The organism is Bradyrhizobium sp. dw_411 (assembly GCF_018449695.1).
Taxonomy (GTDB): Bacteria; Pseudomonadota; Alphaproteobacteria; order Rhizobiales; family Xanthobacteraceae; genus Bradyrhizobium.
The window spans coordinates 1-57,511 of record NZ_JAAVUY010000017.1 but is presented as its reverse complement, the minus strand read 5'-3'; the positions used below and the strand labels follow the sequence as shown (position 1 = coordinate 57,511).

Annotated in this window: 53 protein-coding genes and 1 other RNA gene (1 of these 54 cut by a window edge); 32 read left to right on the top strand and 22 right to left on the bottom strand. The window is 62.7% G+C overall.

Annotated features, from left to right (window positions below):
- Positions 1–1,439: the 5' portion of an adenylyl-sulfate kinase gene (gene cysC / locus HB676_RS25840; RefSeq protein WP_213741295.1), read on the bottom strand. Its footprint begins 478 nt before the window's first position; 1,439 of the gene's 1,917 nt are visible here — the first part of the coding sequence; its start codon is at positions 1,437–1,439; its stop codon lies beyond the left edge, outside the window.
- A gap of 22 nt (positions 1,440–1,461) precedes the next feature.
- Positions 1,462–2,256, bottom strand: coding sequence for a sulfate adenylyltransferase subunit CysD (cysD, locus tag HB676_RS25835; protein ID WP_213741294.1), 795 nt, complete (start codon positions 2,254–2,256; stop codon positions 1,462–1,464).
- Between the two features lie 278 nt (positions 2,257–2,534).
- Here cysD and cysG point away from each other — a divergent pair, with 278 nt between their 5' ends.
- From cysG to HB676_RS25775, 12 genes are all read left to right on the top strand, one after another.
- A complete protein-coding gene (gene cysG / locus HB676_RS25830; protein WP_213741293.1) occupies positions 2,535–3,971 on the top strand; it encodes a siroheme synthase CysG in 1,437 nt (478 codons plus the stop codon).
- A complete protein-coding gene (locus HB676_RS25825) occupies positions 3,968–4,285 on the top strand; it encodes a DUF2849 domain-containing protein (protein ID WP_213741292.1) in 318 nt (105 codons plus the stop codon). Before cysG ends, HB676_RS25825 begins: the two co-directional genes overlap by 4 nt.
- Positions 4,286–4,297: 12 nt before the next feature.
- Complete coding sequence (locus HB676_RS25820) at positions 4,298–5,953, top strand: nitrite/sulfite reductase (RefSeq protein WP_213741291.1); 1,656 nt, start codon at positions 4,298–4,300, stop codon at positions 5,951–5,953.
- Positions 5,940–6,455, top strand: coding sequence for a DUF934 domain-containing protein (locus HB676_RS25815; protein WP_213741290.1), 516 nt, complete (start codon positions 5,940–5,942; stop codon positions 6,453–6,455). Before HB676_RS25820 ends, HB676_RS25815 begins: the two co-directional genes overlap by 14 nt.
- Positions 6,456–6,487: 32 nt before the next feature.
- Entirely contained in the window at positions 6,488–7,192 is a 705-nt protein-coding gene (locus HB676_RS25810; RefSeq protein WP_213741388.1) for a phosphoadenylyl-sulfate reductase, read from the top strand.
- Positions 7,193–7,305: 113 nt separating this feature from the next.
- The gene (locus HB676_RS25805) at positions 7,306–8,307 is read left to right on the top strand and encodes a sulfate ABC transporter substrate-binding protein (RefSeq protein WP_213741387.1); all 1,002 of its coding nucleotides are present in this window, start codon (positions 7,306–7,308) and stop codon (positions 8,305–8,307) included.
- A 27-nt stretch (positions 8,308–8,334) separates the two neighbouring features.
- Positions 8,335–9,171, top strand: a complete 837-nt coding sequence (gene cysT / locus HB676_RS25800) for a sulfate ABC transporter permease subunit CysT (protein ID WP_346347425.1) — start codon at positions 8,335–8,337, stop codon at positions 9,169–9,171.
- 11 nt (positions 9,172–9,182) lie between these two features.
- Positions 9,183–10,052: a sulfate ABC transporter permease subunit CysW gene (cysW, locus tag HB676_RS25795; RefSeq protein WP_213741289.1), complete on the top strand. Its 870-nt coding sequence runs from the start codon at positions 9,183–9,185 to the stop codon at positions 10,050–10,052.
- The gene (locus tag HB676_RS25790; RefSeq protein WP_213741385.1) at positions 10,042–11,085 is read left to right on the top strand and encodes a TOBE-like domain-containing protein; all 1,044 of its coding nucleotides are present in this window, start codon (positions 10,042–10,044) and stop codon (positions 11,083–11,085) included. The genes cysW and HB676_RS25790 overlap by 11 nt, the downstream gene beginning before the upstream one ends.
- A gap of 207 nt (positions 11,086–11,292) precedes the next feature.
- Positions 11,293–11,796, top strand: coding sequence for a CAP domain-containing protein (locus HB676_RS25785; RefSeq protein ID WP_213741288.1), 504 nt, complete (start codon positions 11,293–11,295; stop codon positions 11,794–11,796).
- Positions 11,797–11,891: 95 nt separating this feature from the next.
- Entirely contained in the window at positions 11,892–13,067 is a 1,176-nt protein-coding gene (locus HB676_RS25780; RefSeq protein WP_213741287.1) for a patatin-like phospholipase family protein, read from the top strand.
- 4 nt (positions 13,068–13,071) lie between these two features.
- Positions 13,072–13,860 (top strand): 3-hydroxybutyrate dehydrogenase, encoded by a 789-nt coding sequence (locus HB676_RS25775; RefSeq protein ID WP_213741286.1) that lies wholly within the window; start codon positions 13,072–13,074, stop codon positions 13,858–13,860.
- A gap of 131 nt (positions 13,861–13,991) precedes the next feature.
- Here HB676_RS25775 and HB676_RS25770 read toward each other — a convergent pair whose 3' ends face one another.
- Both HB676_RS25770 and HB676_RS25765 read right to left on the bottom strand, forming a co-directional pair.
- Entirely contained in the window at positions 13,992–15,371 is a 1,380-nt protein-coding gene (locus HB676_RS25770; protein ID WP_213741285.1) for a polysaccharide biosynthesis C-terminal domain-containing protein, read from the bottom strand.
- A 170-nt stretch (positions 15,372–15,541) separates the two neighbouring features.
- On the bottom strand, positions 15,542–16,381 hold the full coding sequence (locus HB676_RS25765; protein WP_213741284.1) for a protein-disulfide reductase DsbD domain-containing protein: 840 nt from the start codon (positions 16,379–16,381) through the stop codon (positions 15,542–15,544).
- Positions 16,382–16,537: 156 nt separating this feature from the next.
- On the opposite strand from HB676_RS25765, the gene HB676_RS25760 reads away from it, so the two are divergent.
- Positions 16,538–17,215: a YqgE/AlgH family protein gene (locus tag HB676_RS25760; protein WP_213741283.1), complete on the top strand. Its 678-nt coding sequence runs from the start codon at positions 16,538–16,540 to the stop codon at positions 17,213–17,215.
- 151 nt (positions 17,216–17,366) lie between these two features.
- On the opposite strand, the gene HB676_RS25755 is transcribed toward HB676_RS25760, so the two are convergent.
- Complete coding sequence (locus HB676_RS25755; RefSeq protein ID WP_213741282.1) at positions 17,367–18,254, bottom strand: TauD/TfdA family dioxygenase; 888 nt, start codon at positions 18,252–18,254, stop codon at positions 17,367–17,369.
- 189 nt (positions 18,255–18,443) lie between these two features.
- On the opposite strand from HB676_RS25755, the gene HB676_RS25750 reads away from it, so the two are divergent.
- Positions 18,444–18,818, top strand: a complete 375-nt coding sequence (locus HB676_RS25750) for a CsbD family protein (protein ID WP_213741281.1) — start codon at positions 18,444–18,446, stop codon at positions 18,816–18,818.
- A gap of 87 nt (positions 18,819–18,905) precedes the next feature.
- Here the strand turns inward: HB676_RS25750 and HB676_RS25745 are convergent, their stop codons facing one another.
- Positions 18,906–20,576, bottom strand: coding sequence for a DUF459 domain-containing protein (locus tag HB676_RS25745; RefSeq protein WP_213741280.1), 1,671 nt, complete (start codon positions 20,574–20,576; stop codon positions 18,906–18,908).
- A gap of 224 nt (positions 20,577–20,800) precedes the next feature.
- The gene (locus tag HB676_RS25740) at positions 20,801–22,159 is read right to left on the bottom strand and encodes a lytic murein transglycosylase (RefSeq protein WP_249780479.1); all 1,359 of its coding nucleotides are present in this window, start codon (positions 22,157–22,159) and stop codon (positions 20,801–20,803) included.
- Between the two features lie 259 nt (positions 22,160–22,418).
- Here HB676_RS25740 and galU point away from each other — a divergent pair, with 259 nt between their 5' ends.
- On the top strand, positions 22,419–23,303 hold the full coding sequence (galU, locus tag HB676_RS25735; protein WP_213741278.1) for a UTP--glucose-1-phosphate uridylyltransferase GalU: 885 nt from the start codon (positions 22,419–22,421) through the stop codon (positions 23,301–23,303).
- Positions 23,304–23,307: 4 nt separating this feature from the next.
- Here galU and HB676_RS25730 read toward each other — a convergent pair whose 3' ends face one another.
- Positions 23,308–24,804, bottom strand: coding sequence for a diguanylate cyclase (locus tag HB676_RS25730; RefSeq protein WP_213741277.1), 1,497 nt, complete (start codon positions 24,802–24,804; stop codon positions 23,308–23,310).
- A gap of 255 nt (positions 24,805–25,059) precedes the next feature.
- On the opposite strand from HB676_RS25730, the gene HB676_RS25725 reads away from it, so the two are divergent.
- Positions 25,060–25,323: a hypothetical protein gene (locus HB676_RS25725; protein WP_213741276.1), complete on the top strand. Its 264-nt coding sequence runs from the start codon at positions 25,060–25,062 to the stop codon at positions 25,321–25,323.
- Between the two features lie 85 nt (positions 25,324–25,408).
- Positions 25,409–26,401, top strand: coding sequence for a tripartite tricarboxylate transporter substrate binding protein (locus tag HB676_RS25720; protein WP_213741275.1), 993 nt, complete (start codon positions 25,409–25,411; stop codon positions 26,399–26,401).
- Between the two features lie 28 nt (positions 26,402–26,429).
- On the opposite strand, the gene HB676_RS25715 is transcribed toward HB676_RS25720, so the two are convergent.
- Together HB676_RS25715 and HB676_RS25710 are read right to left on the bottom strand one after the other, a co-directional pair.
- Positions 26,430–29,306 (bottom strand): EAL domain-containing protein, encoded by a 2,877-nt coding sequence (locus HB676_RS25715; protein ID WP_213741274.1) that lies wholly within the window; start codon positions 29,304–29,306, stop codon positions 26,430–26,432.
- Between the two features lie 120 nt (positions 29,307–29,426).
- On the bottom strand, positions 29,427–30,425 hold the full coding sequence (locus HB676_RS25710) for an NAD(P)H-quinone oxidoreductase (RefSeq protein ID WP_213741273.1): 999 nt from the start codon (positions 30,423–30,425) through the stop codon (positions 29,427–29,429).
- 112 nt (positions 30,426–30,537) lie between these two features.
- On the opposite strand from HB676_RS25710, the gene HB676_RS25705 reads away from it, so the two are divergent.
- Both HB676_RS25705 and HB676_RS25700 read left to right on the top strand, forming a co-directional pair.
- A complete protein-coding gene (locus HB676_RS25705) occupies positions 30,538–30,729 on the top strand; it encodes a DUF1192 domain-containing protein (protein WP_213741272.1) in 192 nt (63 codons plus the stop codon).
- 490 nt (positions 30,730–31,219) lie between these two features.
- Positions 31,220–31,732 carry a DUF1465 family protein gene (locus HB676_RS25700; RefSeq protein WP_213741271.1) on the top strand — a complete coding sequence of 171 codons (513 nt, stop codon included), beginning with the start codon at positions 31,220–31,222 and terminating at the stop codon, positions 31,730–31,732.
- Positions 31,733–31,956: 224 nt separating this feature from the next.
- On the opposite strand, the gene rpmE is transcribed toward HB676_RS25700, so the two are convergent.
- On the bottom strand, positions 31,957–32,184 hold the full coding sequence (rpmE, locus tag HB676_RS25695) for a 50S ribosomal protein L31 (protein WP_213741270.1): 228 nt from the start codon (positions 32,182–32,184) through the stop codon (positions 31,957–31,959).
- Between the two features lie 209 nt (positions 32,185–32,393).
- On the opposite strand from rpmE, the gene HB676_RS25690 reads away from it, so the two are divergent.
- Positions 32,394–34,280 carry an ABC transporter ATP-binding protein/permease gene (locus tag HB676_RS25690; protein WP_213741269.1) on the top strand — a complete coding sequence of 629 codons (1,887 nt, stop codon included), beginning with the start codon at positions 32,394–32,396 and terminating at the stop codon, positions 34,278–34,280.
- A 111-nt stretch (positions 34,281–34,391) separates the two neighbouring features.
- Here HB676_RS25690 and HB676_RS25685 read toward each other — a convergent pair whose 3' ends face one another.
- From HB676_RS25685 to HB676_RS25675, 3 genes are all read right to left on the bottom strand, one after another.
- Positions 34,392–34,841, bottom strand: coding sequence for a GNAT family N-acetyltransferase (locus HB676_RS25685; protein WP_213741268.1), 450 nt, complete (start codon positions 34,839–34,841; stop codon positions 34,392–34,394).
- Positions 34,842–34,971: 130 nt separating this feature from the next.
- Positions 34,972–36,000 carry a peptidoglycan -binding protein gene (locus tag HB676_RS25680; RefSeq protein ID WP_213741267.1) on the bottom strand — a complete coding sequence of 343 codons (1,029 nt, stop codon included), beginning with the start codon at positions 35,998–36,000 and terminating at the stop codon, positions 34,972–34,974.
- Between the two features lie 16 nt (positions 36,001–36,016).
- Positions 36,017–37,015 carry a flagellar motor protein MotA gene (locus HB676_RS25675; RefSeq protein WP_213741266.1) on the bottom strand — a complete coding sequence of 333 codons (999 nt, stop codon included), beginning with the start codon at positions 37,013–37,015 and terminating at the stop codon, positions 36,017–36,019.
- 181 nt (positions 37,016–37,196) lie between these two features.
- Between HB676_RS25675 and HB676_RS25670 the strand changes: the two genes are divergently transcribed.
- Genes HB676_RS25670 through HB676_RS25655 form a run of 4 tightly spaced genes read left to right on the top strand, consistent with a single transcriptional unit; the run spans position 37,197 to position 39,792 of the window.
- Positions 37,197–38,012 (top strand): DUF1295 domain-containing protein, encoded by an 816-nt coding sequence (locus tag HB676_RS25670; protein WP_213741265.1) that lies wholly within the window; start codon positions 37,197–37,199, stop codon positions 38,010–38,012.
- The gene (locus HB676_RS25665; RefSeq protein ID WP_213741264.1) at positions 38,009–39,037 is read left to right on the top strand and encodes a cyclopropane-fatty-acyl-phospholipid synthase family protein; all 1,029 of its coding nucleotides are present in this window, start codon (positions 38,009–38,011) and stop codon (positions 39,035–39,037) included. Before HB676_RS25670 ends, HB676_RS25665 begins: the two co-directional genes overlap by 4 nt.
- 54 nt (positions 39,038–39,091) lie before the next feature.
- Positions 39,092–39,412, top strand: coding sequence for a type II toxin-antitoxin system RelE/ParE family toxin (locus HB676_RS25660; RefSeq protein ID WP_213741263.1), 321 nt, complete (start codon positions 39,092–39,094; stop codon positions 39,410–39,412).
- Between the two features lie 47 nt (positions 39,413–39,459).
- Positions 39,460–39,792 (top strand): transcriptional regulator, encoded by a 333-nt coding sequence (locus HB676_RS25655; protein WP_213741262.1) that lies wholly within the window; start codon positions 39,460–39,462, stop codon positions 39,790–39,792.
- A gap of 12 nt (positions 39,793–39,804) precedes the next feature.
- Here the strand turns inward: HB676_RS25655 and HB676_RS25650 are convergent, their stop codons facing one another.
- The 8 genes from HB676_RS25650 to tkt form a co-directional block, all read right to left on the bottom strand.
- Positions 39,805–40,599: an inositol monophosphatase family protein gene (locus tag HB676_RS25650; RefSeq protein WP_213741261.1), complete on the bottom strand. Its 795-nt coding sequence runs from the start codon at positions 40,597–40,599 to the stop codon at positions 39,805–39,807.
- Positions 40,600–40,725: 126 nt separating this feature from the next.
- A complete protein-coding gene (locus HB676_RS25645) occupies positions 40,726–41,799 on the bottom strand; it encodes a tetratricopeptide repeat protein (protein ID WP_213741260.1) in 1,074 nt (357 codons plus the stop codon).
- A gap of 8 nt (positions 41,800–41,807) precedes the next feature.
- A complete protein-coding gene (locus tag HB676_RS25640; RefSeq protein WP_213741259.1) occupies positions 41,808–42,488 on the bottom strand; it encodes a thiamine phosphate synthase in 681 nt (226 codons plus the stop codon).
- Positions 42,489–42,490: 2 nt separating this feature from the next.
- On the bottom strand, positions 42,491–43,522 hold the full coding sequence (locus HB676_RS25635) for a class I fructose-bisphosphate aldolase (RefSeq protein ID WP_213741258.1): 1,032 nt from the start codon (positions 43,520–43,522) through the stop codon (positions 42,491–42,493).
- A 134-nt stretch (positions 43,523–43,656) separates the two neighbouring features.
- Positions 43,657–44,724 carry a class II fructose-bisphosphate aldolase gene (fba, locus tag HB676_RS25630; protein ID WP_213741257.1) on the bottom strand — a complete coding sequence of 356 codons (1,068 nt, stop codon included), beginning with the start codon at positions 44,722–44,724 and terminating at the stop codon, positions 43,657–43,659.
- Between the two features lie 42 nt (positions 44,725–44,766).
- Positions 44,767–45,960, bottom strand: a complete 1,194-nt coding sequence (locus HB676_RS25625; protein ID WP_213741256.1) for a phosphoglycerate kinase — start codon at positions 45,958–45,960, stop codon at positions 44,767–44,769.
- 210 nt (positions 45,961–46,170) lie between these two features.
- Positions 46,171–47,178 carry a type I glyceraldehyde-3-phosphate dehydrogenase gene (gap, locus tag HB676_RS25620; protein WP_213741255.1) on the bottom strand — a complete coding sequence of 336 codons (1,008 nt, stop codon included), beginning with the start codon at positions 47,176–47,178 and terminating at the stop codon, positions 46,171–46,173.
- 139 nt (positions 47,179–47,317) lie between these two features.
- Complete coding sequence (gene tkt / locus HB676_RS25615; protein WP_213741254.1) at positions 47,318–49,303, bottom strand: transketolase; 1,986 nt, start codon at positions 49,301–49,303, stop codon at positions 47,318–47,320.
- A 309-nt stretch (positions 49,304–49,612) separates the two neighbouring features.
- On the opposite strand from tkt, the gene HB676_RS25610 reads away from it, so the two are divergent.
- The 8 genes from HB676_RS25610 (at position 49,613) to garD (ending at position 57,471) form a co-directional block, all read left to right on the top strand.
- Positions 49,613–49,933 (top strand): DUF4164 domain-containing protein, encoded by a 321-nt coding sequence (locus tag HB676_RS25610; protein WP_213741253.1) that lies wholly within the window; start codon positions 49,613–49,615, stop codon positions 49,931–49,933.
- The gene (locus HB676_RS25605) at positions 49,930–50,313 is read left to right on the top strand and encodes a cell division protein ZapA (protein ID WP_213741252.1); all 384 of its coding nucleotides are present in this window, start codon (positions 49,930–49,932) and stop codon (positions 50,311–50,313) included. The genes HB676_RS25610 and HB676_RS25605 overlap by 4 nt, the downstream gene beginning before the upstream one ends.
- Before the next feature lie 212 nt (positions 50,314–50,525).
- Positions 50,526–50,686: non-coding RNA, 6S RNA (ssrS, locus tag HB676_RS25600), on the top strand.
- A 67-nt stretch (positions 50,687–50,753) separates the two neighbouring features.
- Complete coding sequence (locus tag HB676_RS25595; protein WP_213741251.1) at positions 50,754–51,332, top strand: 5-formyltetrahydrofolate cyclo-ligase; 579 nt, start codon at positions 50,754–50,756, stop codon at positions 51,330–51,332.
- 1 nt (position 51,333) lies between these two features.
- Positions 51,334–52,158, top strand: coding sequence for a TIGR00282 family metallophosphoesterase (locus tag HB676_RS25590; RefSeq protein ID WP_213741250.1), 825 nt, complete (start codon positions 51,334–51,336; stop codon positions 52,156–52,158).
- Positions 52,159–52,242: 84 nt separating this feature from the next.
- Positions 52,243–54,027, top strand: a complete 1,785-nt coding sequence (locus HB676_RS25585; RefSeq protein WP_213741249.1) for an adenylate/guanylate cyclase domain-containing protein — start codon at positions 52,243–52,245, stop codon at positions 54,025–54,027.
- Between the two features lie 30 nt (positions 54,028–54,057).
- A complete protein-coding gene (locus HB676_RS25580) occupies positions 54,058–55,671 on the top strand; it encodes an MBL fold metallo-hydrolase (protein WP_213741248.1) in 1,614 nt (537 codons plus the stop codon).
- 243 nt (positions 55,672–55,914) lie between these two features.
- Positions 55,915–57,471, top strand: coding sequence for a galactarate dehydratase (garD, locus tag HB676_RS25575; protein WP_213741247.1), 1,557 nt, complete (start codon positions 55,915–55,917; stop codon positions 57,469–57,471).
- The last annotated feature ends 40 nt before the right edge of the window (positions 57,472–57,511 follow it).

The following is a 57,511-nucleotide window of genomic DNA, read 5'->3' as shown; positions in this document are numbered from 1 at the left end:
AGCCGGCTTTCCAGTGCGCGCGCCAGTGTCGATTTTCCCGAGCCCGGCAGTCCCGTCATCCAGATCACTGCGCCGGTATGGCGATAGCGCGCGGAACGCTCGTCGGGGCGCAACGCCGATTCCACCGGTACGATATTGACGGGCACGGCGCGCTGTCCGGCATCGGCCGAAAGCACGAGGCCGCCGCCGGCGATGCGGCCATGAACCTCGATCACCAGGCGTCCGGTGCGCGGATTGTCGGTAAAGGGGTCGGCGGCCAGCGCCTGCGCCAGCGAAATGTCGATCTCACCAACGTGATTACGTGCGATCGACTGGGTTTCCATGCTCGAGAGTTCGCCGGGATCGACGGCTTTCTCGATCGAAACCACGGTGGCGCGGGTTTCCTTGGTGCCGAGCCGCACCAGAATGGCGGCGCCGGGCAACAATGGCTGGTCATGCAGCCAGAAAATGCGCGCCCGAATCCGGCGGGTGTCGCGCGGGCCAGAGCCGACATGGGCGATGACGTCGCCACGCTCGATAAATAATTCGCGGTCGAGCGTGATGCCGACCGAGCGGCCAGCGGTCTGAATCTCGTTGACCGGCGTCACCGGCCAGCTCTCGATGCTTTTGATCTTCGCGACCTTGCCCTTGGGCATGACCACGATCTCGTCGCCGGTCGCCAGATGCCCGGACTCGATGCGGCCGGCGACAATGCGGCGGTCGTCGAATTTGTAGATCGCCTGAACCGGCAACCGCAGCGCCAGTTGTTCGAGCGGTCGCGCCGGTTCGAGCGCGTCGAGCGCTTCGACCACGGTCGGCCCAACGTACCAGTCGGTGCGCGGCGTTCGTTCGGCCACGCCGTCGCCGTCGCGCGCCGAAATCGGAATCACCGCGGACGGCGTGACGCCGAGGCCGGTCAGATGCGCGGAAATCTCGTCGCTGATCTCGGCAAAGCGGGCCGCGTTGAAATCGACCCGGTCCATCTTGTTGACGACAACCGCGACCTGCCGGATGCCGAGAAGATGCAGCAGATAGCCGTGGCGCCGGGTCTGGTCGCGCACGCCCTCGAGCGCATCGATGATCAGCACGGCGGCGTCCGCCTGCGAGGCGCCGGTGATCATGTTACGCAGGAATTCGGCATGGCCGGGCGCGTCGATCAGCACCACGTCGCGCGACTTGGTGCGGAACCGGATCTGCGTGGTGTCGATGGTGATGCCCTGATCGCGCTCGGTCTGCAGCGCGTCGAGCAGGAACGACCATTCGAACGGCATGCCTCGCCGCGCGCTGACGGCCTGAAGCATTTCGAGCTTGCCCTCGGGCAGGCTGCCGGTCTCATGCAACAGCCGTCCGACCAGCGTCGATTTGCCGTGGTCGACATGGCCGACAATCACGATGCGAACCTGCGGACGTGTGGTGCCGTTAGGTGTGGAAGACGTCGAAGGCGCAACGGACATGTTCATCGCAGCATTCAGCTCATAGCGGTCAGAGATAGCCAGCGACGCGCAGCCGTTCGAAGGCGTCTTCGGTTTCATGATCGAGCGCGCGCCCGGAACGCTCCGGCACTTTGGTGCGGTCGAGCTCGATGAGGATTTCGTCGATGCTGGACGCGTTTGAAATCACGGGATTGGTGATGTCGGAATCGCCCAGCGAGCGATAGCGCTTGCCGTCCCGGGACAGATACAGCGGGATGATCGGAATATTCTCGCGCTTGGTGTAGGCCCAGATGTCGGCCTCGGTCCAATGCAGGATCGGATGAATGCGCAGATGTGCGCCCGGCGGCGGTGAGGCGTTGAACTGATCCCAGAATTCCGGCGGCTGGTCGCGTACGTCCCATCCGCCTTCGGTGCCGCGCGGTGAGAACACCCGCTCCTTGGCGCGGGTGGCTTCTTCATCGCGGCGGATGCCGGCGATCAAGCCATCGAAGCCGTATTTGGCGAGCGCGAGCTTCAGCCCTTCGGTCTTGCGTGCGGCGGATCGCGCCGCCGGCGGCAAGGTCGGATCGATGGTTTCCAGCGGGGGGCAAGGTTCGATTTTGAGATCGAGCTCCCATTCCTTGCCGTAGCGATCGCGGAATTCATACATCTCCGGAAATTTCTTGCCGGTATCGACATGCATGGCGGGAAACGGCACGCGGCCGAAGAAGGCCTTGCGCGCCAGCCAGATCATCACGTTGGAATCCTTGCCGAGCGACCACAACAGCGCGAGCTTTTTCAGCCGCGCGAAGGCTTCCCGGAAAATGTAGATGCTCTGGGCCTCGAGCGCGTCGAGGTGATCCATCGACGGCGCCTGGGAAGGCGCTTCGAAAGACCCTTGAAGGCGCCCATCAACAGCGTTTTGCATGGCCGGAGATACCACGACCGGACCGGCCTTATGCAACCGGTCATTGGCTTCATCGTTAGCGAGAAGATGCATCTCTGGGCCTTGGCCTTCGGAGGAGAAAATTCTATAGTTGCATTGCAGTAGAGAAACAACAATTTTCTCTTTGCCGGTGCTAAGCGAGGCATATATAGAAAATAATTCCAGTCAACCCCTCAGGTGGGGCAAGCGAGTATCGTATGCGATTTCTGCCGGTATTTCTTGATCTGCAAACCGGGCCGGTGCTGCTGGTGGGCGGCGGCGAACTCGCGCGCGCGAAATTGCGTCTGCTTGTTTCTGCACAGGCGCGGGTGCGCTGGTACGCAACCGACGGTCATCATGATCTCCGCGGACTGGACGCGGCCGACGCCGCGCACATCGAACTCGCCGAGGGCGATCCGTTGAGCGCCGATCTGCACGGCGTGATCGCGATCCTGTGCGCGGGCGCCGGCGAAGTCGGGCCGTTGATGTCAGCGCGGGCCAAGGCGGTCGGCCTGCCCGTCAATGTGATGGACGATCTCACACATTCCACTTTCATTTTTCCGGCCATCGTCGATCGCGGCGATGTCGTGGTCGCGGTTGGTACCGGCGGTGCGTCACCGGTGGTGGCGCGCCGGGTGCGTGAAAGCATCGAGGCGATCCTGCCGGCGCGGATCGGCGATCTCGCCGGGTTTATCGGTCGCTGGCGCAAACCAATTCATGATCGCATCGCGGAGATGCCGCTGCGCCGCCGGTTCTGGGAACGCGTGATCGACGGTCCGATCGGCGCGCTGGTTCTCGCCGGCCGCATCAACGAGGCGGAAACAGCGCTGACGGATATTCGCGATCCCGCTGATTTCGCCGGTGCACTCGCAAATGGCCAGGCCGAGGGCAGGGTGACGCTGGTCGGCGCCGGCCCCGGCGATCCGGATTTGCTCACCGTCAAGGCGTTGCGCGCGCTGCAGGATGCCGACGTCGTGTTTTACGACGAATTGGTGTCGCCGGAAGTTCTCGACCGCGCGCGCCGCGATGCGTCGCGCGTGCCGGTTGGCCGCCGCGTCGGCAAGCCCGGCATCGGCCAGGACGCGATCAATACATTGCTGATCGAGGCCGCCAAATCAGGCCAGCGCGTGGTGCGGCTCAAGGGTGGCGATGGCTTTATCTTCGGCCGTGGCGGCGAGGAAATCGAGGCATTGCGCGAGGCGAATGTTGCCTGTTCGGTTGTGCCGGGCATTACCGCTGCGATGGGCGCGGCCGCTGAATTCGAGGTGCCGCTGACGTTCCGGCACGAGGCGCTGCGCATCACCTTTCTCACTGCGCACAAGGCCACAGATGCCGATGCTGTCGACTGGTCGGTGCTGACGGACGAGAAGATGACCATCGTGGTCTATATGGGCATGACCGCGGCGCCGTCGGTTCGTGATGGCCTGTTGGCCGCAGGACGCTCGCCGCAAACGCCGGTCGGCGTGTTCGCGCGGGTGACGCGGCCGGATTCGAAGGCGGTCACGGGAAGACTGGAAGGCCTGCCCGATCTGGTCGATCAGATCGATGGCGGTCCCGCGCTGCTCATCATTGGCGACGTGGTTGCGCATTCCGCGCCATGGCGCATTCAAAATCTCCGTCAACGAATTGAAAAATTGCTGGAAGCCGCCGAATGACCTCTCCGCTCGAACAGAAGAAAATCAGGATTACCGGCCCCTCGATGGTCACCGCCAACCGCACCTGGGATGGCGTCGTGATCTACCGTACCCCGGATCACGGCTGGTCGGTGAACCTGTCGGATGCGGCAATCGTCCGTACCTCCGACGAGGCTCGCGCGCTGTTGGCTGAATCCGTGGCCGACGACGTCGGCGCGGTCGGCGCCTATATCGCGCCGGTCGAAATCAAGGACGGCGGCAAGATCAGGCCCGGTAATCTGCGCGAACACATCCGGTCGGAAGGCGTCACCATCGATCTTCCGGTTCCGGCGTAAGGCAAAGTTATCATGTACGCATATGACGAGCTCGATCGCACGATCATCAATGAGCGTGTTTCGGAATTTCGCGATCAGGTGAAGCGCCGGCTGTCCGGCGAGCTCACCGAAGACGAATTCAAGATGCTGCGGCTGCAGAACGGCGTCTATCTGCAGCTTCACGCTTATATGTTCCGCGTCGCTATTCCTTATGGCACGTTGTCGTCGAAGCAGTTGCGCCGGCTGGCCCATGTCGCGCGGCGCTACGACCGCGGCTACGGCCATTTCACCACCCGGCAGAACATCCAGTTCAACTGGATCAAGCTCGCCGAATTGCCGGACGCGCTGTCGGACCTCGCCGATGTCGGCATTCATGCGATGCAGACGTCGGGCAATAACACCCGCAACGTCACCTCGGATCAATGGGCCGGTGTCGCGCCGGACGAGATCGAGGATCCGCGCATCTGGTCGGAACTGATCCGCCAATATACCACGCTGCATCCGGAATTCTCGTTCCTGCCGCGCAAGTTCAAATTCGCGATCACCGCTTCGGCCCACGACCGCGCCGCGATCAAGGTGCACGATATCGGCCTTCGCCTGCACAAGAATGCCGAAGGCGAGACCGGATTCGAGGTGCTGGTCGGCGGCGGGCTTGGCCGTACACCGTTTATCGCCAAGACCATCAAGCCGTTCGTGCCCGGCCGCGATCTCCTCAGCTATATCGAGGCGATCCTGCGCGTCTATAACCAGTACGGCCGCCGCGACAATATCTACAAGGCTCGCATCAAGATCCTGGTGCACGAACTCGGCATCGAGAAATTCGCGCAGGAAGTCGAGGATGAGTGGCTGCAGATGCGCGACAGCGCGCTGACGCTGGACGATGAAGTGGTCGAGGATATTCGTTCGCGCTTCAGTTATCCGGTTTACGAAAAACTGCCGCACATGCCGGAAGAGTTGAAGAAGGCCGCGCATGACCCGTATTTCGAAGCCTGGCGCAAGAACTCGGTCGCGCCGCACAAAGTAACGGGCTATGCGATCGTCACGCTGTCGCTGAAGCCGGTGGGCGGACCGCCCGGCGATGCGACCGCCGACCAGATGGATGCGATCGCCGATCTCGCCGACAAATATTCCTTTGGCGAAATTCGCGTCGGCCATGAGCAGAACCTTGCGCTGCCCCATGTCGCCCGTCGCGATCTGCCGGCGCTGTGGCGCGAACTCGACAAGATCGGCGTGGCGACGCCGAACGTCAATCTGGTCTCCGATATCATCGCCTGCCCGGGGCTGGATTATTGCTCGCTGGCCAATGCCCGTTCGATTCCGATCGCGCAGGAATTGACGCGGCGCTTCGCCAATCACGACACGGCGAACCTGATCGGACGGCTGCACGTCAATATCTCCGGCTGCATCAATGCCTGCGGCCATCACCATGTCGGTCATATCGGCATTCTCGGTGTCGAAAAGAACGGCGAGGAATTTTATCAGATCACGATCGGCGGTCGCGCCGACGAGAATGCGGTGGTCGGCACCCTGATCGGACCGGCGGTGCCTTACGGCGAAGTCGCCGACGTGGTCGAGGACATTGTCGAAGCCTATCTGGCGCTGCGCGCCCGTCCCGATGAACTGTTCATCGACACGGTCAAGCGGCTCGGCGTCGAACCTTTCAGGGAGCGGGTCTATGCCACTCGTTAGGAACGGAAAAATCGCCGGCGACGAATTCGTCCATGTGGCCGACGACGCCGAGATTCCCGGCGACGGCGCGATCCTGATTTCGTCGGCGCGTTTTCTGGCCGATGCGGAAACGTTGTCGCGCCGCGCCGGAAAAACCGGCGTGATCTGGCCGAACAACCGCGATGTCGACGATCTCGTGCCATATCTCGACCGCCTCGCGGCGGTGGCCCTGGTATTTCCGATCTTTCGCGACGGCCGCGCCTATAGCCAGGCGCGGCTGCTCCGGGAGCGCCATTCGTACAAGGGCGAGTTGCGCGCAACCGGCCAGGTATTGCGCGACCAGTTCGTGTTCATGCTGCGCGCCGGCTTCGACACCTTTGAGGTGAGAAAGGAAAGTGACGCGGAAGCCTTCGCGCAGACCGCCAAGCGTTATTCGGTGTTCTACCAGCCGACCGGCGATGGCCGCCTCACCGCCCTTCACCGGCGAATGCAGCAGCGCCATTCGGAGAGCGCCGGCCAGTGAACGAACGCGTGCAGGGGGCGTTGGCGGAACGGATGGCGGATACGGTGGATTTACCACCGGCCGACGGATTGGACCGTGCGCTTCGTCACGCGACGCCGGCGGAGGTGATCACGGCGGCCGTGAAGGCGGTCGGCCGTGAGCAACTCGCCGTGGTTTCATCATTCGGTACCGAGTCGGCCGCCTTGCTTAAAGTCGTGGCTGACGTCGATGCTGCTATCCCGGTGATTTTTCTCGATACCGGATGGCTATTCGAGGAGACACTGGCCTATCGCGATACCCTGATTGCGGCGCTTGGTTTGCGCGATGTCCGTTCGATCAAGCCGCTGGATGCGACATTGTTGCACGAAGATCCGGACCGCGAATTGTGGTTCTCTGACCCCGATGCCTGTTGCCGGATCCGGAAGGTTGAGCCGTTGCAAAGGGCGTTGGCGCCGTTTGGCGGCTGGATCAACGGCCGCAAGCGGTTTCAGGGTGGTGCCCGTGCCGCTATCCCGGTGGTCGAGGAGGATGGCGGGAGATTGAAATTCAACCCGTTCGCCAACATCTCGCGCGAGGCCGTTGAGGCGATCTATGTGCAGGCCAACCTGCCGCCGCATCCGCTCAAGGCGTCGGGATATCTGTCGGTCGGCTGCATGCCCTGCACCAGCCGGACCTCGCCCGATGAAGACATGCGGGCCGGACGCTGGCGCGGCCGTCCCAAGACCGAATGCGGCATCCATACCGTCAAGACTTCGTAGGACAATGATGCTGCGGCGTTACGAACAACGAAATCCGGTTTCGTTGACTTAAAATCGCATCAATCCGAGTGATGTCCACTGGCCCGTCGGTGACGATCCCGTCATCGAGCCGAATGGAGACCGACATGATACGCCGTATTCTGCCTGTTGTTGCCGGACTGTTCTGGGTGGGTTCGGCATTTGCCGCCGACGTGACGCTGCTCAACGTGTCCTACGATCCGACCCGCGAACTCTACGGGGATTTCAACAAGGCTTTCGCGGCGGCTTATCAGAAGGAAACCGGCAAGAGCGTTGAGATCAAGCAGTCGCATGGCGGCTCCGGCTCGCAGGCCCGTGCCGTCATCGACGGCCTGCAGGCCGATGTGGTGACGCTGGCGCTGGCCTATGATGTCGATGCCATTGCGGCCAAAGGGCTGTTATCGGCGGATTGGCAGAAGCGCCTGCCGCTGAACGCCTCGCCTTACACGTCGACCATTGTGTTTCTGGTTCGCAAGGGCAATCCCAAAGGCATCAAGGATTGGGACGATCTGATCAAGCCGGGCGTCGATGTGATCACGCCGAACCCAAAGACGTCGGGCGGCGCGCGCTGGAATTACCTCGCTGCCTGGGGCTACGCCTTGAAGAAATACGGCTCTGCCGACAAGGCGAAACAATTCGTCGGCGATATCTACAAGAACGTGCCGGTGCTGGATACGGGCGCGCGGGGTTCGACGGTGACCTTTGTCGAGCGCGGCGTCGGCGACGTGCTGCTGGCGTGGGAGAACGAGGCATTTCTCGCCCAGCGCGAATTCGGCAAGGACAAGTTCGAGATCGTGTCGCCGCCGCTGTCCATCCTGGCGGAGCCGCCGCTGTCCATCGTCGATGCCGTTGCGGATAAAAAGGGATCGCGCGCGGTCGCGGAAGCCTATCTGCGGTATTGGTACACCAAGGACGGTCAGGAAATTGCCGCACGCAACTCCTATCGTCCGCGCGATCCGGAGATCGCGAAGCAATATGAAAGCTCGTTCGCGAAGGTCGAACTGTTCACCATCGATGACGTGTTCGGCGGCTGGGCCAAGGCCCAGAAGGAACACTTCAGCGAAGGCGGCGTGTTCGACCAGATCTACAAGAATTGACATCATTGCCGGGAGGCAGGGGGCGTTGTGAGCGGAAGCACGGGACGACGCAGCACCTTGCCGGGGTTCGGTCTCACCATGGGCCTGACCCTGACCTGGCTCTCCGTCATCATCCTGATTCCGCTCGCGGGCCTGTTCCTCAAGACGCTTGAACTCAGCCCGGACCAGTTCTGGGATATCCTTTCCAGCCGCCGCACGCTCAACGCCCTGAAGATTTCGTTCGGGCTCGCCTTCGCTGCTGCGTTGGTCAATTTGGTGATGGGAACGGTCATCGTCTGGGCGCTGGTGCGATATCGTTTTCCGGGCCGCCGAATATTCGATGCCATCGTCGATATTCCCTTTGCATTGCCGACGGCGGTGGCCGGCATCGCCTTGACGTCGCTGTTCGCGCAAAAAGGCTGGCTCGGTGCGCCGCTGGCCGAACTCGGTATCAAGGTGGCGTTTACGCCAACCGGAATTTTCATCGCGATGATCTTCATCGGCATCCCCTTCGTGGTGCGGACGGTTCAGCCCGTATTGATCGATCTCGACGTCGAGATCGAGGAAGCCGCCGCCAGCCTCGGCGCCAGCCGCTTGAACACGGTGTTCCGGGTGATCCTGCCGAGCCTGATCCCGGCGCTGCTGACAGGCTTTGCGCTGGCCTTCGCGCGGGCCGTCGGCGAGTACGGCTCGGTGATCTTCATCGCCGGCAATCTGCCCAACGTATCCGAAATCGCGCCGCTCCTGATCGTGATCCGGCTGTCGGAATTTCGGTATGCGGACGCCACTGCGATCGCGGTCGTCATGCTGGTAGCGTCATTCCTGATCATCTTTGCAGTCAATCGCATCCAGCGCTGGGCGCAGATGCGCATTCCCGCGCATTGAGGATTGACCAGATGAGCGAGCTACAAATCTCTCCAGGTTCTGTCCGGGACGACCTGCGCACCGAACCCCGGCTGGTGCGCGGCATCATCATCGCGATCGCGCTGATTTTTCTCACGGTGTTCGTCGTGCTGCCGCTGGTCGTGGTGTTCGCGCAGGCTTTTTCCAGGGGCATCGGCGCCTATGTTGCAGCGCTTTCCGATCCGGAGGCGCTGTCGGCGATCAGGCTGACGCTGTGCGTCGCCGCGATTTCCGTCAGCCTCAATCTCGTGTTCGGTCTGGTCGCGGCCTGGGCGATCGCCAAATTCGATTTTCGTGGTAAGACCTTCCTGATCTCGCTGATCGATCTGCCATTTTCAGTCAGCCCGGTGATATCGGGTCTGGTGTTTGTGCTGCTGTTCGGTGCGCAGGGCTACTGGGGTCCCTGGCTGCAAAGCCATAATGTCCACGTGTTGTTCGCGGTGCCGGGCATCGCGCTGGCGACCATCTTCGTGACGTTTCCTTTTGTCGCGCGGGCGTTGATCCCGCTGATGCAGGAACAGGGCACGCAGGAGGAAGAGGCCGCGATTTCGCTCGGCGCTTCGGGTCTGCAGACCTTCTTCCGCGTCACTTTGCCGAATATCAAATGGGGCGTGCTGTATGGTGTGCTGCTGAGCAACGCGCGCGCGATGGGTGAATTCGGCGCGGTGTCGGTGGTCTCGGGGCATATCCGCGGCGAGACCAATACCATGCCGCTGCTGGTCGAGATTCTCTATAATGAATATCAATTCGTATCGTCGTTCGCGATCGCATCGCTGTTGGCGCTGTTGGCGCTGATCACGCTGGTGGCGAAAACCATTCTTGAACGGCATCTGGACGAAGGGCAACTTCCGCGTGGCGATTGAAGTCAAGAACATTGTAAAGCGGTTCGGCGCCTTTGCCGCGCTCGACGGCGTCGATCTCAAGGCCGCCAACGGCGAGTTGCTGGCGCTGCTCGGGCCGTCAGGCTCGGGCAAGACCACATTGCTGCGGATCATCGCGGGGCTGGACTGGCCCGATGCCGGCGAGGTGTCGTTCGATGGCGAGAACGCGCTCGCCCACGGTGCGGGCGAGCGCCATGTCGGATTCGTGTTTCAGCACTACGCGCTGTTTCGTCATATGACCGTGTTCGAAAACGTCGCGTTCGGTCTGAGGGTGCAGCCGCGCGCGATACGCAAGGACGAAACCGGCATCCGGCGCCGGGTCAAGGAATTGCTGGACCTGGTGCAACTTGACTGGCTGGCCGATCGCTATCCAAGCCAATTGTCCGGCGGCCAGCGCCAGCGCATTGCCCTGGCGCGTGCGCTGGCGATCGAGCCACGCATTCTGTTGCTTGACGAACCGTTCGGCGCGCTCGACGCCAAGGTGCGCAAGGAATTGCGGCAATGGCTGCGCTCGCTGCACCAGGAGATCAATGTCACCTCGATCTTCGTCACCCACGATCAGGAAGAAGCGCTCGAGGTCGCCAATCGCGTGGTGGTGATGGACAAGGGTCGTATCGAGCAGATCGGGACGCCCGGCGATGTCTATGACAATCCCGCCACCGCCTTCGTGCACAGTTTCATCGGCGAGTCGATCGTGCTGCCGGTGGAGGTATGCGATGGCTGTGTGCGGCTCGGCGGCCGGGCGCTCAATATCGCCGCGAACGGGCTTGCTTCCGGCCCATCGAAATTATTCGTCCGCCGTCATGACATGCAGGTTGGCCCGGCCGGCAGCGGCGCGCTCGAAGGCGCGGTCCGGCATGTGCGCACCTTCGGCCCGATCCAGCGCGCCGAAGTCGCTCTGTCCGGCGGCGAGAGCGTGATCGAGATCGACGCGCCCCGGGACCGGGAACTCAAGGCCGGCGATATCGTCGGGCTGCAGCCCCGCCGCTACCGGATATTCGCCGCCACCGAGTAGCCGGGAAACATCGCCCCGGGCGCTGTTCGGATGAGTTAAAAAAACGCCGTTCACCATTCAGCCACGGTTGGTATGCAACAACTGCCGGTTAGAGCCATAGCGGTTCTGATTGAATCAGAACCGGGCTCTAGTCTTTTGTTTTGACGCGTTTTCTTCACGCGAACCGGTATCCACTTCGCTTTAAAACGCTTTAGACTAGGGGATTCGATGAAACGGGCGATAATCGCCATTTTGGGGCTTTTGGCACTGGCAGGCTGCGCGGCGGAGGTTCCCGTCGAACAGCCCACCATGTATTCGAACATGGCCGATGGCGGCGCCAAGCTCGATCCCCAGGCCGCGGCCTCGATGATTTCGCTCTACCGGCAGAACAACGGTCTCGGCGCCGTGGTGGTCGATCCCGAACTGATGAAGATCGCCGAAGGGCAGTCGCAGGCGATGGCCAGCCGCAACAAACTTGACCATGACGTCAAGGCGCCGCTGCCGAAACGGTTGGCCGCGGCCGGATACCCCGCGACGCTGGCGGTGGAAAATGTTTCCGCCGGATATCACACGCTGGCCGAGGCTTTTTCGGGCTGGCGTGACTCGCCTCCACACCGGGCCAATATGCTTCAAAATGGTGTCACAAAATTAGGCATCGCGGCGAGCTATGCTCCGAATACCAAATACAAGGTGTTCTGGACGCTGATTCTGGCATCATCGGACGCGCGATAACCACGGCTTGATCCGGCTTTTCGCCTCGCTGATTGACGCCATCACGAACTAACGCCACGGTAGAACCAGTTTTCTTGGTCGAACCAGGGGCGATGATGAATTCTGTCAATCCAGAGCCTGCCGGAACGCCCGCTACGGCAAAGCGTGTCCTCGTTCTGCAAGGCGGCGGTGCGCTGGGCTCCTATCAGGCCGGCGCCTATCAGGCGCTGTGCCATTTCGATTTCGAGCCGGAGTGGGTTGCCGGCATTTCGATCGGCGCCATCAACGCGGCGATCATCGCCGGTAACGCGCCCGAAAAGCGGGTGCCGCGGCTCAAGGAATTCTGGGAAATGGTGTCGTCACCTGTGCCCTGGAATCCGATCGCAAAAAGCGACCGCGGACGATCGCTGTTCAACGAAACCAGCGCGGCCCTGATCGCCACATTCGGCGTACCCGGATTCTTCCAGCCGCGATTTCCGCCGGCGCCGCTGTGGCCGCAGGGCAGCTCGCAATCCCTGAGCTATTACGACACCGCACCGCTTCGCAAGACGCTGGAGCATCTGGTCGATTTCGATCGTATCAATGATCTGAAGACCCGCCTCAGCGTCGGTGCGGTGAACGTCACGACCGGCAATTTCTGCTATTTCGACAATGTCGATTTCAAGAAGCTCGGCAAGAAAATCGGCCCGGAACATATCATGGCGTCCGGCGCGCTGCCGCCGGGGTTCCCGTCGATCGAAATCGAAGGCGAGCATTACTGGGATGGGGGTATCTCGTCCAACACACCGCTCGACTACGTGCTGGATGAAGATGCTACCGACGATCTCCTGATCTTCCAGGTCGACCTGTTCAGCGCGCGCGGAGATCTGCCGGTGACGTTGCTCGAGGCCGCGGAGCGCGAAAAAGACATCCGCTTTTCCAGCCGCACCCGCATGAATACCGACAAGAACAAGCAGGTCCACAATGCCCGCAGGGCGCTGCGCGACCTGATCGGCAAACTGCCAGAAAATCTCCAGAACGATCCATCGGTCGACATTCTCCGAAAGGCCGCCAAGGAAAACACCGTCACCGTGGTGCATCTGATCTACCGCAGCAAGAACTATGAATCGTCCTCCAAGGACTATGATTTCTCGCATGTCGGCATGGTCGAGCATTGGGGCGCCGGGACGCGCGACGTTCATTTGTCGATGCGTCACAAGGATTGGCTCGAGCGGCCCCAATCAGATGAAACAATGGTGACATACGATCTCACCGGGGATAGCCCCGAAACCCCCACGGGCAAACAGGAGTGACAGAATGGGTACGTTGACAGGCAAGACCGCTGTAGTGACCGGTTCGACCAGCGGCATCGGCTTGGCATATGCGCGGGCCTTCGCGAGCGCCGGCGCCAATATCGTAATCAACGGCATGGGCGTGCCGGCCGATATCGAAAAGGAACGCTCTGCGATCGAGACCGATTTCAAGGTCAAGGCGATCCATTCGCCCGCCGACATGACCAAGCCGGCCGAAATCGCCGGCATGATCGCGCTGGGAGAAAGCACCTTCGGCTCGGTCGACATCCTGGTCAACAATGCCGGCATCCAGTTCGTTTCGCCGATCGAGGAATTCCCGATCGAGAAATGGGACGCCATCATCGCGATCAATTTGTCGTCGGCGTTTCACGGCATCCGCGCGGTGATTCCCGGCATGAAGAAGCGCGGCTGGGGCCGCATCATCAACACCGCATCGGCGCATTCGCTGGTGGCCTCGCCGTTCAAGTCGGCCTATGTCTCGGCCAAGCACGGCATCGCCGGCCTCACCAAGACCGCCGCGCTGGAGCTTGCGACCTTCAAGATCACCTGCAACTGCATCAGCCCCGGCTACGTCTGGACGCCGCTGGTCGAGCATCAGATTCCGGAGACCATGAAGGCGCGCAACATGACCAAGGAGCAGGTGATCAACGACGTGCTGCTCGACGCGCAGCCGACCAAGGAGTTCGTCACGTCAGAGCAGGTCGCAGCATTAGCGCTGTTCCTGTGCGGCGACGATGCCGCCCAGATCACCGGCACCAACATCTCCATCGATGGCGGCTGGACCGCGGAGTAAGCGGCGGCACTCGTTGCTTCGATACAAAAATGCGTCATGGCCGGGCTTGTCCCGGCCATCTACGTCTTGTTTGCAGTAAAAGGAATAAGACGTGGATGCCCGGCACAAGGCCGGGCATGACACTGAGGGTTTTAACTTTTCCCGAACGCCAGCACGTGCAAGCCAAGCCGACGCCGCACGATCCAGAACAATAGCACCGTCTCGAAGGCCAGCGAGACCGAGGTCGCGGCCGCGGCGCCGTGGCCGCCGAAGCGCGGCACCAGCACAACGCAGAGCACGACGTTCATGGCGAAGGCCAGCGCATAGGCCAATGCGCAGATATGCTGATGGCCGAGCATGTTGAGCAGCCGCTCGACCGGTCCGATCGCCGAACGCACCACCAGGCCGATCGCCGCGATGAACATGATGTCGTAGCCGGTCACGAATTGCGGTCCGAACAGCCACAATAGCGGCTTGCCGAGGGCCAGCAGCACGACGGTGGCGGCGAGCGAGGGCCAGAACGTCCATTTGATCGCGTGCGCCACATAGGCGGACAGCCGCGCCTTGTCGCCAAGCGCGTGATATTCGGCAAAGCGATGCGCCGTCGTCGCCGACATCGCGTAATGGATGAAGGATACCAGCGCCAGCGTCTTGACCACGGCGAAATAGACGCCGACTTCCTGCGATGAACGAAACTGCTGCAGCACCAGCACGTCGGTATAGGACAGCAGCAGGTAGAAGCCCTCGACCATCAGGATCGGCAGCGAGATCGCGAGCCAGCCGTGGAAATCATAGGCTTTCGGGCCGGGCTCGATGTGACCGGCGAGGCGGCGGTTCAGCACCACCATCTGCCCGATCATCGCAATCCAGACGGCGGCAGCGCTGGCGAGCATCGCCGCGGTCGCGCCGAGATGAAGACCGAGTGCAAACGCGCCGGCCGTGAGGCCGATGATCAGCGATTGGCGGACGATGAATTGCGGCATCAGTCCAAGCCGCATCCAGTCATGCGAGCGCGCGATGCCGTCCTGGGTGTTGGCGACCACGAAGGCCGGCAATGTAATGCAGCCAATGTAAAGCGGGACCAACTCGTTGGCGTCGATCCACGGCGACAGCGCTTTCACCACGCCGGCCAGTGCGAGCGACACGACTGAGGAGACCGCAAACGTCATCCAGCGGCTGCCGGAGAGAAAGCCGCGCAGCAGCGCGTGCTCGCCCTTGGTGCGATATTCCGGGATGATCTTTTGCGCCGACGCCGAGATGCCGAAATCCATCATGCTGCCGAGCAGCAGCACCCAGGTCCAGACATAGACGTAAACGCCGTAATCCGAGCCGCCCATCCAGCGCGCCAGCAGGATCTGTGACAGATACGCCATCGCGGCGCTGACGACGCGGATGATGAAGATCGTGCCGGCCAGTCGCCGCGTCACCGAAGCTTCGCTGGTGCCGCCGAGCAGGCTCCGCAGCATGGTTTTCAGCCGCGTGACGGTGCCGGTGGGCGGAGCTGTTGCGGATTGAGCGTCCATCACGGCCACAGCCGAAAATCCCCTGGATCACCGCAACATGCGGCAATATCGGGCTATCAACTATTCGTTAAGATTTGGTTGGGTGTTTGGCGCTGTCATTCCGGGGCATGCGAAGCATGAACCCGGAATCTCGAGATTCCGGGTTCGCGCTCGCGCGCGCCCCGGAATGACGGTCAACCCTAATCCAGATTGATATTGAACTCGTAGGAGCGATCGCCGCCGACCAGCGTCAGTTTCAGCGCGGCGCCATCGGGCTTGACGCCCGGCGGCAGGCCGTCGAGTTCGAAGGTGAATCGCTTGACCCCAAGCGGGCTTTTTTCGATCAGGTTCGGTATCGGCAGTCCCCAATCCGGCGTCGGTCCTTCGACGAACAGGTTGACCTCTTTGCCGTCGGGTGCGGCGACATCGACCAGCACGGTGGATTTGCCCTCGCGCTTGACGTCGCGGATGGTCAGCGGATTCGGATCGCCGATGCTGGCGGGCTTCGGCACCGTGTCGAGTGCCGCCGACAGCGCACCGTCTTCGGTGCTGGCCACGCTGGCAAAGGAGAGTTCGGCATTGGCTTCGACCGGAATGCAGATTTTCTCGCACACCGCATAATTGATATCGGCGCGCAGCGTCACAGGCCTGTCGGCATTTTTCGCGACAATCCGCAGCGGCAGCACGATCTGGTTGTGATAGCCCAGCGAGTGGCCGCCGGCGCCGTCATCGAATTTGGTCGGAGCCGGCCACAGCACCGTCACAGCTTCGACATTGTCGGATTTGGAGAAATCGAAACGCGGTGGAACGCCGGAATCGCCGGGGTTACGCCAATAGGTCTTCCAGCCCTGCTCAAGCTGCATGGCGACGCCGCCGAGCAGTACGGATCCGCTGCGCGATCCCGCCAGCAGCCGGACCGCGGCGTGCCCGCTGCGTTGCCACGGCGAAGCGTCCTGGGCGTGCGCCTTCGGGGTCATGGATGACGCCAACATGGCGAGGCCGATGCCGAGCGTGGCTCGCAGGGGAACCTGGATGATCATGGCACGTCCTTACAGCCAAGCGAGATCGTAAACCATTGAATTGCTTGTGATGGATTGCAAAAACGGCAGGGAAGTTTGCAGGAAGTTGCAAGGAAGCTTGATTGACAGAACCGCCACCCAATATCAGGATATCCAACAACATGTGAGTCCTTGCGGATGGACCCTGAAGGCAAAAAACCCAAGACGGTTCGCCGTAAAGCTGCCGGCCTTTCCGGCGATTCGTCGGGCCGCGGTTTGTCGGATCACGGCGCGGATAATGGCTATCTCGATGGCCAATTGCTGATCGCGATGCCTGTCATGGGCGATCCGCGCTTCGAGCGTTCGGTGATTTATCTCTGCGCGCATTCGGCCGAAGGCGCCATGGGGATCATCGTCAATCGTCCGGCGGGCAGCATCGACTTTCCCGGATTGCTGGTGCAACTCGACATCATCAAGAAGGACGATGAGATCAAGCTGCCGGAGAACGCCGAGAGCATGAAGGTGCTCAAGGGCGGCCCGGTCGATACCGGCCGCGGCTTCGTGCTGCATTCCAGCGATTTCTTCATCAAGGATGCGACGCTGCGGATCGACGACGGCATCTGCCTGACCGCCACCGTCGATATTCTCAAGGCAATCGCCAAGGGCGCCGGCCCGAAGCATGCCATTCTCGCGCTCGGCTATGCCGGCTGGGCGGCGGGACAGTTGGAAACCGAAATCCAGGACAATGGCTGGCTGCATTGCGACGCAGATGCTGATCTGATCTTCGGCGGCGATGTCGAGGAAAAATACCTGCGGGCGTTGCGCAAGATCGGGATCGATCCCGGCATGTTGTCGAACGACGCCGGGCACGCGTAGGCAGCTATTCGCGCTCGTCGTCCCGGCGAAGGCCGGGACCCATACGCCGTGTCCTATCCTTGAGGCGAAGCTGCCCGACGCCGTGCTTAGCAACTAACATCGGTGGCTATGGGTCCCTTGGCCTTCGCCGGGACGACGCTTCGTATTTTTGCTACTCCGCCGCCTGCTGCGCGACCGTCGGTGCGGTGCCGGCGACCGTGGCGCGGCGCATGTCGCGGGGCTGGGACTGGTCGTAACGCCGCACGCGGTGCATGGTCTGGCGATTGTCCCACATCACGAGGTCGTGCAGCTTCCAGCGATGGACATGGACGAATTCGCGCTGGGTGGCGTGCTCGGTGAGATCGCGCAACAACAGCCGTGCTTCCGGCACCGTCATGCCCTGAATGCCGCCGGCATGCGACGACAGATACAGCGACTTGCGGCCATGCACCGGATGGGTGCGCACCAGCCGTTGCAGCACCGGCTTGAACATCGCTTTTTCTTCGTCGGTGTAATCGAGGAAACCAAGCGAGCCGCGCGAATACATCAGCGAATGTTCGCAGATCATGTCCTCGATTTCGGCCTTGGTTTCGTCGTCGAGCGCATCATAGGCCGCGCGCATGTCGGCGAATTCGGTGTTGCCGCCCTTGGGGTTCACCACCCGCGCCGAGAGCAGCGAGAATTTTGCCGGGATCGGGCGGAACGAACTGTCGGAATGCCACAGGCAGTTACCGAGGTTGAACAGATGGGTACGGTGATCGCGCGGCAGCGGCTTGCCGTCCTTGCCGAGATTGGAGACGTCGTTCAGCCCCGAAGTGAGCCGGTAGTCTTCCCGCTTGGTGACCGTGCCGCCGCGGGCATTTTCGCGTTCGCCGAAATTGCGCGCGAAGATCAGTTGCTGGTCGTCGGTAATGTCCTGATCGCGGAACAGCAGCACGGCATATTTATCCATGCCGGCTTCGATATCGGCCGCCTCTTGCGGCGTCAGCGGTTGCCGCAGATCGACGCCGGAGACTTCGCCAAAGAAAAACGGGTGAAGCTGCCGGATCGTCACGGGCATGGCGTTTCTCCTTAAGTCCAGGCGAGCGGTTGTTCCGCTGTTGGCCAAAAAGCTACTCCCTGAGGGTGCGATGTCAACGGTCGGCCCCCCTTGAGCCAATGCACGCGCCATCCGCCGGAACCCGAACCGGTCTCATAGGTTAGGTCATTGAGAATCATCTCACGCCTATTTCGCAAGGGAGTGACCGCGATGGACAAGGATCGGATTGCCGGTTCGGCAAAGGATTTCGCCGGTAAGGTCGAGGGTGCCGTCGGCGACGTGACGGGCAATGCCCAGACCCAGGCTGCGGGACGTACCCGCGAGGCTGCCGGCACCGTGCAGAATCTGTATGGGCAGGCCAAGGATGCCGCGCGCGACGCGGGCGAGGCTGCGGTCGGTTATGCCAAGGATGCCTACGCCAACAGGAGCGAAACCCTGCGCGGCGGCACCGAAGCGGTTGCGAAACGGGTGCAGGAGCAGCCGCTCGGCGCGCTCTTGATTGCGGGTGGAATCGGTTTTGCTTTGGCGCTGCTGATGACGCGTCAACCGCGCCGGCCGCCGCAACGCTGGCGCTATTACGGCTGATCCGGCACGACGTCGTCACGGAACAGGATATTCCGCCTCACGGTTCGAGACGCTCCAAAGCGCGCCTCGCCGTGAGGTTTGTTCTGTCTATTGTGGGAAGAAACCCGGCGCCGGCGGTACCGACGCCGATCGGCCGACGCTGCCCGGTGGGCGCGGCACGCCGGGCGCACCCGGAGCCCGCGGCGCGGCCTGCCCCGGTTGTGGCGGTTGTAGCAGGCGTGGCGCGGTGTTCACCCCGAAGAAGTCCCGGAACGTCGAAGGCACACCGGATTGAATCGGGCGAAGCTTTTTCGGCTTGGGCGGTGCTGCCGGCGCGGCCGGCGTTCCATCGGGCGAAACCGAAGCTACGGGAATTTCGCCCTTGGCCTGTTCGCGGCCGATCTCACGGCGCGGCCAGGCGAAATCATCGGCGCGGCCGGCGGGCGGTGCGAGCGGTTCACCCTTGACCAACGTGCGCGCGGCGAGCGCATCCACTGAAGCTGGCCGCGATCCCGGACCGCCCAGCAATTGATCGGTGCCGACGGAGGAGGCCACCAGCGGCAGGATCGGTCCGGCCAGCGGACGCGGCGCCGGCTGGCCGGGCTGGGCATTGGCGTCCGGCGTGGCCGGCTCGCTCGGCAGCGCGATCGGCGCAGAGCGCGACGCCAGCAGCCGGGTAATCTCGCGCTCGACATAATGCGCCAGCTTGCGCGCGCCGGGCTTGGTGAAATACACGCCGTCATAGGAACGCAGCCGGCGGATCTGGCCTTCGAAGTCCGGCCCTTGCTGCAGGAAGCGGCCGGCTTCGTCGACAAATCCGTCCCAGACATCGACATAGGTGATGCCGGCCTTGCCGGCGGCGTCGCGATACAGCGAATCCAGGAACAGCATGTCGGCGGTTGCCTTGGCGCCGCGAACCGCGGGCAGGCCGACCCACAGCACCGGCACGCCTTTGGATTTCGTCACCGCGATCATCTCTTCGATTTTCTTGGTGTAGAGTTCGACCCAGCGATCCTCGCGGAATTCATACACGCCGTTCGGCGAACGCGCGCTCTTTTCCGGTGCGATCAGCGACGGCGTGTCGCCATTGTCGGCGTCATCAGACAGGTCGGTATCGGTTGCCTTATCTTCCGGCTTCGTCGAATCGGCGGTGCCATCCGGTTTGGCGCGGGCGTCTTTCTTGTCGGTTTTTTTGTCCGATGACTTATCTGATGATTTGGCGTCGGTTTTCTCAGCCGTTGGCTCCCGCATCGATACGCGGTCGTTAAGGCCAAGCATGACGACGATGGCGTCGGGTTTCTCGGTCGCGAGGATGCCCTTGGCGGCCGCGGCCCAGTCGGCCGGCTCGCCCTTGGGCTGATAGCGGATCAGGCCGGAGACGGTCTTGTGCCGGCGCAGCACGCCCATGTCGGGCTGTTCGGCATAGGCGTCCTCGAGACCGTAAGCGAGCCAGTCGGCCATGCCGTCGCCGAGCACCAGCACGTTGCGGTCGGGCACGGTCTCGCGCTTCTCCGGCGGGGGCGCCTTGGAATAGTTCTCGACCCGTTTCGGCGCCTGCTGCTGGAACGGCGCGAACAGGTCGCCGCCAAACCAGGTTCCGCCGCCCGGGCCGGGAGCGCCGCGCTGCTGCTGCGGTTGGGGCCGCGGCGGTCCGCCGAAATTGAAAAACTGCGCGGAAGCCGGTCCCACGATCCCGACCAGCAGCGCCACCGCGACGGCCAGCACCATCAGCGGACCGCTCTCGGTAAAAACCCGGAAGAAGGATTTCGGCTTCTGCATGTGCGTCGATCGTAATGAAAGATCAGGCCAAGAGCTTGTACGCCAAGATATTGTACGCCAAGATATTGTTCGCCAAGACCCGAAGATCTGGCGTTGGCTATAATAGCGGAATCGGGCCGCAAGCGGGCATATTCCACGCCATAAATCGGTCATCGGCCGGCGCCGTCAAGGGCGGTGCGGAAATGTATTGTTCAGGGTTACTTTTAGGATCGGAACCGGGCGTTTCATCGGCCCCGGAGCTGTTCCAGCACCTGTGAAGAGGCAAATCCGTCCGCGGGGGCGCCGACCGAGGCCTGGAAGCTGCGCAGCGCCTCCCTTGTTTCGCCGCCAAACTGGCCGTCCGGGGTGCCGCGGTAGAATCCGCGCTGGACCAGCAGTTGCTGCAGTTCCAGCCGCTCGGCCCGCGACAATTCGCGCTCCTGCCGCGGCCAGGGCTGTACGAAGGCTGGCCCGCCGCGCAACCGGTCGGCGAAATGACCGATCGCGAGCGCATAGGCCTCGGCCGGATTGTATTTCATGATGACGCGGAAATTCTGCAGCATCAGGAATCCGGGCCCCTGCGCCCCGGCGGGCGCCAGCAGATAGGCCTTGTCGGAGATCGGCGGGAATGGCTGGCCGTTGGCGCGCTTGAGGCCGAGATGCTGCCACTGCGCCATCGTCATCGCCTTGGCGCGATCCGCCAGCATGTAGTTGAAGCCTGCGGGCACCACGACCTCGTAGCCCCAGCTTTGGCCGGTCTGCCAGCCGTCTTTCTTGAGATTGTTGGCGGTGGAGGCGATCAGGTCGGCGGGGTCGTCGACCACGTCGCGGCGGCCGTCGCCGTCGCCGTCCACGGCGTAGCGCTTGAACGCGGTCGGCATGAATTGCGTCGGGCCGAAGGCGCCGGCCCAGGACCCGCGCATCTGCTCGGGACGCAGGTCGCCGTGATTGAGGATTTCCAGCGCCGAGAGGAATTCATCCCTGAAATATTTCTGGCGGCGGCCGATGCAGGCCAGCGTCGCGGTGGATTGCAGCACGCTGCGATCACCCATCTGGGTCGAGTAATTCGATTCGATGCCCCAGATCGCGGCGATCGCGTAGCGGTCGACGCCGTAGGCTTTTTCCACCGCGTCGAACTGCGTTTTGTATTTGGCGAGGATCTCGCGCCCCCGGGCGAGACGATTGTCGTTCACCAGGATATCGAGATAGTCCCAGATCGACTTGGTAAATTCCGGCTGCGAATCCATCAGATCCATGATGCGCAGGTCAGGCGAAAGGCCTGCGGTGAAGCGCTGGAAATTTTCCTGCGTGATGTTGCGGCGTGCGGCATCAGGCCACATCGAGGCCACGCAGCCATCGAAATTCGCGGCCGCCTCGCGGATTGCGGTGGCGGTCATCAGGGGATGGCCGGAGGCGCCGTCCTCGCCGCTCCATGGCAGCGGGCCGCTGCCGGGCACCGCGGCGCCCGGCGGGGGTGAGGGGTTGGCAGGGGCATTTTTCGAGGAGAAGATATTGCCGAGGAAGTCGAGCGGGCTCGAGGACTGCGCGCGGGCCTCACCGCAGCAGATGAGCGCCGCCGCAAGGATGATTGCGCCGGCCCGCATCTTCACTGGTTCTGTCGCTCGCGTCATGGTTCACCCGCAGATCCCTGAAACATCCCGTTTTCAGGAGGCCCGGTCACAGTTTCCAATAGCTTAACAAGTGAGAAGTTTTTACGTTAGGGTCTTCCCGCAGCCAAGGTAACGCGGCTGAGACGCATTCAGGAACTGCACCACACATCCGCCGTTGTTACCGGCTCGTTTAGCGCCCACCGATCGATATATTCCACCCTCCCGCCCGCTCTCTCAAGGCAGCTTCCGTCCCATGAAAATCCGCAAAGCCGTTTTCCCGGTCGCCGGCCTCGGCACCCGCGTCCTGCCCGCAACCAAGGCGATGCCGAAGGAGATGCTGACCATCGTCGACAAGCCGCTGATCCAGTATGTGGTCGACGAGGCGAGGGAAGCCGGCATCGAACATTTTATCTTCGTGACCGGCCGCAACAAGGGTGTGATCGAGGACCATTTCGACCGGATGTACGAACTCGATGCCACGCTCGCCGCGCGCGGCAAGAAGACCGAGATGGACATTCTGGCGCGCGACCAGCCGGAAGCCGGCGCCATGAGTTTTACCCGCCAACAGGCGCCGCTCGGTCTCGGCCACGCGGTATGGTGCGCGCGCGACATTGTCGGCGATGAACCGTTCGCGGTGGTGCTGCCGGACGAACTGGTGCTCAACACGCCGGGCTGCCTCAAGCAGATGATCGAGGCCGCTGACGATCTCGGCGGCAAATCCAATCTGATCGCGGTGGAGGAAGTGCCGGCGCATCTGACGCACCAATATGGCATTTGCGGCATCGGCAAGCGCCACACGCGCGCCAATTTGTTCGAGGTCGATGGCATGGTGGAGAAGCCTGCGAAAGGCACCGCGCCATCGAATCTGTCGATCACCGGGCGCTACATCCTGCAGCCGGAAATCTTCAAGATCCTGGAAACCCAGGAGCGCGGCGCCGGCGGTGAAATCCAGCTCACCGATGCGATGATCGGACTGGCTAAAACCCAAAGCTTCTACGGCGTCGAGTTCGAAGGCGAGCGGCATGATTGCGGCTCGAAAGCGGGATTTTTGCGCGCCAATATCGCCTACGGCATGGCGCGCGCCGATTTGCGCGACGGCCTGCGCGCGGAGATGAAGGCGTATCTGGAGCAGAAGTGAGAGCTTACGCCACCAGCGACAGCTTCGGCACGCTCGCCAGCACCGAGCAATTGCGGCCGTTGGCTTTCGCGGCGTAAAGCGCCCGGTCGGCGGCCATCACCAGACCGGCCCAGTCGATGGCCGGGTCGGGCGTCAGGCTCGCGATACCGATGCTGACACTGGTGATGGGTGGATCGCCGGACCATTGCAATACATTCAGCCGGATCGTTTCGGCGACCTCCAGCGCTTCCACGGCCGAAAGGCCGGGCAACAGCACGGCGAATTCCTCGCCGCCATAACGTGCAACACAGTCGCCGGCCCGCCGCACCGCTTCCGTAATGCAGATAGCGATACCGACCAGGACCTCGTCGCCGGCCTGATGCCCGAAGGTGTCGTTATAGGCTTTGAAATGGTCGGCATCGATCATCAGCAACGCCAGCGGCGTTTTGTGACGCGCCGCACGCCGCCATTCGATGTCGATGGCGGAATCGAACTTGCGCCGGTTCTTCAACCCGGTGAGCGCGTCGGTGGTCGCCATCTCCTCGAGCTTGTCCTCGGCGATCGCGCGGCGGCCGATTTCGCGGGCCAGGAACAGCGTCACGCCTAGCACGAACGCGATCAGCGCCAGCATGATCGCGCCGATCCGCGTCGCCTCGGTGCGCCATAGCCTGAGAATGTCATCCCACGGCTTTCCCACCAGCACGACCAGCGGTCTGGTGCCGTCGCGCCAGACGTATAATCGAAATACCTGATCCGACGCGGCATTTCTCGAGAAATATCCGCTCGGCTCCGACAGCGTCCGCTTGACACCGGGCAGATGGCTGAGGTTCTTGCCGATCACGTCGAGATCGAATGGCGTGCGCATGATGATGGTGCCGTCGTGACGGAAAACCGTGATGGTGTCTTCCGGCCCGAGGCTGAGGCGGCTGAACAGGTCATGAAAGTAACTGAAGCGGATCGAGCCAGCGACGACGCCGCGAAAGCTTCCATCGTCGCCGGTAATACGCCGGCTGAGCACGATGGCATAGGCGCCGTGATGCAACATCGGGCGGCTGATGAACAGCCCCACATCGGGCCGGTCGCGGTGGACGCTGAAATACTCTTCGTCGCTGCGGTTCTCGTGCGCCGGATCCATCGTCGAGGCATCGACGATCAGTTTTCCGTCGGCATCGAACACCTGGATCGCCCCGAAGTGCTTCGCAGTTGCGGCGTGATCGAACAGGATCAGCTGCCGGATCGGCTTGCTGACCTGGTTAAGCTCCGGGGCCACCATGTTGCTCGCGACCGCGCGCAGCGACAGGTCGAACAGCTCGACGTTGCGGCTGATATCAGCGTCGATACCGGATGCGAGGTTTTCGAGGGTCTGGTGCGCCAGCGCTTCCTCGCCACGGCGCATGTCGATCATTACGCTGGCGCAGATCGCGGAAAAGCCGATCACCGTCGCCACTGACGACACGATCAGCAATTTTGCCGATAGCCGCCAGGGCCGGCTGGCCTTGTCGTTGCGCCGTCCTAAACCCATCGCTCGCTCCCGGCCCTGCTCATGCGCCCGGAATGGTTGCCGCCCGCTTAAATCGGGCAAGCGCTACATGAATGAGTTAACGCTTTCTTTTCCTGACCCGGTGAATACCGGGTGAAGGGAAGGGTAGGTTTGGAGCGCTATCCGCCTGTGTACGGCCGGCAAAAGTGGAATCCGGTTTTGCGTCCGGCCGCGCTCTCACCTATGAAAGGGCGGCAAACCGCTCACATCAGCGGATCATGCGGCTTGGGGATATAAGTGAACGATTACGACGCGCTGCGTGATTACCTGACGAAGCAGCAGCTTCCTGAATTCGTGCTCAGCTTCGATCAGATCGAGGAGATCATCGACGCCGCGCTGCCGCGCGCGGCGCACCGCGCCTCGTGGTGGGAGACGCTGCGCAGCCCGCAGGAGAAGATGCCGCAGCGCGAGGCGTGCCTCGCCGGCGGCTACATCGCGACCCGGATGGCGGACGGCAAGAGCGTGCGGTTCAAGAAGATAGTTCCTGCCAGGCGTAAATAGCCTATGATGGGTTCCTAGAACTTCCTGAGCAAGGGAAGCAGGAATGGTGGGGAACGTCGTGGGACTCGCTTGTGCGTTAACGGGGATGGCGAGCCGCCATCGGCTGCGCGTCGCGTCTGGGCTGTTTGCCGGGCTGGCGGTTCTCTTCGCCGCCGGATTTATCCAAGCTAGTCAGGCGGAAGAATATCCGCTCAGAACGATCAAGATCGTCGTCCCTTTTCCAGCGGGTGGGCCGACCGATGTTGCTGCGCGCCTGATCGCGCAATCGATTTCCGCCAAACTCGGCAAAAGCGTCATTGTCGAAAATCACGCGGGCGCAACGGGGCGGATCGGCGCCAAACTCGTCGCTAATGCTTCTCCTGACGGCTATACGCTGCTGCTCGGTGGGACCAACGTCAACTCGATCAACGGCGCGCTCTATCCGGATGTCGGGTTTGATCCGATCGACTCTTTTGCTCCGATCGCAACCATCTGCGTCGACACGCTGGCGCTGGCGGTATCGCCCCGCGTACCCGTTACTACATTCCAGGAACTGGTCGCATACGCCAGGGATAATCCGGGAAAGCTGAAATACGGCGCGCCTCCGGGCCTTTACACCCACATCGCCAGCGAGTTCTTCAAGATCAAGACCGGCACTGACATTTTGTTCGTGCCCTACAAGGGCGGCGCACCTGCCGTGACCGACCTGTTGGGCGGCCATATCGAGATGGTCTTCAACAACAAGTCGAATTTGCTTTCGCTGTTCAAGGACGGACAACTGAAAGCGCTCGCGGTGACCAGCCAAACGCGCTGGCCGGAACTGCCGCAGACCCCGACGATGAATGAAGTGGGAATCTCAGGCTTCCCGTCGGAGGTCCTGTTCGGGCTGCTTGCCCCGGCCGGTACGCCCGCGCCGATCGTCGACCAACTCAATCGTGCCATCAATGAAGGGCTGCAGACGGCGGAGGTTCGCGCCAGCCTGGAGGCGATCGGTGTCGAGGCCAGGATCGGCACCCCCGGCGAATTTCGCGCCGCACTTGTCGAGCAGGCGCGGGAATGGAAAGCGGTGATCGACGCGACCGGCATCAAGGTGGAATGAACGAGAGTGCCGTGTCGAGCTTGGTGGATTAGCTCGCAGCCTCAAGCCGCTCTTCGGTGAGCAGGCGCATCGCGGCGTCGGCGTCCATCGGTTCGCCAAACGCAAACCCTTGGGCGTATTCGCAACCCAATTGATAGAGCTCGACCGCGTCGGAATCGGTCTCGGCGCCTTCCGCGACCACGTCCATGCCGAGATCATGCGCCAGTGCGATGATCGATTTGAGGATCACAGGTCTTGTGCCGCGGCTGGTGGTGCGCACAAACGACTGGTCGATCTTGATGGTGTCGAACGGGAAGCGCTGCAGGTAGGCCAGCGACGAATGGCCGGTGCCGAAATCGTCCAGCGACAGGCCGGTGCCCAGTTCGCGAATCCGCGTCAGCATCTGGGCGGCGTGTTCCGGGTTCTCCATCACCAGCGACTCGGTCAGTTCGAGCTTCAGCGTGCCGCGCGCGACCGAGGAACGCGAGAGCACGGTGCGGATATCGTGGATCAGATCGTGCCGCAGCAATTGCCGCGAGGAGACGTTGACGCTGGCGAAGATCGGCTCGCGCGAGCGCATCGCGCGCTGCCAGATCGCAAGCTGCTTGGCGGTCTGGTCCATCACGAACATGCCGAGATCGACGATCAGGCCGATCTCTTCGGCGATGGAGATGAATTCCACCGGCGACATCCGTCCAAGTTTCGGATGGTCCCAGCGCGCCAGTGCCTCGAAGCCAGCGATCGAGCGATCTTCCAGCCGCACGATCGGCTGGTACAGGATGGTGATTTCCTCGCGCTCGATGGCGCGGCGCAGTTCGGATTCCAGCGTCAGCCGGTCGGTTTTCCGCGCGCGCATCGCTGGTTTGTAGACGTCGATGCGGTCGCCGCCGATCCGCTTGGAGTGATACATCGCGAGCTCGGCGTCCTTGATCAGCTCGTCGGTCAGTTGGGTCTGCGGATCGGACAATGCGAGCCCGATCGAGGCGGTCAGGAAAATCTCGCGGTCGTTGAAGGCGATCGGCGCGCGGATGGTTTTGCGGATGGTTTCGGCAAACGCGATGATGCGCGCCGGATCCTGTTCCGACATCAGCAGCAGGCCGAACTGATCGCCGGACAACCGCGCCAGCGTATCCTGCGGCTTGAGAATCCGCGTCAGCCGCCGCGCCAGCGTCAGCAGGATGGAATCGCCGACCGCGATGCCGACGGAATCATTGACCTGCTTGAAGCGATCGAGATCGATCACCATCAGCGTCGGCCGCAGGTTCGGCATGGTTTTGGCGAAATTGGCGACGCCACCGAGGCGGTCGATGAACAATTTGCGGTTCGGCAGGCCGGTGAGGTTGTCATGCACGGAATCGTGCAGCAGGCGCTCTTCGGCGTTCTTGGTTTCGGTGACGTCGGTCAATGTGCCGACCACGCGGGAAACTTCGCCGTCGGAGCCGACCACCGGGCGCGCCTTGAGCGCGAACCACATGAAATGGCCGTCGGGCGTGCGCAGACGGAAATCCTGCACCAGCCGGCCGCGTCGCTGGTCGAGCACGCTGTCGAGCGCGGCACGAAAACGATCCTGATCGAGCGGATGCAGCACTTCGAGCCATTTGGCGGCGGGGCCTTCCAGCGTGCCGCGCTTGAGGCCCAGCAAAGTCTCGGTCTCCGGGCTGGTGAACACCTTGTCGGCGGAAACGTCCCAGTCCCAGATCAGGTCGCCCGAACCGGTCAGCGCCAGCGCGCGGCGCTCGACGTCGGAGACCACGCCGGTGGTGGCGCCGCCCCCCGCGAAGGCGTGCTGCATCACGGTAAATCCGATCAGCATCACGATCAGCACGAGGCCGCCGAGCAGCGCCGGGCCGACGATGTCGTTGGTGACGGAGCCTGCGACCGTCATGCCGGCCGCGACCACCCAGACCACGAGGAGGAACCAGGTCGGGATCAGCAGCACCGCGCGGTCGAAGCCGTGGGTCGACAGGTACACGATCAACGCAAAGCCTGCGAAGGCGATCAGCACCAGCGACATCCGCGCAATGCCGGAGGCGACGGCGGGATCGAACAGCGCCAGCGCCACCAGCGAACCGAGAAAGGCCAGCCAGCCGACGGTGATATGGGAATAGCGCACATGCCAGCGGCTGAGATTGAGATAGGCGAACAGAAACACCAATAGCGTCGCGGCCAGGATCGCCTCACCGGCGGCGCGCCAGACGCGCTCGGCATTGTTCGACATGTCGAGCACTTTGCCCCAGAAGCCGAAATCGACGCCGATATAAACGAGAACCGCCCAGGCCAGCGCGGCGGCGGCCGGAAACATGATGCTGCCCTTGACCACGAACAGGATGGTCAAGACCAGCGCCAGCAATCCGGAAATGCCGATCACGATGCCCTGGTACAGCGTGAACGAGTTGACCTTGTCTTTGTAAGCGTCAGGCTCCCACAGATAGAGCTGCGGCAGTTTATCGGTGCGCAATTCCGCGACAAAGGTGATGACGGAGCCGGGGTCCAGCGTGACGCGGAAAATGTCCGCGGTCGCGCTTTCCTGGCGTTCCGGCCGGTCGCCGGTCGACGGCGTGATGGTCGCGATGCGGGACAGGCCGAGGTCGGGCCACAATAGCCCCGACGACACGATGCGGTAATGCGGGGCCACGATCAGGCGGTCGAGCTGGTCGTCGGTGTTATTGGCGAGCGCGAATACCACCCAGTTCTGCCCGCCCTCGCGGGCGCGGACCTCGATGCGGCGGACGATGCCGTCGGTGCCGGGGGCGGTGGAGACCTGGATACGGTCGCTGTCGCTGCGCTGATGGTCGAGCACCGCGGTCAGGTCGATCGCGGGCGCGTCACTACGGACGCTGACCGCGTCGATCGCCTTTGCCGGTTGCACGGCGGCAAACATCATGAGGCCCAGCGCGAGGGGCGCGAGGCACCTGATCAGACGCAATGTCAGTTCTCCGCGATCAACATCGTTTGCGGGCGAAGCGGGCCGCCCGGTGTCGTCGGGATAAATGACATGAAAGCGAAGGAAATCAAAGGGTTTCCGGTCTGGTATCGCTTGCGAGAGTTAAACCGCCAACACAATTTTGCCAATATGTTCGCTGGTCTCGATCCGCCGGTGCGCGTCCGCGGCCTTTTCCAGCGGGAACGTGCTGTCCATCAGGGGCTTGATACGGCCCTCGCGCAACAGCGGCATCACCTTGGCCTCGATGGCCGCCACCATCGCCGCCTTGTCCGTATTACTACGGGGCCGCAGCGTCGAACCCGTATGATGCAGCCGTTTCACCATCAGCTTGCCGAAGTTGACCGTGGCCTTGGCGCCGCCGAGCAGCGCGATCTGGACGATGCGTCCGTCGACCGCGGCCGCGTCATAATTGCGCTCGACGTAATCGCCGGCGACCATGTCGAGAATGACCTCGACACCCCGGCCCTCTGTGAAAGTCTTGGTGGCGGCGACAAAATCCTCGGTTTTGTAATTGATGGCGTGGTCGGCGCCGAGCTTCAGGCATGCGTCAGCTTTCTCTTTGGATCCGACGGTCACGATCACCCTGGAGCCGAACGCCTTGGCGAGCTGGATCGCCATGGTGCCGATGCCTGAAGAGCCGCCATGGATCAACAGCGTCTCGCCCGGCTTCAAGCCGCCGCGCTCGAACACATTGTGCCACACCGTCATCAGCGTCTCTGCCGTGGCGCCGGCCTCGAGCATCGACAGCGCAGACGGCACCGCCATCGCCTGGGCATCCTGCGCGATGCAATATTGCGCATAGCCGCCGCCGGCCACCAGCGACATCACCTTGTCGCCGAGCTTATGTTTGCTGCTGCCGGCGCCGAGCGCCACCACCTCGCCCGCGATCTCGAGGCCGGGCAAATCGCTGGCGCCGGGCGGCGGCGGATAGGCGCCGGAGCGTTGCGCGACATCGGGACGGTTGACGCCGGCGGCTTCGACCTTGACCAGGATTTCGTTCGGGCCGGGCACCGGCACCGCGCGGGTTTCGGGCAACAGGACTTCCGGGCCGCCCGGCTTGCTGATGCCGATAACGGTCATTTGCGCGGGCAGTTTTTCCATGATTTGTCCTTGGATTAATTCTGGGCCAAACGCTAATAATTTCAGGCGTCTGATTAGCCAGCCATGTTCCGGCTGGCAACCATTTCAGGTCCCGTTGACCGGAGTAGAACGCATGGCGATCGAGGACGACGACAAGCCGCGAAGGAAAATCACCCACGAGATCGGGCAGGACCTTTCGCTGCTGTCGGTCGAGGAACTGGCCGAGCGGATTGCGCTGATGACTTCGGAAATCGAGCGGCTGCAAGTCGCCATGACCAAGAAGCGTGCGTCAAAGGATGCGGCGAACAGTTTTTTCAAGTCGTAAGCTATCGTCGTCCCGGCGAACGCCGGGACCCATACCGCGTGATCTCTCGATAAAGCAGAGCCGCCAATACCATCCGCACAATCACCGACGGAGGCTATGGATCCCGGCCTGCGCCGGGACGACGGGTTGAGAGGGCGTCGCGTATTCGCAAGTCCCACCACTCGGCCAATGGCCGACATGGCAAACAAACCCTAAAAAAAACCGCTCGTTTACGGTCGATTAAGCTTTCTGGCTTATGACTGTGAGTGTCCTGTTTTGGACACCGAGTGGCTCCTGTCCACTCTGTTTGACGCCTCCCTGTTATCAACTTCAAAAGCCGCCGGAAACGGCGGCTCTTTTTTGGCCGCTGCTTTTTGGCGTCTGCGTCACCTCGCTGGAAACCATAATAACGCTTGCCGCTGGACTCCCGCCCGGGAGCGCGCAATGATTTGTTCATCATAATCCGGCGCGTTCGAAAGCCGGCCGTATCCAGTTGCGTGAGGCGTTAACTATGTCGGACCGTTCGCAAGGCGAAAGCGCGCTCGTACAATTCTCCGAGCGGCTGACCAACTCCGCAGCCTTCGGTACCCTGTTCCGCGAAGGCATGGATCTGGTTGAGGAAACCGCGGCCTATCTCGACGGCGCGGGCCGCACCGAGGCCAAGGCGCTGGACCGTTCGGTCAGCCTCACTTACGCAACCGAGAGCATGCGACTGACCACGCGCCTGATGCAACTGGCGTCATGGCTGTTGCTGCATCGCGCGGTGAAGGAAGGCGAGATGACGCTGACCCAGGCCAACCGCGAAAAGACCAAGGTCAAGCTCTCGGCCGCCGATCCCGGCCCGGACGACATCATCGAGAAATTGCCGCCGCAATTGCAGGAGCTGATCGGCCGCTCGATGGCGTTGCAGGCCAAGGTGCGTCGTCTCGATGTCACAATTCATGCGCCGGCCGCCGAGCGCGCCGCGATCGGCAATCCGCTGGTTCCCCAGCTCAACCGTCTCAAGGCGGCCTTCGAGCGCTAAGTTTATTTCATCGTCGCAAACAAAAACGCCTCGGCTCGCGCCGGGGCGTTTTTACTTCTGTAGGGTGGGCAAAGCGCAGCGTGCCCACCATCTCGCCGCCGATGGTGGGCACGGCGCAAGGGCGCCTTTGCCCACCCTACGAAGCTACGAAGCGCGCAAAATAAAAACGCCCCTGACCACGCAGGGGCGTTTTGGTATCTGGCCGGAAAAAGGCTTGAAAGCCCTCAATCTTTCTTGAGGAAGCCCGAGAACTTCTTCTGGAACCGCGAGACGCGGCCGCCGCGATCGAGCATCTGCTGGGTGCCGCCGGTCCAAGCCGGGTGCGACTTGGAGTCGATGTCGAGGTTCAGCTTGTCGCCTTCCTTGCCCCAGGTGGAGCGCGTCGGGTATTCCGTGCCATCGGTCATTACGACCGTAATCATATGATATTCCGGGTGAATTTCGGCTTTCATGACAGATCCTTCGGCGCGCCTGCGCCTGTGTTTCGATGGCAATATGCGGATTTGGCGGGTCTATAACGCAGCAGGGCCTGTAAAACAAGCCGGGTTTGCTCATAAGCCGGATATCTTGCCGGCATCGCGCCGGACCCCATCACCCCGGATTTGCCAGCGGTAGCGGCGGGGCCTATCTGGTGGTGGCAAAGCGATTGGTTTGGGACCTCATGAGCGCAGTAGAACGGCTTGAAGATCGGCGTGACGACACCACGCCACGGCGCGATGGGGCCAGCGAGTCCTCCGTGATTGAAACAGCGGTCGAGGCGGAGGCGGCGGTCGAAGCCGCGCTGGCGCCGTCCCCGGCCAAACGCAGCGCACGGCTGCGTCCGCTATTGGAGCTGGCGCCGTATGTCGCGCGGTATCGCGGCCGCGCTATTCTCGCCTTGATCTCGCTGACGGTTGCCGCGCTCACGACGCTGCTGGTGCCGGTCGCGGCGCGCCGCATGATCGATTTCGGCTTCACGCCCGAGAGCATAGCCAAGATCAACAGCTATTTCAGTGTCATGATCGCGGTGGTCGTGGTGCTCGCCTGCGCCAGCGCATCGCGGTATTATCTGGTGATGACGATCGGCGAGCGCATCGTCGCCGACCTGCGGCGCGACGTGTTCGCGCATCTGATCTCGCTGTCGCCGGCCTTCTTCGATTCCGCGCGCAGCGGCGAACTGATCTCGCGGCTGACGGCCGACACCACCCAGATCAAATCCGCGGTCGGCGCTTCCGTGTCGATCGCGCTGCGCAACTTGCTGATGTTCGTCGGCGCCACCGCGATGATGGTGATCACGAGTCCCAGATTGTCAGGCTTCGTGCTGCTGGCGATTCCGGTGATCGTGCTGCCGCTGGTGGCATTCGGACGCTGGGTGCGGCGGTTGTCGCGCAACGCGCAGGACACGCTGGCGGAAGCGACCGCCTATGTGTCCGAACTGGTCGGCGCGATCCGCACCGTGCAGGCCTATACCGGCGAGCAAATGGCTAACAAGCGTTTCGGCGGCGAAGTCGAGCAGGCCTATGACGCCGCCGTCGGTTCGACCGGCGCGCGTTCGGTGCTGACTGCGATCATCATCTTCATCGTCTTTACCAGTGTGGTGCTGATCCTGTGGATCGGATCGCATGATGTGCTGACCGGCACCATTACCCCGGGGCGGCTCGGCCAGTTCATATTGTATGCGGCGTTTGCCGCGGCCTCGCTCGGCCAGCTCAGCGAAGTCTGGGGCGAGGTCTCGGCCGCGTCAGGCGCCTCGGAGCGGCTGTTCGAAATTCTGCGCGTCAAATCCGAGATCACGGCTCCGGCCTCGCCGCGCGCGATGCCGGTGCCGGCGCGGGGCGATGTCAGTTTCGAGAATGTCAGCTTCGCCTACCCGATGCGGCCGGAGGCCATGGCGGTCGACGGCGTTTCATTGTCGGTGCGCGCCGGCGAGAAGGTCGCGATCGTCGGCCCGTCGGGTGCCGGCAAGAGCACGCTGTTTCATCTGCTGCTGCGATTCTATGATCCGGCAAGTGGTGTGATCTCGTTCGACGGCGTGCCGATCAAATCGGCCGATCCGCATGATGTGCGCTCGCGGATCGCCCTGGTGCCGCAGGAATCCGTCGCGTTCGCCGCGACCGCGCGCGAGAACATCCGCTTCGGCCGGCCCGAGGCGAGCGATGCCGAAGTCGAGCGCGCCGCCGATCTGGCGCATGCCAGCGAATTTATTCGCCGCCTGCCTCAGGGATTCGAGACTCCGCTTGGCGAGCGCGGTGTCACGCTGTCGGGCGGCCAGCGCCAGCGCATCGCGATTGCACGCGCGATCCTGCGCGACGCGCCGCTGTTGCTGCTCGACGAGGCCACGTCCTCGCTCGATGCCGAATCCGAAACGCTGGTGCAGACCGCGCTGGAAGAATTGATGCGCCACCGCACCACCTTGGTGATCGCGCACCGGCTGGCCACGGTACTGTCCTGCGACCGGATCATGGTGATGGATCAGGGCCGCATCGTCGAACAAGGCACCCACGCCTCGCTAGTCGCCGCCGGTGGGCTGTATGCACGGCTAGCGAGGTTGCAGTTCGAGGGGGTGTGAGCCCCGCTCGTCATACGCGGGCTTGACCCGCGTATCCATCAATCTTCATAAAATGCATTCCGTAGGAGATGGATTGCCGGGTCAAGCCCGGCAATGACAACCTCGAAAACCTCACCCCTTCCACTCCATCCGCAGCACCGGCCTGCCCGACGTCGGATTGACATCGCCACCGGCCTCTACGAAGCCGTTGCGCTCATAGAAGCGGATAGCGCGTCCGTTATCTGTGTTGACCAATAGCGTGATCTGATCGGGCGACAGACGCTTGGCCTCGTCGACCAGCGCGGTGGCGAGTTCCGAGCCCCAGTGATCGGGCGCGACCACCAATTGATCGAGATAGCCTGAGGTGTCGATGGTCACGAACCCGATCAGCATGTTGTTTTGCTCGGCCACTACGATATGGGCCTTCGGCACCAGCTCGCCGCGCCAGCGCTCGCGCCACCATGTCACGCGCGCGGCGAAATCGATCGCGGGATAGGCCTGCTGCCAAGTCTTTTGCCACAGCGTGATCGCGGCATCTTCGTCTTCGGTGCGATAGGGGCGAAGGTGGAAGGGAGCGCTCATCCTAATACGGTCGTCATGCCCGGACTTGATCCGGGCATCCATCTACTTCGCAAAATCTCTTTATGATGGATTGCCGGGTCAAGCCCGGCAATGACGACGATAAAGTTGCGCTTTTTGCGATTAATCACACTCAGCGTTCCGTCAGCTTCAGCTCGATGCGGCGGTTGCGCTTGTAGGCATCTTCGGTTGCCGCGGTGTCGAGCGGCTGGAATTCCGCGAAGCCGGCAGCGACCAGCCGTTGCGCCGGCACGCCGAGCGATACCAGGTATTGCACCACCGAGATCGCGCGCGCCGACGACAGATCCCAGTTCGACTTGAACTGCGGACTATTGATCGGCCGCACGTCGGTATGGCCGTCGACCCGCAGCACCCAGGCGATCTCGGACGGGATCTGCTTGTCGAGGTCGATCAGCGCGGTCGCCAGCTTGTCGAGTTCGGCGCGGCCTTCGGGCAACAACAGCGCCTGTCCGGTGTCGAAGAATACTTCCGACTGGAATACGAAGCGGTCGCCGACGATCCGGATGTCCGGCCGGTTGCCGAGGATCGCGCGCAGCCGCCCAAAGAATTCCGAACGGTAGCGCGACAATTCCTGCACCCGCTGCGCCAGCGCGACGTTCAGCCGCTGGCCGAGATCGGCAATTCGTCCCTGCGATTCCTTGTCGCGCTTTTCGGAGGCGTCGAGCGCTTCTTCAAGCGCGGCGAGCTGGCGGCGCAGCGCGCTGATCTGCTGATTCAATATCTCGATCTGCGCCAGCGCGCGCGACGAGACCTGTTTCTCGGAATCCAGCGCCTTGTTCAGCTCAGTGGCGCGGCCGGCGGCGTCGCTGCCGGCGCCGGCGAGGCCGTCATAAAGCCCCTTGATGCGGTCGCGCTCGGCTTCCGCGGAAACCAGGCCAGCCCGCACCTGCGACAACTGGTCAGTGAGGTTCAGTTGGCCGAGTTTTTCCAGCGACAGCAGGTCGTTCAGTTCGGCAATTTTAGCGTTGAGCTGCTCCAGCGCCTTGTCCTTGCCGGTGACTTCCTGGGACAGGAAGAACTGCACCACTAGGAACACCGAGAGCAGAAACACGATCGAAAGCACCAGCGTCGACAGCGCGTCGACAAAGCCCGGCCAGTAATTGAATCCGCTCTCGTTGCGGCGTGCACGGGCAAGGGCCATCAGGATTCTCCGCTAATTAGTTCTTCTCAGGCTGGCGCGCGATGCGCTCGAGCAGTTTCTTGATCTCGCGGTTTTGCTCGCCCTGGCCATCGGCCCATTCGCGGATCATCTGCTGCTCGGTGCGCATATGCGCGACCAGCCCCTGAATGGCTTCGGCGAGATTGGCCATCGCCGCAGTCGTGCCGCGGTTGTTGCCGCCTTCTTCCATCACCGCGCGCAACCGTTCGATCGCGTTCTGCAGATCGCCGCTGGCGCCGGCGGCGGTCTCGCCGGAATATTCGCGCACCGTGGTGGCGAGCCAGTCTTCCAAGTCTGTATAGAACCGGTTCTGCGCCTGGCTCGACTGCAAATCGAGAAAGCCGAGGATCAACGATCCGGCGAGGCCGAACAGCGACGACGAGAACGAAATGCCCATGCCGCCGAGCGGTGCGGCGAGGCCTTCCTTGAGGGTATCGAACAAGGCGCCGGCGTCGCCGCCGACTTTCAGGCCGTCGATCACCTTGCCGACCGAACCCACGGTTTCGATCAGACCCCAGAAGGTGCCGAGCAGGCCGAGAAACACCAACAGGCCGGTCATGTAGCGGGAAATATCGCGGGCCTCGTCGAGCCGGGTCGCGATGGAATCCAGCAAATGCCGCATGGTCTGCTGCGAGATCGTCATCCGCCCGGTGCGCTCGCCGCCGAGGATCGCGGCCATCGGCGCCAGCAGCGTCGGATGCCGCGCGACCGCCAGACCGGGATCGGCGATGCGGAAATTGTTGACCCAGGCGACTTCCGGATAGAGCCGGATCACCTGGCGGAAGGCCAGGATGGTCCCGATCAGCAGCACCAGCCCGATCAGCGCATTAAGCCCGGGATTGGCGAAGAACGCGGTGATGATCTGCTTGTAGAGCACCACCATCAGCAGTGCGCACAGCACCAGGAACACCAACATCCGCACCAGGAAAATCCGCGGCGAGGACAATTTGCTGAGTTCGATCTCCATCGCGGAGCGGGAAGAGGGGCCAGAAGGCATTGCCGGGTCATCCGTTGCGAGGAGGGCACATCGGCCACCAATATGGCACAGCGCGCCTGAGAAAAAAGGCCGGTTACGGCATGACGGGATGAGAAAGGGGAACTTCCACCTGAAACCAAGCTTAGACCTGTGCGTATTTTTGTAAATCTTTGACGTCTCAGCCGGTTAACGGGAATTTCGGATGGTTTTGTACCTTTGGGCGCTTGCCGCGATCGCGTTGTCGCTGTCGGTGCTGATGGCGGGCGCGTGGGTAGTGCAGCAGCGCACCGGTAATTCCGGCTGGGTCGATACCATCTGGACCTTCTCGGTCGGGCTGGTTGGCGCCGCCGGCGCGCTGTGGCCCATCGCGGGCGCAGCGCCGAACACGCGGCAATGGCTGGTGGCGGCTTTGGTGGCGATCTGGTCGCTCCGGCTCGGCCTGCACATCGCGGTGCGGACATCAGGGATTACCGACGATCCGCGCTATGCGGCTTTTGCCAAGGAATGGGGCGTCGATTCCCCGCGCAAGATGTTCGTGTTTCTGCAGAATCAAGGCTTCGGCTCGGTCCCGCTGGTGTTTTCGATTTTTGTCGCGGCACGGTTTCCCTCTGATGTGCTGCGCCCGCAGGACATTCTCGGCGTGTTGATCCTGTTTGCCGGCATTGCCGGCGAAGCGCTGGCCGACGCGCAGCTCAAGCGCTTTCGTCGTGATCCGGCCAACAAGGGCCGGGTCTGCGATATCGGCCTGTGGCGCTGGTCGCGCCATCCCAATTATTTCTTCGAATGGTTCGGCTGGCTGGCCTATCCGGTGATCGCGCTTTCACCGGACTACGGTTGGGGCTGGGCGACCCTGCTGGCGCCGGCCTTCATGTATTGGATCCTGGTGCATGTCACCGGCATCCCGCCGCTGGAAGAGCAGATGCTGCGCTCACGGGGCGAGCGCTACCGCGACTATCAATCGCGCACCAGCATGTTCTTTCCATTGCCGCCGCAAGCGCCAAAGGGAGTGGTGACATGAGCCTTGTTTCCTCCGTGATCGGCACTGCCGAGCGGGTGCCGCTGCCCGATCTCGTTATTCGTGCGGCGATCCAGCGGCTGTGCTCGCGCACCGCGACCCGGCTGGCGCGCGGCAACGCCGAAAGCGATGCGGCGTTTGCCGGCGAGATGGCCGCCCGCGCCATCGCCGAATATACCGACGAGGCCAATGCCCAGCATTACGAGGTGCCGGCCGCGTTCTTTGCGCTGACGCTTGGGCCGAACCGCAAATATTCGTCGTGTTTCTACAAGGAAGCCGCATCGAGCTTGCAGGAGGCCGAGGAGGAGGCGCTGCGCCAGACCGTGTCGCATGCTGACCTGGCCGACGGGCAGTCGATCCTCGAACTTGGCTGCGGCTGGGGTTCGCTGTCGCTGTGGATGGCGCGGCAGTTTCGTAACGCCGACATCACCGCGGTATCGAATTCGCATTCGCAGCGCGAACATATCGAGCGTCAGGCCGCCTCGCGCGGCTTGAAAAACCTTCGCGTCATTACGGCTGACATGAACGTGTTCAGCCCGGAGCGTCAGTTCGACCGCATCGTGTCGGTCGAAATGTTCGAGCACATGATGAACTGGCGTGAATTGATGGCGCGGGTGAGATCATGGCTGGCGCCGGACGGCCGCTTCTTCATGCATATCTTCACCCATCGCACCGGCGCCTATCTGTTCGATCCCGCCGACGGCGAGGACTGGATCGCGCAGCATTTCTTCACCGGCGGGGTGATGCCGAGCCATCATCTGATCCGGCAATATGCTGATCTGTTCGAGGTCGAGAAAGAATGGCGCTGGAGCGGCACCCATTATCAGCGCACCGCGCTCAATTGGCTGGCCAATTTCGATGCGCATCGCGAGGAGATCGAAGGCATCCTGCGTCCGGTCTATGGCAGCGATACCAGCGTATGGATGCGCCGCTGGCGCTGGTTCTTCCTCGCGACGGCTGGCCTGTTCGGTTACGCCGACGGCAGCGAATGGGGTGTTAGTCATTACAGGATGAAGGGGGTGAGTTAACGCCAACGCATATCCCGCTTGCGCAGATAGTAACATATATGTTACCATTTTCTGGTGCAAATTCTCGAATATCTCAATCCGGATGGAGAGAGTCCGTACCGCGACTGGTTTGAGAGCCTCAATGCTCAAGCCGCCGCGAAGGTTACGGTTGCGCTGACACGCGTTGAACTCGGTAATCTTTCCAACGTGAAGGGCGTCGGGACAGGGGTCCAGGAATTCCGGATCGATTTCGGGCCAGGATACCGGATCTATTTCGGCAAGGACGGCGACCAACTGGTGATTTTGCTGGCGGGCGGAACGAAGAGCCGCCAGCAGCGGGATATAGCAACCGCGCAGAAGCGATGGGCCGACTACAAGAAGCGCAAAAAAGGTTGAGACGCATTTCCCTGAGGAAACGCGTCCGGTAAACGAGGACAGAACCGATGGCATTAACCCTAGACTTCAAGGAGACCGTAAAGGCCCGCGCGGAGCGCGATGTCGCGTTTCGAGAAGCGCTTTTGACCGAGGCGGTGGAGCGGCTCATCGCCGGCGAGGTTGACGTCGGTAAGGCGGTTCTTCGTGATTATATCAATGCGACGGTGGGCTTTGAGAAGCTGGCAAAGGCGACGGGTACGCCCTCCAAGAGCTTGATGCGGATGTTTGGTCCCAAAGGGAATCCGCGTGCGAATAATCTGTTTGCGGTGATCGGAAAGCTGCAGCGCGTGTCAGGAGTCCGGCTTGCTGTCGCCAGCGAGAGCAGGAAGCGGGCGGCGTAGGAAGCAGCGCCGTCACTTCCCCAGCGGCTTTAAAATCTTCACCAGTTCGCCGTGGACGAATTCATTGCCGCAGATCACGTCGCCGGTCTTGAGCGGGTCATCGTTGCCCTCGAAGCCGCTGACGGTGCCGCCGGCTTCGCGGACCATGATCTGTCCCGCCGCCATGTCCCAGGGCTGCAGATTGCGTTCCCAATAGCCGTCGAGGCGGCCGGCTGCGACAAAGGCCATGTCGAGCGAGGCGGCGCCGAATCTACGCAGGCCGGCGACCTTGTTCTGGATCGCGGCCATTTCCCGGCGCGACAATTCATGGTCGCCGCGGCCGATATGCGGCAGCCCGCAGGCCACCACGCATTCGTCGAGTTGGCGCCGGCCGGCGACGCGCAGCCGCTGATCGTTCAGGAAAGCACCCTTGCCGCGCTCGGCCATGTAAAGCTCGTCATTGGCCGGATTGTAGATCAGGCCCGCGATGATGACGCCCTCGCGCTGCAATCCGATCGAGATCGCGAATTGCGGGATGCCGTGCAGGAAATTGGTGGTGCCGTCGAGCGGGTCGACGATCCAGGTGTGGCTCTTGTCGGCGCCCTCGCGGGTGCCGCCTTCCTCGCCGATGAAGCCGTAGCCCGGCCGCGCCTTGGTCAGGTCCTCGTAGAGCATCTCTTCAGCGCGCCGATCCGCCATGGTGACGAAATTGGCGGGTCCCTTCAGCGACACCTGAAGATGCTCGATCTCGCCGAGGTCGCGCTTGAGGCTGCGGCCGGCGCGGCGCGCGGCTTTGAGCATGACGTTGATAAGGGCTGAATGCAGCATGATCTCGGCTTGTGATTGAGGTTTCGAGGGTGGGCTGAGGGTTGCGGATGTCTTGAGGTTCGACCCCTTAACCCGGAAGCTGACCTTGGACTGGGTGCCCTGCGGTTGCGGTGGCGTCAAGGCGGATCATTTGCGGCCGAGCCACAGGCGCGCGCCCGCTTCCGCCTTGGCGCGATCCTCGGGGCTTATTCTGGACATGGCGTCGTCGAGCTCGGGGTCGCCCTTGCCGGAGGTTTTGGCGACAAGGTGCCATTTGAAGCCCTCGACCTTGTCCATCGGCGCGCCCGATCCGCTGACCAGCACCCGCGCCAGGCGGTTCTGGGCGATCGCGCTGCCCTGCCGGGCGGCCTTGCGGAGCAAGGCCACCGCGGCGGCCTCGTTCTTCGGCGTGCCGGTGCCATTGTAGAGCGCGATGGCGTATTCGACCTCGGCGTCGACATTGTCGGCGAGCGAGGCCGCCTGCAGCAGCCGGACCGACTTTTCGACGTCTTTCGCCACGCCGGTGCCTTCCTTGTAGAAGGTCGCGAGCGCGTATTGCGCTTCCGGGTTCCCTGCGTCGGCGGCGATGCGCAGCAATTCGGCCGAGCGCCGCAGGTCCTGTGGCAGCGTCTGGCCGTCAAGATAAAGCAGCGCGAGATTATACGCCGCCTTGGGGTTGCCGAGCTTGGCCGAGGACGCCATCAATTTCACCGCTTCCTCGCGGTTGACAGGGCCGCCCCGGCCGCCGAGCCGCATCATGGCCAGCGCGAACATGCCTTCGCGGTCGCCAGCGTCCGCAGCGCGCTTGTACCATTCGGCCGCCTTCGCATAGTCGCGCTTGACGCCGAGCGCATTGGCGGAGAGTTCGCCCAGCATGGTCATCGCCTTGGGATCGCCGGTTTGCTCGACGCGTTTGGTCGCAAGCTCGTAGGCGGTCTTGTAGAGGCCGCGCTGATAGGCGCCGAACACCAGGTCGACATTGGGATCGTCGGTCACCTGCGCGGGGGCAGGAATGACCGTGGCGGTCGGCGGTGGTGTCGCGGGTTTCGCAGACACCGCGGGCTTTTTGGGCGCGGCGGCGGGCTTTGGTTTCGGCTTCGCCGCCGGCTTGTTTGCCTCGGGCGGATTTTGCGCAGGAGGCGTCAGCGACAGTTGCGCTATCGCGTTTGCCGTCAGCATCAGCAGGCTGGCCAGGATCGCGATCGGACGCAGGATTTTCATGGCCGGTGTCATCGCTGCCCGGCGGTGGCTTGTTCGGCCGTTGCGGCATGGGCCCGTTGAATGGCCTGCTCGGCCTCCTTCAGCGCTACACCAGCGCCGCGCGCATCATTCCAGATGAAATCGCCGACCAGAACGAAATCCGCGCCGGCTGCGGCGAATTCGCGGGCTTCTTCCAGCGACACGGCGAATCCGACGCAGGGCGGCTCGAACAATTCGGCCCACCATTGCAGGCGCTCGGCGATCGCGTCGGTCGAAGGCCGCTGCTGGTGCGCGTCGGGCTCGCCGAACAGCACGTAATCCGCACCCGCTTCGCCTGCGGCCATCGAATCATGCCGCGTCGCGAGGCCGCCGACTCCGGCGATGCGATCGGGTTTCAGCGTCGGCAGTGCTTCTTCCATCGCGGCGATGCCGGTCAGATGAGCGCCATCGGCGCCACCGCGCGCGACCAGTTCGACATGTCCCTCGATCAGCAGCGCGGCGCCCTTGTCCTGAATCGGTGGGGCCAATGCCTTGATGCGCGAAATCATGGTGCGCTGGTCGGTCGGCTTCAGCCGCAGCAACACGGCTGCGACATCGGCCTGCGCGAGCAGGCTTGGGAGGCTGGCGAGCAAGGATTGGGGATCGTCGATCTCGGGTGTCGCGAGATAGAGACGCGGCACCGGGCGCGGCGGGGCGGGTTTCGTGGCCAAGTCTATGATGCTTTCCTGGTTTCCAGATCGGCCTTCCATTCACCCTTGCTCGCGAGCGAATTCATCCGTGCGCGATGGGTGAAGGCCCGCTGGCTCGCGGCGACGTTCTCGACCTTGCCCGACCACGCCTTTTGCGGCGCCGCCTGCAGCGCGCGGCCATAGGAGAAGGTGAGGGGCCATGGCAGGCCGCCGATCTTGTTCATCGCGTCGAGATGCGCGGTCGCGTCTTCATCGGACTGTCCGCCGGACAGGAAGGCGATGCCGGGAACCACGGCGGGGACGCAGGTTTTCAGCAGCCGGATGGTTTTCTCGGCGACCTCGCCAATGGAAGCCTGCTTCGGGCTCTTCTTGCCCGCGATGACCATGTTGGGTTTCAGGATCATGCCCTCCAGCGCGACGCGCTGGATGCGCAATTCATGGAACGTCTTGTTGAGCACACGCTGGGTCACGGCATAACAACGGTCGATGTCGTGATCGCCGTCCATCAGCACTTCCGGCTCCACGATCGGCACGATCTGCGCGGCTTGGCATAGCGCCGCATAACGCGCCAGCGCGTGAGCATTGACATGGATCGCGGTCCGCGAGGGGATATCCGCGCCGCTGATATCGATCACCGCGCGCCATTTGGCGAAGCGTGCGCCCTGCGCGTAATATTTTTCCAACCGGCCGGCGAGCTTGTCGAGGCCGGTGGTGACCAATTCGCCGGGGCTGTTCGCCAATGCCTGCGTGCCCTCATCGACCTTGATGCCGGGGATCGCGCCGGATTGCTCGATCAGCTTGATCAAAGGCGTGCCGTCTGCGGCATTCTGCCAGATGGTTTCGTCATACAGGATGACGCCGGAGATGCATTGCTTCATCGCCTCATCGGAACGGAACAGCATTTCGCGATAGTCGCGGCGGGATTCTTCGGTCGAGACGACGTTGATGGCGTCAAACCGCTTCTTGATGGTGCCGGAGGATTCGTCGGCGGCGAGCAGGCCCTTGCCCGGCGCGACCATGGCCAGAGCGACCTTGTTGAGATCGGCGAGATTCATCGGTGCCTTCTCCAGAGCCAGTATTTCAGCAAAGTTCCCGCAGGATTCACGCAGATTCCTGCAGGCCAAAATAGACCGTTCTCGGGCAATTCCCAAGAAACTCTGGAGAAAGTCTGGGCCTGAAAGAGGCCGGTTTATGCGACTTTCGGATCAAGCTCGCCCTTGACATAGCGCTTGGCCATCTCGGCGGTGGTCAGCACCTTCTTGAACTTGCTGGCCTGGCCGGCGGTGTTGAATTCCTGCAGCCGCTGCTTGCACAGTCTGGTCATCGCTTCCATCGCTGGCTTGAGATATTTGCGTGGATCGAATTCGCTGGGATCTTCCTTGAGAATCTTCCGGATCTGGCCGGTCATCGCCATCCGGTTGTCGGTGTCGATGTTGATCTTGCGCACGCCGTTCTTGATGCCGCGCTGAATTTCGGAAACCGGCACGCCCCAGGTCGGCTTCATCTTGCCGCCATTGGCGTTGATGATGTCCTGCAGGTCCTGCGGCACCGAGGACGACCCATGCATCACCAGATGCGTGTTGGGCAGCTTGCGGTGAATTTCCTCGATCACGTTCATGGCGAGAATGTCGCCGTCCGGCTTGCGGGTAAATTTGTAGGCGCCGTGTGAGGTGCCCATCGCGATCGCCAGCGCGTCGACCTTGGTCTCCTTGACGAACTTCACGGCTTCGTCGGGATTAGTCAGCAACTGATCATGCGACAGCTTGCCCTCGGCGCCGTGGCCGTCTTCCTTGTCGCCCATGCCGGTCTCGAGCGAACCTAGCACACCGAGTTCGCCCTCGACCGAAATGCCGCCGAGATGGGCCATGTCGGTCACGGTCTTGGTGACGCCGACATTGTAGTCCCAATCGGCCGCGGTCTTGCCGTCGGCTTTCAGCGAGCCGTCCATCATCACCGAAGTGAAGCCGGCCTGGATCGCGGTCATGCAGGTGTCGGGGCCGTTGCCGTGATCGAGATGCACGCAGACCGGGATTTGCGGATAGATTTCAGTGACCGCGTCCATCATGTGCTTGAGCATGATGTCGTTGGCGTAGGACCGTGCGCCGCGCGAGGCCTGGATGATCACGGGCGCGTCGAGCGTGGAGGCGGCCTCCATGATGGCCAGCGCCTGCTCCATATTGTTGATGTTGAAGGCCGGCACGCCGTAATCGTGCTCCGCCGCGTGGTCGAGCAATTGACGCAACGTGATCCGAACCATCTGTCCTGTTCTCCGCGTTGGGGCTGCATTTCCCGGTAAAGTCTAGCGTATCCTTAAAACCTCGACCCCGGGCAATGGTTTCCCTTCCATCCATTCGAGAAACGCGCCGCCCGCCGTCGAAACATAGCTGAAATCGCCGGCCACGCCCGCCTGATTAAGCGCCGCCACCGTGTCGCCGCCACCGGCCACCGAAATCAGCTTCTTGGCCTTGGTCCGTTCGGCGGCATGTCTTGCCGCCACCATGGTACCGCGGTCGAACGGCGTCATCTCGAACGCGCCGAGCGGGCCATTCCAGACCAGCGTTGCGGCATCGTCGATCGCGGCATGAATCCGCGCCACGGACTGCGGCCCGACATCGAGGATCATGCCGTCGGCCGGGATCGCGTCGAGGCCGTAGGCATGGGAGGGAGCATTGGCGGCGAACTGAAACGCCACCACGGCATCGACCGGCAGGATGATCGCGCAATTGGCGGCTTCGGCCTTGTCGATGATCCGCAGCGCCGTGGCCGCGAGGTCCTTTTCCGCCAGCGACTTGCCGATGCCGACGCCTTGCGCATGCAGGAACGTATTGGCCATGCCGCCGCCGATCACCAGCGCATCGACCTTGCTGACGAGATTTTCCAGAAGATCGATCTTGGTCGAGACTTTGGCGCCGCCGATGATCGCGATGACAGGCTTGGTCGGGGCTTCCAGCGCCTTGCCCAGCGCGTCGAGTTCGGCCTGCATGGTGCGTCCGGCATAGGCCGGCAAGATGTGACCGAGGCCCTCGGTCGAGGCATGGGCACGGTGCGCCGCCGAAAACGCGTCATTGACCCAGATGTCGCCGAGTTTGGCCAGTTCAGCGGCGAAGGCCGGGTCGTTCTTTTCTTCCTCTTTATGGAAGCGGGTATTTTCCAAACAAAGGATGTCGCCATCCTTCATCGCGGCCACGGCCTTGGCCGCGACCTCGCCGGTGCATTCTTCTGCAAATGCCACGGGCTTCCTGATCACTTGCGCCAGCGCGGCCGCGACGGGTTTGAGCGAGTCCTTGGCGTCACGCCCCTTGGGGCGGCCGAAATGCGCAAGCAGGATGACCTTGCCGCCCTTGCCGGAAATCTCGGTGATGGTCGGGGCGACGCGTTCGAGCCGCGTCGCGTCGCTGACCTGGCCGTTGTCCATGGGCACGTTGAGGTCGACGCGCAGCAACACCCGTTTGCCTTTGACATCGACGTCATCGAGGGTGCGGAATTTCTTCATGTCACCATCACAAGTTCGATTGATCCAGAGTCTCTTGCGCGCGCCCCTTCACACGCCACCGGTTCTCTCCGGTGGATCCCCTTCTTGACGGCTTGTGACCTTCATGCCTTGCCGAAACGCGAACAGGAGAAATGCGAGTAGCAAAATTCCGGCTGGAATAGCGATCCAAGGCGATGGCGTCATTTCACTCTCGCATGTTGGTTCAGACAGTTACAGCAGCTTCCCCATCGCCACGGCGGTGTCCGCCATGCGGTTCGAAAAGCCCCATTCATTGTCGTACCAGGACATCACCCGCACCAGCGTGCCATTCTGCACCTTGGTCTGGTCCATGTGGAAGGTGGACGAATGCGGATCATGGTTGAAGTCGATCGAGACGTTGGGCGCGTCGGTGTAGCCGAGCACGCCCTTGAGCTGCTGCTCGCTGGCGCGCTTCATCGCCTCGTTGATTTCTTCCTTGGTGGTCTTGCGCGACGCCACGATCTTGAGATCGATCACCGAGACGTTCGGGCACGGCACCCGGATCGAGACGCCGTCGAGCTTGCCCAGCAGTTCCGGCAGCACCAGCCCGATCGCCTTGGCGGCGCCGGTCGAGGTCGGGATCATCGACATCGCCGCGGCGCGGCCGCGGTAGAGGTCGCTGTGCAGGGTGTCCAGCGTCGGCTGGTCGCCGGTGTAAGCGTGGATCGTGGTCATGAAGCCGGTCTCGATGCCGACGGTATCGTTGAGCACCTTCACGACCGGCGCGAGGCAGTTGGTCGTGCACGAACCGTTGGAGACCACGAGATGATCTTTGCTGAGCTTGTCATGGTTGACGCCGAACACGATGGTTGCATCGGCGCCATCCGAGGGCGCCGAAACCAGCACGCGCTTGGCGCCTGCGGTGAGATGCGCTGATGCCTTGGCCTTGGCGCTGAAGATGCCGGTGCATTCCAGCGCGATGTCGATGCCGAGGTCTTTCCAGGGCAGGGTGTTGGGATCGCGGACGGAAGTGACCTTGATCTTGCCGTTGCCGAGGCTGATCGTGTCGCCATCGACGGTGACGGTGCCGGGGAAGCGGCCGTGCACTGAATCGTAGCGCAGCAGATGGGCATTGGTCTCGACCGGGCCGAGATCGTTAATGGCGACGACTTCGATGTCGGTGCGCTTGGCCTCGTAAATCGCCCGCAACACGTTGCGGCCGATGCGGCCAAACCCGTTAATCGCGACCCGGACTGCCATATCCTTCTCCCTAAAAGCTGTTGCCGTCCCCGCAGGAAGTGCTTCCCACGGAGATTCTGACTGCGGATCGCCCGGTTCGGCCGGACGAGAACGGAAAATGTAACCTCTACCTAGTCCCTTTTCCGGGCAATCTCAACCGTTAGCCAAGACGTTTCAGGGCTGCGTTAACTGCAGCCTCGGCCGTAATGCCGAAGTGCTTGTACAGGTCCTTGGCCGGGGCGCTGGCGCCGAAGCCGTGCATGCCGATGAATTCTCCGTCATGGCCGATTACGGCATCCCAGCCCCATCGCACCGCGGCCTCGATCGCGATCTTGACCGGGGCATTGCCGATGATCGCCTTCTGCTTGTCGGCGGGCTGCGCCAGCAACAGTTCGAGCGCGGGCACGGAAACCACCCGCGTCGCAATGCCGCGCTCGGCGAGCTGCTTCTGAGCGGCGACCGCGATTTCGACTTCCGATCCTGATGCGAACAGCGACACCTTGGCTTCACCTTGAGCGGCGACCAGTTCGTAGCCGCCATGGCTGCAGGGATTGTCCTGAGGTGTCGACGTGCGCAATTGCGGCAGGTTCTGGCGGCTCAGCGCCAGCACCGTCGGCCCGTCGATACGGTTGAGCGCGAGCTCCCAGCATTCGGTGACTTCGACCGCGTCGCAGGGGCGGAACACCCGCATGTTGGGAATGGCGCGCAGCGCTGCGAGATGTTCGACCGGCTGATGCGTCGGCCCGTCTTCGCCGAGGCCGATTGAGTCGTGGGTCATCACATAGACCACGCCGGTGCCCATCAGTGCGGCGAGCCGCATCGCCGGACGGGCATAGTCGGTGAATGTCAGGAAGGTCGCGCCATTGGGCGCGAAACCGCCATGCAGGAAGATGCCGTTCATCGCAGCCGCCATGCCGTGCTCGCGGATGCCGTAATGCACGAAGCGGCCCTTGGGCGTCTTGGCCGAAAAGCCTGTCGCCGATTTCGCCTTGTTGTTGTTGGAGCCGGTGAGATCGGCCGAGCCCGCGAGGAATTCCATCGGCATCGCCAGAGCGATGGCGTCGATCAGGGACTCCGACGATTTGCGGGTCGCGATGTTCTGCGGCGTCTCCAGCAGCATCTTCTTGTGCGCCTTGATCGCCTTCGCCAGCGAGGCCGGCCGCTCATGTCGCAGGCGGCGGTCGAATTCGGCGCGCTTGCGGTTGGACAAGGTCGCCATCCGCGCTTCCCATTCCTTGCGCGCGGGGACGCCGCGGCTGCCGGCTTCGCGCCAGGCTTTCAGAACATCATCGGGGACCGAGAACGGCTCCAGCGAAATGCCGAGCTTTTCCTTGGCGCCCTTGAGTTCCTCGGCGCCGAGCGCTTCGCCATGTGCCTTGTTGGTGCCGGCCTTGGTCGGCGCACCGAAGCCGATCGTGGTCTTGCAGGCGATCAGCGTGGGCTTGTTGGATTTTTGCGCGCGGGTGATTGCAGCCGCAATCGCATTTTGATCATGACCGTCGATCCGCTCGGCCGCCCAGCCGGCGGACTTGAAGCGCTTCACCTGATCGACCGAGTCGGAGATCGAGGTTGGGCCGTCGATCGAAATGCCGTTGTCGTCATACAGCACGATCATCTTGTTGAGCTTCCAGTGCCCGGCCAGCGCGATGGCTTCCTGCGAGACGCCTTCCATCAGGTCGCCATCGGAGCAGAGCACGTAGGTATGGTGGTCGACGGCCTTCTTGCCGAATTCAGCCGCGAGCATCTTCTCGGCCACCGCGAAGCCGACCGCCGTCGCGATGCCCTGGCCGAGCGGGCCTGTGGTGGTCTCGATGCCCTTGGTGTGGAAATTCTCAGGATGTCCGGGGGTCAGCGAACCCAACTGGCGGAAATGCTTGAGCTGGTCGAGCGTCATGTCGACATTGCCGGTGAGGTAAAGCACCGCATAGAGCAGCATCGAGCCGTGGCCGGCCGAAAGAATAAAACGGTCGCGGTCCGGCCATTTCGGATCGGCCGCATCGAATTTCAGGAATTGCGTAAACAATACGGTCGCCATGTCGGCGGCGCCCATCGGCAGCCCGGGATGGCCCGATTTGGCCTTCTCGACGGCATCCATCGACAGCCCGCGAATTGCGTTGGCCATACGGTTGTGATCGACATTCGCCATGATGAAAATCCGTCTGAAATGAGGTGTTTGAAGACGACCCGCCGGTCGTGTGAAGGGCCCAGGCAAGCCTGCTGGCCAGGCCGTGTAGTCTTGCCCAGGGGAGCAGAAAGGCAGGGCTGGATAGCATCTGTATTCCCGGAGTCCAAGGCAGGGCAACGCGTGGCGGGGCTGAAAAGTTGCTTTGCGGTGCATAGTTCGCCAGCGGCGTTGCGCTGGCCTCGCTTGCCACGTAAATTTCGCCGCCTAAGCGCTTGCCGAACCGCGGATTTTGCCGTGCGTGCGGCCTGGTTGAGGGTGCCTGCGTCTGCCATGAGCGATCGTCCCGCCAACGGTTCGGGCTATCCCGAGCCAACCTCCGTCGACATCGATGCCGCGACGCGGCGGCTGATGTCGGCGCTCGATGCGCTGGAAAGCGCGGTCGAGCGGCGGCGCGAGGCCGACCGCGACGAGAATGAATTGGCGACGCGAATCCAGGCGCTCGGCGCCGACCGGTCGCGGCTCGCCGACGAACTCGATGGCTCGCTGGTGAAATCGCGCAAGCTCGAGCGCGCCAATCGCGAGATCGCCGAGCGGCTCGACGCGGCGATCGGCACCATTCGTTCGGTGCTCGATGCGGGAGAAACCTCATGAGCCATATCAATGTCACCATCAACGGCCGGCAATACCGGATGGCCTGCGAGGAAGGACAGGAGACGCGGCTGCTGCGGCTCGCCGAGAGTCTGGAATCGCGGGTCGAAAGCCTGCGCGGCAAGTTCGGCGAGATCGGCGATGCGCGTCTGACCGTGATGGCGGCGCTGACCGCGTGCGATGAATTGTTCGACGCCAACAGCCGCATCCGCATGCTCGAAGAAGAACTCGACGCATTGCGCAACGTTCGCGTGGTCGCCGCCGACCGCGCCCGCGCCACCCAGGTCGCGGTGGCTAACGCGCTGAACTCGGCCGCCGAGCGGATCGAAAAGACCACGCAGATCCTTAACCGCACCATCGGCGGCGGCGTCGCGATCGGGTAGAGCACGCCTCGTGACGGGCTTTCCCGTCATTGCGAGGAGCGTAGCGACGAAGCAATCCATTCTTTCTTTGCGCCGCGCGATGGATTGCTTCGCTTCGCTCGCAATGACGTGGAGAGGTCTCGGACTCCCCCAGGCGACTGGGCTGAATCATTGTCCACCCAAATCCCCCCTTACCGCTGGCGGTTTGGGGCGAGCGTGGTTACATTGGCCCTGCGAAGCTGTGTCGCGCGTCAGGAGCCATATATCCCCGGGGCCTTATCGATCCTTCAGGGAACTGTCCCTGGCCAGGTCCGTGGACTTGGTCACATGGTGCCCACCTACTTTCGTAGGGAACTCCGGGATCGAGCGCTCCAACGGCCATCGCGGCTTCGCACTTTTCTTTGTTTGTTTGCCGCCGAGTTGCCGCCCCGTAGACGCCCGCCATCACCCGCGAAAGCATCATGCCGGCAGGCCAATCGAAATCCGAACTCCGCACCGCCGCGTTGGCGGCGCGCGAGGCGTTGAGCCCGGAACAGCGCGCGAGCGCCGCGGAGGCCATTGCGGCACGAAAACTACCGCTTGAAATCACGCCCGGCACGATTGTGTCCGGCTATTCGCCGATCCGCAGCGAGATCGATCCTGTGCCGTTGATGCGAAAGCTCGCGGAGCGGGGTGCGCAACTGGCGCTGCCGGCGGTGATGGCGCGCGGCAAGTCGCTGGCGTTTCGGGCCTGGTCGCCCAGCGACCGGCTGATGCTGGGGCCGCTCGGCATTCTCGAGCCGTCGCCGGCGGCGACCGAGCTGATCCCCGATATCATGCTGGTGCCGCTGGCGGCGTTCGATCGATTGGGCCACCGCATCGGCTACGGCGCCGGGCATTACGACTTCACTTTGGCACATTTGCGCAAGGTAAAGCCGGTCACGGCCATTGGCCTCGCCTTCGCGGCACAGGAAATCGAGGCCGTGCCGGCACTGTCCCACGACGTGGCGCTGGATTATGTGCTAACGGAAACCGAAGGGTTCGATTTCCGGAGTTCATGACTTGCGCATTCTTTTCGTCGGTGACGTGGTCGGAAAGGCCGGCCGTACCGCAATCGCGGAACATCTGCCCGGCATGATCCGCGACTGGGCGCTCGATCTTGTCGTGGTCAATGGCGAGAACGCCGCCGGCGGCTTCGGCATCACCGAGACGATCTACCAGGAATTCATCGACGCGGGCGCCGATGCGGTCACGCTCGGCAATCACGCCTGGGACCAGCGCGAGGCGCTGGTGTTCATCGAACGCGCGCCGCGGCTGGTTCGTCCGGCGAATTTTCCGCGCGGCACGCCCGGCCGTGGCGCCGCGTTGGTCGATACCAAGAGCGGCCAGCGCGCGCTGGTGGTCAACGCGATCGGCCGCGTCTTCATGACGCCGTTCGACGATCCCTTCAAGATTCTCAACCGCGAACTCGAAGCCTGTCCGCTGGGCACGGCGGCCGACGCCATTGTGGTCGATTTCCACGCCGAGGCGTCGAGCGAGAAACAGGGCATCGGTTTTTTCTGCGACGGCCGCGCCAGCCTCGTGGTCGGCACCCACACCCATGTGCCGACCGCCGACCATCAAATTCTGTCTGGCGGAACTGCCTACATGACCGATGCCGGCATGACCGGCGATTACGATTCGGTCATCGGCATGCAGAAGGAAGAACCGCTGCGGCGCTTCACGTCAGGGATTCCGTCAGGACGGTTCGAGCCGGCCTATGGCACGGCGACGTTGAGCGGCGTCGCGGTCGAGACCGATGACGCGACCGGACTGGCGCTGCGGGTCGCGCCGGTGCGGATCGGTGGGCGGCTGGAACCGGCGCTGCCGGGGTTTTGGGTGGGCTAGGCCCACGGGCTGCAACTCGGCGGTTGTATGTCCGTCGACATTCTCTGATATTCCGGGCAACACATCAGGATTTAGGGAAATAGCGTGACCGACGAGCGCTTCGAACGACGGCTGGCAGCGGTGGTGGCGGCGGATATTCCCGACTATGGCCGCCTCATGGCTGCGGACGCGCAAGGCGTCTGGGCCCAGTTAAAGGTGCTGCGCAAGGACTTCATCGATCCCGCCATCGCCGCGCACCGCGGACGCGTCGTCAAGGCCACCGGCGACAGCATGCTGCTTGAGTTCGCCAGCACGCTCGATGCTGCGCGCGGTGCGATCGAGTTCCAGCGCGGCATCGCGGCGCTGAACGCTGAAATCGCCCCGAACCTGCGGATCGAGTTCCGGATCGGCCTGCATGTCGGCGATATCATCGTCGATGAAGACGACATTTTCGGCGAGAGCGTCAACACCGCGGTGCGCCTTGAAGGTCTCGCCGAGCCGGGCGGGGTTTGCATCTCCGATGACGCGTACCGCCAAATCCGGGGCAGGGTCGATATATCCTGCGACGATTTGGGGCGGCCGCCGCTCAAGAACATCGCCGAGCCGATTCGGGTGTGGCGGATGCGGCTCGATGGCAGTGCGGCGCCGGCGTCACCGGCAAGCGAGCCCGCGCCATCCGCCGTGCACGCGCTGGCACTGCCCGACAAGCCCTCGATCGCGGTGCTGCCGTTCCAGAACATGAGCACCGATCCCGAGCAGGAATATTTCGCCGACGGTCTGGTGGATGACATCATCATCGCGCTGTCGCGCTTCACCTCGCTGTTCGTGATCGCGCGCAATTCGGCGTTCACCTACAAGGGACGATCGGTCGAGGTCAAACAGATCGGGCGCGAGCTTGGCGTGCGCTACGTGCTGGAAGGCAGCGTGCGAAAGGCGGGGGCGCGGCTGCGGATCACGGGGCAACTCGTCGACTGTTCGACCGGCTATCATCTGTGGGCCGAGCGATTCGATGGCGCGCTCGAACAGGTATTCGAACTGCAGGACCATGTTGCCTCGGGTGTCGCGGGCATCATCGATCCCCTGCTGCTGGATACCGAAATCAAACGCGTGGCCAATCGCCCGACCGCGGATATGACCGCCTACAGCCTCTATCTGCGCGCGCTACCCTTGATTCGTGCCTGGGCGCGCGAGCCCAACCAGGAGGCCATCGCGCTGCTGCAGCAGGCGATCGAGCGCGACCCGAATTACGGACTGGCGATTGCTTCGCTGGCACTGTGCCATTCGCAGAATTTCGCCAGCGGATGGGGCCACTCCGCCGCGATCGAGAGTGAGCGCGGCACCACGCTGGCGCGGCGCGCGCTCGATACCGCCCCCGGCGATTCCGTCACGGTGTTGATGGCGGTCGGCGCCTTGCTCAATCTCGGCAGCGACGCCAACGCGCTGAAGGGATTGGTCGATAGAGCGCTGGCGCATAACCCGAGCCACGCTTACGGCTGGCTGTGGAGCGGCTGGGTGCGCGCGGCTGCCGGTGAATCCGATCTGGCGATCGAGCATTTCGAGAAATCGATGCGGCTCGACCCGCGCTCGACGCGGCGGGCATTTCATCTGACGGGCATCGGCGTCTGCCATTTCTTCCAGCGGCGTTTCGACAAGGCTGCCGCGATTCTCGATGAATCGTTCCGCGAACTGCCGACCTATCCGCTCACAATGTGGTTTCTCGCCGCCTGCTACGCGCAGACCGGGCGCCTGAACGAGGCGCGGGAATTCGCAAGCCGTAACGGCATTCGCGCCGATGGGCCCTGGCTCACGATCGGATCGCGGTTCGGCAATCCCGCGCATTCCGAAATGTTGCTGTCCAGTCTGCGGCTCGCGACATCAGACCAAGCATAAAAAAGAAACGTTACATCGGGGGAGGCCATCATGACATCGCGCTTTGCGCGCACCCTACTGGTTGCGCTGCTTGCCGGCCTTCTCGCCGGCTTCGCGGATGTCGCGCCCGCCGGTGCTGCGGAGCCGGCTACGCTGGTTGCCACCGCGATCGACAGGCTTGGTGGTGCACAAAAACTGTCCGGGGTCGCGACGCTCTCGATCACGGGCAGGCACAAGCATTGGGATCCGCAGGAGACACTCGATCCTGACGTGGGCAATAAACTCGGCGGCGAGTCGCGCTTCACGCTGTCGGACGACATCGCGCATAGCCGCGCCCGCATCGATTGGGTCCGCCGTCGCGTCGCGCCGATGGTGCGCACCTTCATCTATTCGGAAGTGTTCGCCGACGGCATCGGCTATGTGCTCGGCGAAGACAACATCGTTCTCTCGCGGCAGGCCAAGGAAACCAATCCGTCGCTGCATACCATGAGCGCCTCGCGCGTGGTGGCGAACCGTCGCGAGTTGCATCGGCTGTCGCCACGCCTGCTGTTGGAGATGCAGGAGCATCCGGAGCGTCTCGCGTCATTGCCGGACGAGACCATCGGCGGCAAGACGCTGGCGGTTGTTTCCTACAAAGCTGACGACGCCGAGTGGTTCGTGCTGTTCGGCGCCGATGGTTTGCCGGACCGCATCCGCACCGTCGATGCCGACGGTGTGTGGGGCGATAGCCATTACGAAATGATCCTGTCGGACTGGCGCGAGGTCGGCGGCGTCAAATTTGCGTTCGAGCAGTCGTTCACCCTGAATGGCCGCGAGACCCAACACGTCACGATCGAGGACATCGTTCTCAATCCAGTACTCGGTCCTGATCTGTTTCGTATTCCAAAGATCGTGGCCGAGACCGCCGCGCAGCAAAAGCCGCCGCAGGAGGTCAATTATCAATGGATGCTGCGGCGTGCGAACTGGGGTTCGTTCATCGATTCGGATCAGCTCGCCTACGATCCCGCTGTGGTGCCGGGCAATATCTGGACCGAGATCAAGCCCGGCATCTGGCATATCACCGGCGGCAGCCACAACACGCTGGTGGTCGAGATGAAGGATCATCTGGTGGCGTTCGATGCGCCGATCGGCAATGAGATGTCGAAGCTGACGCTGACGGAAGCTGCGCGCCGGTTTCCCAACAAGCCCATAAAGTACCTAGTGCTGACGCATCACCACATGGACCACGTCAACGGCGCGCGGGCCTTCGCGGCCAGAGGCGCCGATCTCGTCTTCGCAGCAGGCAACAGCAAATACTTTGCCGCGCAAATGCAGGCGCCGAACCGCATTCGCAATGATGAACTGTGGCAGACGCCGCGCCAGGTCGGAATGATCGAGGTCAAGGACAAGTTCACGCTGAGCGACGGCGTCCGTATCATCGATCTCTATGCGATCGACAATTCCCACGCCCATAACATGCTGGTGGCGGTGATCCCGGATGTGGATTTCGGCTGGGTCGTCGATCTCTGGTCGCCGACGCGCGACGTTCCCGGCGCGCTGGCCTCGCACAGGGAATTGGTCGCGGGCTTGCGCAAGCTCGGCGTGATGCCGACAATCTGGGCCGGCGGCCACGGCACCGGCGCAGCCCCGATCAAGCCGCTGGTGGATGCGCTGGACAAGATGTGAGGGTGGGGGCGTCGGATGCTATTTTTGCCCGGCGACGCTCAATTGCGCATAGGATGCCTTGGAGTAGATCGATTTGTAACAACAACGGCAGTGCGCCCCCTCTCCCCTTGTGGGAGAGGGTTGGGGTGAGGGGTTCAGGTCTATCGATAGTCCGCGACCCCTCACCCGGATCACATCTAACGATGTGATCCGACCTCTCCCACAAGGGGAGAGGTAAGGAAGAAGCAACGAAAGAGACCGTCCATGCAGACGCAGGAAAAACCCCCGGCCAAGGCGCCGCTCTACATCAAGATGCGGGACGAGGACAATGTGGCCATCGTCGCCAACCAGGGCGGGCTGCATCCGGGCGCGGTGTTCGCCGACGGGCTGCAATTGATCGAGCAGATTCCGCAAGGCCATAAGGTTGCGTTAGCGGATATCGCCGCCGATGGCGTGATCCGGCGCTATGGCGAGGTGATCGGTTACGCCTTGAAGCCGATCGCCAGAGGAAGCTGGGTCAAGGAGGCGCTGGTGCGGATGCCTGAGGCGCCCTCGCTCGACAGCCTGCCCAAGGCCGGCGGCGCGGCCTCCGCGCAGCCGCCGCTAGAAGGCTACACATTCGAGGGCTATCGCAATCCCGACGGCTCGGTCGGCACCCGTAATATTCTGGCGATCAGCACCAGTGTGCAATGTGTCGCCGGCACGGTCGAATTCGCGATCAAGCGTATTCGTGATGAGCTGCTGCCGAAATATCCCAACGTCGACGATGTGATCGCGATCACGCACGCTTACGGGTGTGGCGTCGCGATCAACGCGCCGGGCGCCGCGGTGCCGATCCGCACGCTGCAAAATCTCGCGCGCAATCCAAATTTCGGCGGCGAGGTCATGATCGTCGGCCTCGGCTGCGAGAAGCTGCAGCCCGAATTGTTGTTGCCCGAGGGCATGGGCGCCGATGGCGACGATCCCGACATCATGCGGATGCAGGACGAAAGCCTCACGGGGTTCGGCGAAATTGTCTCAAGCATCGTCGAGATGGCCGACAGGCGGCTGGAAATACTCAACCGCCGCCGCGAGACCTGTCCGGCCGCCGACCTCGTCGTCGGCATGCAATGCGGCGGCAGCGATGCGTTTTCCGGCGTCACCGCCAATCCGGCGCTTGGGTTTGCCGCGGACTTGCTGGTGCGCGCCGGCGCCACCGTGATGTTCTCGGAAGTCACCGAAGTGCGCGATGCGATCCATCTGCTCACGCCGCGCGCCGTCAACCAGGACGTTGCCGATGCGCTGATCCGCGAGATGGGATGGTACGACAGCTATCTGCAGGTCGGCGAAGCCGATCGCAGCGCCAACACCACGCCGGGCAACAAGAAGGGCGGGCTGTCGAACATCGTCGAAAAGGCGATGGGTTCGGTCATCAAATCCGGCACCAGTCCCATTGCCGGCGTGCTGTCGCCAGGCGAGCGAGTCCGTGAGAAGGGAATGATCTTCGCAGCGACCCCCGCCAGCGACTTCATCTGCGGCACGCTTCAGTTGGCTTCGGGCATGACGCTGCATGTGTTCACCACCGGCCGCGGCACGCCCTACGGTCTGGCCTCGACGCCGGTCATCAAGGTGTCTACCCGCAGCGAACTGAAGCGGCGCTGGCACGATCTGATCGACATGGACGCCGGCACCATCGCGACCGGCGAGGCGACCATCGAAGAAGTCGGCTGGGACATCTTCCGCCTGGTGCTCGACGTCGCCAGTGGCCGCAGGAAGACCTGGGCCGAGACCTGGGGCATCTCCAACGCGCTCGCGCTGTTTAATCCCGGCCCGGTGACGTAGGGAGCGATGGTTGCATCCATCCTTCGAGACGCATCGCTTC

Coding starts and splice junctions, on each gene's coding strand:
- cysD (WP_213741294.1), bottom strand. CDS start 2,256: ATGGATCACCTCGACGCGCTCGAGGCCCAGAGCATCTACATTTTCCGG.
- cysG (WP_213741293.1), top strand. CDS start 2,535: ATGCGATTTCTGCCGGTATTTCTTGATCTGCAAACCGGGCCGGTGCTG.
- HB676_RS25825 (WP_213741292.1), top strand. CDS start 3,968: ATGACCTCTCCGCTCGAACAGAAGAAAATCAGGATTACCGGCCCCTCG.
- HB676_RS25820 (WP_213741291.1), top strand. CDS start 4,298: ATGTACGCATATGACGAGCTCGATCGCACGATCATCAATGAGCGTGTT.
- HB676_RS25815 (WP_213741290.1), top strand. CDS start 5,940: ATGCCACTCGTTAGGAACGGAAAAATCGCCGGCGACGAATTCGTCCAT.
- HB676_RS25810 (WP_213741388.1), top strand. CDS start 6,488: ATGGCGGATACGGTGGATTTACCACCGGCCGACGGATTGGACCGTGCG.
- HB676_RS25805 (WP_213741387.1), top strand. CDS start 7,306: ATGGAGACCGACATGATACGCCGTATTCTGCCTGTTGTTGCCGGACTG.
- cysW (WP_213741289.1), top strand. CDS start 9,183: ATGAGCGAGCTACAAATCTCTCCAGGTTCTGTCCGGGACGACCTGCGC.
- HB676_RS25785 (WP_213741288.1), top strand. CDS start 11,293: ATGAAACGGGCGATAATCGCCATTTTGGGGCTTTTGGCACTGGCAGGC.
- HB676_RS25780 (WP_213741287.1), top strand. CDS start 11,892: ATGAATTCTGTCAATCCAGAGCCTGCCGGAACGCCCGCTACGGCAAAG.
- HB676_RS25775 (WP_213741286.1), top strand. CDS start 13,072: ATGGGTACGTTGACAGGCAAGACCGCTGTAGTGACCGGTTCGACCAGC.
- HB676_RS25765 (WP_213741284.1), bottom strand. CDS start 16,381: ATGATCATCCAGGTTCCCCTGCGAGCCACGCTCGGCATCGGCCTCGCC.
- HB676_RS25760 (WP_213741283.1), top strand. CDS start 16,538: ATGGACCCTGAAGGCAAAAAACCCAAGACGGTTCGCCGTAAAGCTGCC.
- HB676_RS25755 (WP_213741282.1), bottom strand. CDS start 18,254: ATGCCCGTGACGATCCGGCAGCTTCACCCGTTTTTCTTTGGCGAAGTC.
- HB676_RS25750 (WP_213741281.1), top strand. CDS start 18,444: ATGGACAAGGATCGGATTGCCGGTTCGGCAAAGGATTTCGCCGGTAAG.
- HB676_RS25745 (WP_213741280.1), bottom strand. CDS start 20,576: ATGCAGAAGCCGAAATCCTTCTTCCGGGTTTTTACCGAGAGCGGTCCG.
- HB676_RS25740 (WP_249780479.1), bottom strand. CDS start 22,159: ATGCGGGCCGGCGCAATCATCCTTGCGGCGGCGCTCATCTGCTGCGGT.
- galU (WP_213741278.1), top strand. CDS start 22,419: ATGAAAATCCGCAAAGCCGTTTTCCCGGTCGCCGGCCTCGGCACCCGC.
- HB676_RS25730 (WP_213741277.1), bottom strand. CDS start 24,804: ATGGGTTTAGGACGGCGCAACGACAAGGCCAGCCGGCCCTGGCGGCTA.
- HB676_RS25720 (WP_213741275.1), top strand. CDS start 25,409: ATGGCGAGCCGCCATCGGCTGCGCGTCGCGTCTGGGCTGTTTGCCGGG.
- HB676_RS25710 (WP_213741273.1), bottom strand. CDS start 30,425: ATGGAAAAACTGCCCGCGCAAATGACCGTTATCGGCATCAGCAAGCCG.
- HB676_RS25705 (WP_213741272.1), top strand. CDS start 30,538: ATGGCGATCGAGGACGACGACAAGCCGCGAAGGAAAATCACCCACGAG.
- HB676_RS25700 (WP_213741271.1), top strand. CDS start 31,220: ATGTCGGACCGTTCGCAAGGCGAAAGCGCGCTCGTACAATTCTCCGAG.
- rpmE (WP_213741270.1), bottom strand. CDS start 32,184: ATGAAAGCCGAAATTCACCCGGAATATCATATGATTACGGTCGTAATG.
- HB676_RS25690 (WP_213741269.1), top strand. CDS start 32,394: ATGAGCGCAGTAGAACGGCTTGAAGATCGGCGTGACGACACCACGCCA.
- HB676_RS25685 (WP_213741268.1), bottom strand. CDS start 34,841: ATGAGCGCTCCCTTCCACCTTCGCCCCTATCGCACCGAAGACGAAGAT.
- HB676_RS25680 (WP_213741267.1), bottom strand. CDS start 36,000: ATGGCCCTTGCCCGTGCACGCCGCAACGAGAGCGGATTCAATTACTGG.
- HB676_RS25675 (WP_213741266.1), bottom strand. CDS start 37,015: ATGCCTTCTGGCCCCTCTTCCCGCTCCGCGATGGAGATCGAACTCAGC.
- HB676_RS25670 (WP_213741265.1), top strand. CDS start 37,197: ATGGTTTTGTACCTTTGGGCGCTTGCCGCGATCGCGTTGTCGCTGTCG.
- HB676_RS25665 (WP_213741264.1), top strand. CDS start 38,009: ATGAGCCTTGTTTCCTCCGTGATCGGCACTGCCGAGCGGGTGCCGCTG.
- HB676_RS25655 (WP_213741262.1), top strand. CDS start 39,460: ATGGCATTAACCCTAGACTTCAAGGAGACCGTAAAGGCCCGCGCGGAG.
- HB676_RS25650 (WP_213741261.1), bottom strand. CDS start 40,599: ATGCTGCATTCAGCCCTTATCAACGTCATGCTCAAAGCCGCGCGCCGC.
- HB676_RS25645 (WP_213741260.1), bottom strand. CDS start 41,799: ATGAAAATCCTGCGTCCGATCGCGATCCTGGCCAGCCTGCTGATGCTG.
- HB676_RS25635 (WP_213741258.1), bottom strand. CDS start 43,522: ATGAATCTCGCCGATCTCAACAAGGTCGCTCTGGCCATGGTCGCGCCG.
- fba (WP_213741257.1), bottom strand. CDS start 44,724: ATGGTTCGGATCACGTTGCGTCAATTGCTCGACCACGCGGCGGAGCAC.
- HB676_RS25625 (WP_213741256.1), bottom strand. CDS start 45,960: ATGAAGAAATTCCGCACCCTCGATGACGTCGATGTCAAAGGCAAACGG.
- gap (WP_213741255.1), bottom strand. CDS start 47,178: ATGGCAGTCCGGGTCGCGATTAACGGGTTTGGCCGCATCGGCCGCAAC.
- tkt (WP_213741254.1), bottom strand. CDS start 49,303: ATGGCGAATGTCGATCACAACCGTATGGCCAACGCAATTCGCGGGCTG.
- HB676_RS25610 (WP_213741253.1), top strand. CDS start 49,613: ATGAGCGATCGTCCCGCCAACGGTTCGGGCTATCCCGAGCCAACCTCC.
- HB676_RS25605 (WP_213741252.1), top strand. CDS start 49,930: ATGAGCCATATCAATGTCACCATCAACGGCCGGCAATACCGGATGGCC.
- HB676_RS25595 (WP_213741251.1), top strand. CDS start 50,754: ATGCCGGCAGGCCAATCGAAATCCGAACTCCGCACCGCCGCGTTGGCG.
- HB676_RS25580 (WP_213741248.1), top strand. CDS start 54,058: ATGACATCGCGCTTTGCGCGCACCCTACTGGTTGCGCTGCTTGCCGGC.
- garD (WP_213741247.1), top strand. CDS start 55,915: ATGCAGACGCAGGAAAAACCCCCGGCCAAGGCGCCGCTCTACATCAAG.